This is a genomic window from Streptomyces sp. NPDC060031, from assembly GCF_042736805.1.
In the GTDB taxonomy this organism is placed as follows: Bacteria; Actinomycetota; Actinomycetes; order Streptomycetales; family Streptomycetaceae; genus Streptomyces.
The window spans coordinates 1-52,762 of sequence record NZ_JBHWVM010000053.1; the positions used below are offsets into that span (position 1 = coordinate 1).

50 protein-coding genes, 5 tRNA genes and 1 pseudogene are annotated in these 52,762 nt (G+C 71.1%); 39 read left to right on the forward strand and 17 right to left on the reverse strand.

Going from position 1 to position 52,762, the window contains the following annotated elements; translation table 11 throughout:
• Nucleotides 1-44: 44 nt before the first annotated feature.
• Nucleotides 45-1,472 (reverse strand): cytosine permease, encoded by a 1,428-nt coding sequence (locus tag ACFWB8_RS22725; protein ID WP_385229929.1) that lies wholly within the window; start codon nucleotides 1,470-1,472, stop codon nucleotides 45-47.
• A 155-nt stretch (nucleotides 1,473-1,627) separates the two neighbouring features.
• On the opposite strand from ACFWB8_RS22725, the gene ureA reads away from it, so the two are divergent.
• The 6 genes from ureA to ACFWB8_RS22755 all read left to right on the forward strand — a co-directional run bounded on the left by ureA (nucleotide 1,628) and on the right by ACFWB8_RS22755 (nucleotide 9,187).
• Entirely contained in the window at nucleotides 1,628-2,338 is a 711-nt protein-coding gene (ureA, locus tag ACFWB8_RS22730) for an urease subunit gamma (RefSeq protein ID WP_385229932.1), read from the forward strand.
• Nucleotides 2,339-2,385: 47 nt separating this feature from the next.
• Nucleotides 2,386-4,068 (forward strand): urease subunit alpha, encoded by a 1,683-nt coding sequence (locus ACFWB8_RS22735; RefSeq protein ID WP_385230040.1) that lies wholly within the window; start codon nucleotides 2,386-2,388, stop codon nucleotides 4,066-4,068.
• A 27-nt stretch (nucleotides 4,069-4,095) separates the two neighbouring features.
• Nucleotides 4,096-5,130, forward strand: coding sequence for an agmatine/peptidylarginine deiminase (locus tag ACFWB8_RS22740; RefSeq protein ID WP_385229935.1), 1,035 nt, complete (start codon nucleotides 4,096-4,098; stop codon nucleotides 5,128-5,130).
• Between the two features lie 35 nt (nucleotides 5,131-5,165).
• Nucleotides 5,166-5,780 carry a TetR/AcrR family transcriptional regulator gene (locus tag ACFWB8_RS22745; RefSeq protein ID WP_385229938.1) on the forward strand — a complete coding sequence of 205 codons (615 nt, stop codon included), beginning with the start codon at nucleotides 5,166-5,168 and terminating at the stop codon, nucleotides 5,778-5,780.
• 282 nt (nucleotides 5,781-6,062) lie between these two features.
• A complete protein-coding gene (gene cimA / locus ACFWB8_RS22750; RefSeq protein WP_385229941.1) occupies nucleotides 6,063-7,691 on the forward strand; it encodes a citramalate synthase in 1,629 nt (542 codons plus the stop codon).
• Between the two features lie 149 nt (nucleotides 7,692-7,840).
• A complete protein-coding gene (locus tag ACFWB8_RS22755; protein ID WP_385229943.1) occupies nucleotides 7,841-9,187 on the forward strand; it encodes a hypothetical protein in 1,347 nt (448 codons plus the stop codon).
• Nucleotides 9,188-9,216: 29 nt separating this feature from the next.
• Here ACFWB8_RS22755 and ACFWB8_RS22760 read toward each other — a convergent pair whose 3' ends face one another.
• Nucleotides 9,217-9,828 (reverse strand): YceI family protein, encoded by a 612-nt coding sequence (locus tag ACFWB8_RS22760; protein ID WP_385229946.1) that lies wholly within the window; start codon nucleotides 9,826-9,828, stop codon nucleotides 9,217-9,219.
• A gap of 256 nt (nucleotides 9,829-10,084) precedes the next feature.
• On the opposite strand from ACFWB8_RS22760, the gene ACFWB8_RS22765 reads away from it, so the two are divergent.
• On the forward strand, nucleotides 10,085-11,668 hold the full coding sequence (locus ACFWB8_RS22765) for an acyl-CoA carboxylase subunit beta (RefSeq protein WP_385229949.1): 1,584 nt from the start codon (nucleotides 10,085-10,087) through the stop codon (nucleotides 11,666-11,668).
• 23 nt (nucleotides 11,669-11,691) lie between these two features.
• Nucleotides 11,692-11,895: an acyl-CoA carboxylase subunit epsilon gene (locus ACFWB8_RS22770; RefSeq protein ID WP_385229952.1), complete on the forward strand. Its 204-nt coding sequence runs from the start codon at nucleotides 11,692-11,694 to the stop codon at nucleotides 11,893-11,895.
• Nucleotides 11,896-12,038: 143 nt separating this feature from the next.
• Here the strand turns inward: ACFWB8_RS22770 and ACFWB8_RS22775 are convergent, their stop codons facing one another.
• From ACFWB8_RS22775 to ACFWB8_RS22810, 8 genes are all read right to left on the reverse strand, one after another.
• Complete coding sequence (locus tag ACFWB8_RS22775; protein WP_007266770.1) at nucleotides 12,039-12,623, reverse strand: ATP/GTP-binding protein; 585 nt, start codon at nucleotides 12,621-12,623, stop codon at nucleotides 12,039-12,041.
• Nucleotides 12,604-13,161, reverse strand: a complete 558-nt coding sequence (locus tag ACFWB8_RS22780; protein ID WP_385229955.1) for a DUF742 domain-containing protein — start codon at nucleotides 13,159-13,161, stop codon at nucleotides 12,604-12,606. The genes ACFWB8_RS22775 and ACFWB8_RS22780 overlap by 20 nt, the downstream gene beginning before the upstream one ends.
• Nucleotides 13,162-13,254: 93 nt before the next feature.
• Nucleotides 13,255-13,668, reverse strand: a complete 414-nt coding sequence (locus ACFWB8_RS22785) for a roadblock/LC7 domain-containing protein (protein WP_007266772.1) — start codon at nucleotides 13,666-13,668, stop codon at nucleotides 13,255-13,257.
• Between the two features lie 10 nt (nucleotides 13,669-13,678).
• Nucleotides 13,679-16,891: a nitrate- and nitrite sensing domain-containing protein gene (locus ACFWB8_RS22790; protein ID WP_385229958.1), complete on the reverse strand. Its 3,213-nt coding sequence runs from the start codon at nucleotides 16,889-16,891 to the stop codon at nucleotides 13,679-13,681.
• Between the two features lie 330 nt (nucleotides 16,892-17,221).
• Nucleotides 17,222-17,806, reverse strand: a complete 585-nt coding sequence (locus ACFWB8_RS22795) for an ATP/GTP-binding protein (RefSeq protein ID WP_385229961.1) — start codon at nucleotides 17,804-17,806, stop codon at nucleotides 17,222-17,224.
• Nucleotides 17,787-18,179 (reverse strand): DUF742 domain-containing protein, encoded by a 393-nt coding sequence (locus ACFWB8_RS22800; protein ID WP_007266775.1) that lies wholly within the window; start codon nucleotides 18,177-18,179, stop codon nucleotides 17,787-17,789. The genes ACFWB8_RS22795 and ACFWB8_RS22800 overlap by 20 nt, the downstream gene beginning before the upstream one ends.
• A 151-nt stretch (nucleotides 18,180-18,330) precedes the next feature.
• A complete protein-coding gene (locus ACFWB8_RS22805) occupies nucleotides 18,331-18,744 on the reverse strand; it encodes a roadblock/LC7 domain-containing protein (protein WP_385230043.1) in 414 nt (137 codons plus the stop codon).
• A gap of 9 nt (nucleotides 18,745-18,753) precedes the next feature.
• Nucleotides 18,754-22,518 (reverse strand): nitrate- and nitrite sensing domain-containing protein, encoded by a 3,765-nt coding sequence (locus tag ACFWB8_RS22810; protein ID WP_385229964.1) that lies wholly within the window; start codon nucleotides 22,516-22,518, stop codon nucleotides 18,754-18,756.
• 589 nt (nucleotides 22,519-23,107) lie between these two features.
• Here ACFWB8_RS22810 and ACFWB8_RS22815 point away from each other — a divergent pair.
• The 9 genes from ACFWB8_RS22815 (at nucleotide 23,108) to ACFWB8_RS22855 (ending at nucleotide 27,104) form a co-directional block, all read left to right on the forward strand.
• A complete protein-coding gene (locus ACFWB8_RS22815) occupies nucleotides 23,108-23,290 on the forward strand; it encodes a hypothetical protein (protein WP_385229967.1) in 183 nt (60 codons plus the stop codon).
• A 98-nt stretch (nucleotides 23,291-23,388) separates the two neighbouring features.
• Nucleotides 23,389-24,177, forward strand: coding sequence for a fumarylacetoacetate hydrolase family protein (locus tag ACFWB8_RS22820; protein WP_385229970.1), 789 nt, complete (start codon nucleotides 23,389-23,391; stop codon nucleotides 24,175-24,177).
• Entirely contained in the window at nucleotides 24,170-25,684 is a 1,515-nt protein-coding gene (gltX, locus tag ACFWB8_RS22825) for a glutamate--tRNA ligase (RefSeq protein ID WP_385229973.1), read from the forward strand. The genes ACFWB8_RS22820 and gltX overlap by 8 nt, the downstream gene beginning before the upstream one ends.
• 110 nt (nucleotides 25,685-25,794) lie before the next feature.
• Entirely contained in the window at nucleotides 25,795-26,523 is a 729-nt protein-coding gene (locus ACFWB8_RS22830; RefSeq protein WP_385229976.1) for an HAD family hydrolase, read from the forward strand.
• Between the two features lie 85 nt (nucleotides 26,524-26,608).
• A tRNA-Gln gene (locus tag ACFWB8_RS22835) sits at nucleotides 26,609-26,680 on the forward strand.
• Between the two features lie 26 nt (nucleotides 26,681-26,706).
• Nucleotides 26,707-26,779, forward strand: a tRNA-Glu gene (locus ACFWB8_RS22840).
• 61 nt (nucleotides 26,780-26,840) lie between these two features.
• A tRNA-Glu gene (locus ACFWB8_RS22845) sits at nucleotides 26,841-26,913 on the forward strand.
• Between the two features lie 24 nt (nucleotides 26,914-26,937).
• Nucleotides 26,938-27,009 (forward strand) — tRNA-Gln (locus ACFWB8_RS22850).
• A 22-nt stretch (nucleotides 27,010-27,031) separates the two neighbouring features.
• A tRNA-Glu gene (locus tag ACFWB8_RS22855) sits at nucleotides 27,032-27,104 on the forward strand.
• A 175-nt stretch (nucleotides 27,105-27,279) separates the two neighbouring features.
• Here ACFWB8_RS22855 and ndgR read toward each other — a convergent pair.
• Nucleotides 27,280-27,996 (reverse strand): IclR family transcriptional regulator NdgR, encoded by a 717-nt coding sequence (gene ndgR, locus ACFWB8_RS22860; RefSeq protein WP_073911130.1) that lies wholly within the window; start codon nucleotides 27,994-27,996, stop codon nucleotides 27,280-27,282.
• A 119-nt stretch (nucleotides 27,997-28,115) separates the two neighbouring features.
• On the opposite strand from ndgR, the gene leuC reads away from it, so the two are divergent.
• From leuC to ACFWB8_RS22880, 4 genes are all read left to right on the forward strand, one after another.
• Complete coding sequence (gene leuC / locus ACFWB8_RS22865; protein WP_385229980.1) at nucleotides 28,116-29,540, forward strand: 3-isopropylmalate dehydratase large subunit; 1,425 nt, start codon at nucleotides 28,116-28,118, stop codon at nucleotides 29,538-29,540.
• 3 nt (nucleotides 29,541-29,543) lie between these two features.
• Nucleotides 29,544-30,137 carry a 3-isopropylmalate dehydratase small subunit gene (gene leuD, locus ACFWB8_RS22870; protein ID WP_385229983.1) on the forward strand — a complete coding sequence of 198 codons (594 nt, stop codon included), beginning with the start codon at nucleotides 29,544-29,546 and terminating at the stop codon, nucleotides 30,135-30,137.
• 137 nt (nucleotides 30,138-30,274) lie between these two features.
• Nucleotides 30,275-30,502, forward strand: coding sequence for a hypothetical protein (locus tag ACFWB8_RS22875; RefSeq protein WP_008739877.1), 228 nt, complete (start codon nucleotides 30,275-30,277; stop codon nucleotides 30,500-30,502).
• A 144-nt stretch (nucleotides 30,503-30,646) separates the two neighbouring features.
• A complete protein-coding gene (locus tag ACFWB8_RS22880) occupies nucleotides 30,647-31,321 on the forward strand; it encodes an HU family DNA-binding protein (protein ID WP_385229986.1) in 675 nt (224 codons plus the stop codon).
• A 279-nt stretch (nucleotides 31,322-31,600) separates the two neighbouring features.
• On the opposite strand, the pseudogene cofC reads toward ACFWB8_RS22880, so the two are convergent.
• A pseudogene (gene cofC / locus ACFWB8_RS22885) lies at nucleotides 31,601-32,221 on the reverse strand (2-phospho-L-lactate guanylyltransferase); the annotation flags it as partial.
• 217 nt (nucleotides 32,222-32,438) lie between these two features.
• On the opposite strand from cofC, the gene ACFWB8_RS22890 reads away from it, so the two are divergent.
• From ACFWB8_RS22890 to ACFWB8_RS22900, 3 genes are read left to right on the forward strand one after another with little or no spacing between them, the layout of a single operon-like run.
• Nucleotides 32,439-33,191 (forward strand): lysophospholipid acyltransferase family protein, encoded by a 753-nt coding sequence (locus tag ACFWB8_RS22890; RefSeq protein ID WP_385229989.1) that lies wholly within the window; start codon nucleotides 32,439-32,441, stop codon nucleotides 33,189-33,191.
• Nucleotides 33,188-34,198, forward strand: a complete 1,011-nt coding sequence (locus ACFWB8_RS22895; RefSeq protein WP_385229992.1) for an NAD(P)H-dependent glycerol-3-phosphate dehydrogenase — start codon at nucleotides 33,188-33,190, stop codon at nucleotides 34,196-34,198. The genes ACFWB8_RS22890 and ACFWB8_RS22895 overlap by 4 nt, the downstream gene beginning before the upstream one ends.
• A 39-nt stretch (nucleotides 34,199-34,237) precedes the next feature.
• Nucleotides 34,238-35,395: a D-alanine--D-alanine ligase family protein gene (locus ACFWB8_RS22900; protein WP_385229995.1), complete on the forward strand. Its 1,158-nt coding sequence runs from the start codon at nucleotides 34,238-34,240 to the stop codon at nucleotides 35,393-35,395.
• Nucleotides 35,396-35,483: 88 nt separating this feature from the next.
• On the opposite strand, the gene ACFWB8_RS22905 is transcribed toward ACFWB8_RS22900, so the two are convergent.
• Together ACFWB8_RS22905 and ACFWB8_RS22910 are read right to left on the reverse strand one after the other, a co-directional pair.
• The gene (locus tag ACFWB8_RS22905) at nucleotides 35,484-35,981 is read right to left on the reverse strand and encodes a DUF3515 domain-containing protein (protein ID WP_385230046.1); all 498 of its coding nucleotides are present in this window, start codon (nucleotides 35,979-35,981) and stop codon (nucleotides 35,484-35,486) included.
• Nucleotides 35,982-36,004: 23 nt separating this feature from the next.
• A complete protein-coding gene (locus tag ACFWB8_RS22910) occupies nucleotides 36,005-36,238 on the reverse strand; it encodes an Lrp/AsnC ligand binding domain-containing protein (protein WP_214947835.1) in 234 nt (77 codons plus the stop codon).
• Nucleotides 36,239-36,483: 245 nt separating this feature from the next.
• Here ACFWB8_RS22910 and ACFWB8_RS22915 point away from each other — a divergent pair, with 245 nt between their 5' ends.
• Both ACFWB8_RS22915 and thiD read left to right on the forward strand, forming a co-directional pair.
• Complete coding sequence (locus ACFWB8_RS22915) at nucleotides 36,484-37,467, forward strand: thiamine-phosphate kinase (RefSeq protein ID WP_385229998.1); 984 nt, start codon at nucleotides 36,484-36,486, stop codon at nucleotides 37,465-37,467.
• Nucleotides 37,464-38,264 carry a bifunctional hydroxymethylpyrimidine kinase/phosphomethylpyrimidine kinase gene (thiD, locus tag ACFWB8_RS22920; protein ID WP_385230001.1) on the forward strand — a complete coding sequence of 267 codons (801 nt, stop codon included), beginning with the start codon at nucleotides 37,464-37,466 and terminating at the stop codon, nucleotides 38,262-38,264. The genes ACFWB8_RS22915 and thiD overlap by 4 nt, the downstream gene beginning before the upstream one ends.
• A 112-nt stretch (nucleotides 38,265-38,376) precedes the next feature.
• Here thiD and rpmB read toward each other — a convergent pair whose 3' ends face one another.
• Complete coding sequence (rpmB, locus tag ACFWB8_RS22925; RefSeq protein ID WP_073911113.1) at nucleotides 38,377-38,562, reverse strand: 50S ribosomal protein L28; 186 nt, start codon at nucleotides 38,560-38,562, stop codon at nucleotides 38,377-38,379.
• 242 nt (nucleotides 38,563-38,804) lie between these two features.
• Here rpmB and ACFWB8_RS22930 point away from each other — a divergent pair, with 242 nt between their 5' ends.
• The 9 genes from ACFWB8_RS22930 to mutM all read left to right on the forward strand — a co-directional run bounded on the left by ACFWB8_RS22930 (nucleotide 38,805) and on the right by mutM (nucleotide 47,767).
• Complete coding sequence (locus ACFWB8_RS22930) at nucleotides 38,805-40,454, forward strand: DAK2 domain-containing protein (RefSeq protein ID WP_385230004.1); 1,650 nt, start codon at nucleotides 38,805-38,807, stop codon at nucleotides 40,452-40,454.
• Nucleotides 40,455-40,480: 26 nt separating this feature from the next.
• Nucleotides 40,481-42,682 carry an ATP-dependent DNA helicase RecG gene (gene recG, locus ACFWB8_RS22935; protein ID WP_385230007.1) on the forward strand — a complete coding sequence of 734 codons (2,202 nt, stop codon included), beginning with the start codon at nucleotides 40,481-40,483 and terminating at the stop codon, nucleotides 42,680-42,682.
• A 44-nt stretch (nucleotides 42,683-42,726) separates the two neighbouring features.
• A complete protein-coding gene (rsmD, locus tag ACFWB8_RS22940) occupies nucleotides 42,727-43,305 on the forward strand; it encodes a 16S rRNA (guanine(966)-N(2))-methyltransferase RsmD (protein WP_385230010.1) in 579 nt (192 codons plus the stop codon).
• 14 nt (nucleotides 43,306-43,319) lie between these two features.
• On the forward strand, nucleotides 43,320-43,799 hold the full coding sequence (gene coaD / locus ACFWB8_RS22945) for a pantetheine-phosphate adenylyltransferase (protein WP_385230049.1): 480 nt from the start codon (nucleotides 43,320-43,322) through the stop codon (nucleotides 43,797-43,799).
• 103 nt (nucleotides 43,800-43,902) lie between these two features.
• Nucleotides 43,903-44,958: a DivIVA domain-containing protein gene (locus tag ACFWB8_RS22950; RefSeq protein WP_385230013.1), complete on the forward strand. Its 1,056-nt coding sequence runs from the start codon at nucleotides 43,903-43,905 to the stop codon at nucleotides 44,956-44,958.
• Nucleotides 44,959-45,109: 151 nt separating this feature from the next.
• Nucleotides 45,110-45,760 (forward strand): YceD family protein, encoded by a 651-nt coding sequence (locus ACFWB8_RS22955; RefSeq protein ID WP_385230052.1) that lies wholly within the window; start codon nucleotides 45,110-45,112, stop codon nucleotides 45,758-45,760.
• 2 nt (nucleotides 45,761-45,762) lie between these two features.
• A complete protein-coding gene (rpmF, locus tag ACFWB8_RS22960) occupies nucleotides 45,763-45,936 on the forward strand; it encodes a 50S ribosomal protein L32 (protein WP_053675094.1) in 174 nt (57 codons plus the stop codon).
• A 19-nt stretch (nucleotides 45,937-45,955) separates the two neighbouring features.
• A complete protein-coding gene (gene rnc, locus ACFWB8_RS22965) occupies nucleotides 45,956-46,816 on the forward strand; it encodes a ribonuclease III (RefSeq protein ID WP_385230020.1) in 861 nt (286 codons plus the stop codon).
• A gap of 84 nt (nucleotides 46,817-46,900) precedes the next feature.
• A complete protein-coding gene (gene mutM / locus ACFWB8_RS22970; protein WP_385230023.1) occupies nucleotides 46,901-47,767 on the forward strand; it encodes a bifunctional DNA-formamidopyrimidine glycosylase/DNA-(apurinic or apyrimidinic site) lyase in 867 nt (288 codons plus the stop codon).
• On the opposite strand, the gene ACFWB8_RS22975 is transcribed toward mutM, so the two are convergent.
• Nucleotides 47,743-48,144 carry a winged helix-turn-helix transcriptional regulator gene (locus ACFWB8_RS22975; RefSeq protein WP_385230026.1) on the reverse strand — a complete coding sequence of 134 codons (402 nt, stop codon included), beginning with the start codon at nucleotides 48,142-48,144 and terminating at the stop codon, nucleotides 47,743-47,745. The genes mutM and ACFWB8_RS22975 overlap by 25 nt on opposite strands.
• Before the next feature lie 110 nt (nucleotides 48,145-48,254).
• On the opposite strand from ACFWB8_RS22975, the gene ACFWB8_RS22980 reads away from it, so the two are divergent.
• Nucleotides 48,255-48,857 (forward strand): flavodoxin family protein, encoded by a 603-nt coding sequence (locus ACFWB8_RS22980; protein ID WP_385230029.1) that lies wholly within the window; start codon nucleotides 48,255-48,257, stop codon nucleotides 48,855-48,857.
• Nucleotides 48,858-48,873: 16 nt separating this feature from the next.
• Here the strand turns inward: ACFWB8_RS22980 and ACFWB8_RS22985 are convergent, their stop codons facing one another.
• Nucleotides 48,874-49,746, reverse strand: a complete 873-nt coding sequence (locus ACFWB8_RS22985) for a CAP domain-containing protein (RefSeq protein WP_385230032.1) — start codon at nucleotides 49,744-49,746, stop codon at nucleotides 48,874-48,876.
• 142 nt (nucleotides 49,747-49,888) lie between these two features.
• On the opposite strand from ACFWB8_RS22985, the gene ACFWB8_RS22990 reads away from it, so the two are divergent.
• The 3 genes from ACFWB8_RS22990 to ACFWB8_RS23000 form a co-directional block, all read left to right on the forward strand.
• On the forward strand, nucleotides 49,889-50,170 hold the full coding sequence (locus ACFWB8_RS22990) for an acylphosphatase (RefSeq protein WP_385230034.1): 282 nt from the start codon (nucleotides 49,889-49,891) through the stop codon (nucleotides 50,168-50,170).
• Between the two features lie 349 nt (nucleotides 50,171-50,519).
• A complete protein-coding gene (locus tag ACFWB8_RS22995) occupies nucleotides 50,520-50,735 on the forward strand; it encodes a hypothetical protein (protein WP_031144198.1) in 216 nt (71 codons plus the stop codon).
• Between the two features lie 138 nt (nucleotides 50,736-50,873).
• A partial coding sequence (locus ACFWB8_RS23000) for an AAA family ATPase (RefSeq protein ID WP_385230037.1) occupies nucleotides 50,874-52,762 on the forward strand: 1,889 nt, incomplete at its 3' end.

Here is a 52,762-nt window from a genome sequence, read left to right on the forward strand (position 1 = left end):
CTGGACGTCCAGGGCGCGGGCCTTCGTACGTACGGGGGTAGGTCCTACGCGACCGCCGGCTCCTCGGCCGGCTCGGCCGCGGGGGTCGCGGCGGGGGTGCGGCGGGCGGTGAGGGCGGCGTACACGAGGCCGCCCGTCAGGCCGGAGAGGACGAAGGAGCAGTCCACGCCACCGGTCAGCGCGAGGAGCGGGCCCTCGTAGAAGGGGGTGGTCACCGCGAGGAGGCCGACCCCGGCGCCGATCGCCCAGGAAGCGGTGGCGGCCACGTTCCAGCCGGAGCGGTACCAGTAGATCCCGCCCACCGAGCGGCGGTTGAAGACCTGGAGCGCGTCGGCGTCGTACCGCCCGCGGCAGCGGACGTGGCCGATCAGGGTGATCACGGCCCACGGGGTGCCGATGGCGGTCAGCAGCAGGACGAACGAGGTCATCGCCGACTGCACGTCCCACTCGAAGGAGCCGAAGAACACGAAGGCGGTGGCGACGGCCGCGGCGATGATCGTGGCCGTGGTGCGCGTGGCCTTCGGGACGATGGCGTCGAGGTCGAGGCCCATCGAGTAGAGCATCAGCCCGGCGTTGCCCACCGAGCCGGCCGCGGCGGCCAGGAGCAGCGGGGCCAGGTACCAGAACGGCGCGGCGTCGACGAGCGGCCCGGCGTATTCGGCGCCGGCCTCGGCGGCGAGCGCGGTGTAGGTGCCGAACAGCTGCGGTATCAGCAGCCCGACCAGCAGGCCGAGGCCGGTGGCCCAGTACACCTTGCGGGAGCTGTGCTCGCGGGGGGAGATGTAACGGGTGTAGTCGCCGAGCAGGGTGATGAAGGCGACGGGCCCGCTGAGCCCGGCGGCCACGGCGGCGAGGATCCAGGTCGGCCAGAAGGAGCCGAGCAGGTACGAGGTGTCCGGCGGGGCGGCGGTGGTGAAGTCCGGGGCGTACGCGAAGACGCCGGCGGCCAGCAGGGCCACCATCCCGACGGACAGGATCTTGCTCATCCGCAGCAGCAGCCGGTACCCGAAGACGGCCGCCCCGGCGGTACACGCGGCCAGTACGCCGTACATCACGGCCCGCGACACGCCGGTGTCCGGCAGCCCGGTGAGGCGGGACAGCACGCCCACCATCACGTCGCCGCCGATCCACAGGGTCAGCGCGGTGTAGCCGAGGGAGAGCAGCAGCCCCACCACGGACCCGACGAGCCGGCCGCGGACCCCGAACTGGGCGCCGCTGGAGGTGGAGAGGTTGGTCGCGGTGCGCAGCGAGACCAGTGCCAGCGGCGCGGTGAAGGCGATGCCCACGAGGGTGCCGGTCACGATCGCGGTGACCGAGGGCCACAGGCCCAGCCCGAAGGACGGAGGCAGCCAGCCGAAGACGATCACACCGAGGCAGAGATTGGAGCCGAGGAGGATCGACATCAGGTCACGGGGACCGCTCGTGCGCTCCTCGTCGGGGATGGTGTCGACTCCGCGCTGTTCGATGGGCATGAGGGACTCCCTTGGCAGGGCGGGGGGTGGTTGCGCAATGTTTGAGCGACACTCAATGTGACCTAAGCCCAGGTCTTAGGTCAATGATTCCCTGCGAAGAAATGAAGAGTTAGAGTCATGCTCTAACCCATCGAGGCAAAAGGTGGTGGATCGCCGTGCGGCTGACCCCTACGGAGCGCGACCGGCTGCTGCTGCGCAGCGCAGCGGAACTGGCCAGAGCCCGGCGGGCCCGGGGCCTGAAGCTCAACGTCCCGGAGGCCACCGCGCTGATCGCGGACACGGTCTGCGAGGCCGCGCGCGACGGCAGGCGGCTGGCCGAGGCCATCGAGGAGGCCCGCAGCGTGCTGGGCCCCGACGACGTGCTGCCCGGGGTCGCGGACGTGGTCGCCGAGGTGCACGTGGAGGCCGTCTTCGACGACGGCTCCCGCCTCGCGGTGGTCTCCTCCCCGATCCGGGGCGCGGCGGGCCTGGGCGACGACGCCCCGGGCGCGGTCCTGCCCGGCCCCGGCACCCCGCAGCCGGAGCCGGTCCTCCACCTGCGCGTGCGCAACACGGCCCCCGTGCCGGTGAGCGTCACCTCCCACTTCCACTTCTTCGAGGCGAACCCCCGCCTCGACTTCGACCGCGCCGCGGCCTACGGCATGCGGCTGTGCGTACCGGCCGGCTCGTCCGTCCGGTTCGACCCCCACGGCGAGGGCGAGGTCGGCCTGGTCCCGATCGGCGGAGACCGCATCGCGGTCGGCTTCGCGGGCCTGGTCGACGGCCCCCTGGACGCCCCCGGGGCCAAGGCGGAAGCCCTGCGCCGCGCGGCGGCCTGCGGGTACCTCGGCGTGGGCGACACCGGCAGTGAAGGAGCACAGGCGTGAGCCGTCAGACCCCCCACAGCGACCACTGCGCGCCGGGCAGCCGGCACATCGACCCGCACGAGTACGCCTCCGTCTTCGGCCCCCGCGCCGGGGACCGGGTCCGCCTCGGCGACTCCGGGCTGACCGTCCGGGTCGAGTACGACGCCCAGAAGCCCGGCGACGAGTTCCTGGCCGGCTTCGGCAAGACGGCGCGCGACGGACTGCACCTGAAGGCCGCAGCCGTCCGCGAGACCTGCGACGTCGTGATCAGCAACGTCCTCGTCATCGACGCCGTCCTCGGCATCCGCAAGGTCTCCATCGGCATCCGCGAGGGCCGCATCCACGCGATCGGCCGGGCCGGCAACCCCGACACCCTCGACGGCGTGGACGTCGTGGTCGGCACGGGGACGAGCATCGTGTCGGGCGAGGGCCTGATCGCCACCGCCGGAGCCGTGGACACCCACGTCCACCTGCTCTCCCCGCGCATCATGGAGGCCTCGCTCGCCGCGGGCGTCACCACGGTCATCGGCCAGGAGTTCGGCCCCGTCTGGGGCGTCGGCGTCAACTCCCCGTGGGCGCTGAAGCACGCCTTCAACGCCTTCGACGCCTGGCCCGTCAACATCGGCTTCCTCGCCCGCGGCTCCTCCTCCGACGCGGCCCCGCTGGTCGAGGCCCTGGCCGAGGGCGGCGCGTCCGGCTTCAAGGTCCACGAGGACATGGGCGCGCACACCCGCGCCCTGGACACCGCCCTGCGGGTGGCCGAGGAGTACGACGTACAGGTCGCCCTGCACAGCGACGGCCTGAACGAGTGCCTCTCCGTCGAGGACACCCTGCGCGTCCTGGACGGCCGCACCATCCACGCCTTCCACATCGAGGGCTGCGGCGGCGGACACGTCCCCAACGTGCTCAAGATGGCGGGCGTGCCGAACGTCATCGGCTCGTCCACCAACCCGACCCTGCCCTTCGGCCGGGACGCGGTCGCCGAGCACTACGGCATGATCGTCTCCGTCCACGACCTCAAGCCCGACCTCCCCGGCGACGCCGCCATGGCCCGCGACCGGATCCGTGCCGGGACGATGGGCGCCGAGGACGTGCTGCACGACCTGGGCGCGATCGGCATCACCTCCTCCGACGCCCAGGGCATGGGCCGCGCGGGCGAGACCATCCGCCGCACCTTCGCCATGGCCGCCAAGATGAAGGGCGAGCTCGGCCCGCTGGCCGGCGACGGCGAGGGCGACGACAACGCCCGCGTCCTGCGCTACATGGCCAAGCTGACCATCAACCCCGCCATCGCCCACGGCCTGGCCCACGAGATCGGCTCCATCGAGGTCGGCAAGCTCGCCGACATCGTGCTGTGGCGCCCCCAGTTCTTCGGCGCCAAGCCGCAGCTGGTCCTCAAGTCCGGCTTCCCGGCGTACGGGGTCACCGGCGACCCCAACGCGGCCACCGACACCTGCGAGCCGCTGGTCCTCGGACCGCAGTTCGGCTCGTACGGCGCCACCGCCGCGGACATCTCCGTCGCCTTCGTCTCGGCCGCCGCGGCGGCGCTGGGCAGCGACGAGATGCCGACCCGCCGGCGCCGCGTCGCCGTCCGCGGCACCCGCGGCATCGGCCCCGCGGACCTGCTCCTCAACTCCCGGGTGGGCGCGGTCGATGTGGACGCGCGCAGCGGCCTCGTCTCCCTCGACGGGGAGCCGCTGCGCTCCGAAGCGGCCGATTCGGTCTCCCTCAACCGCCTGTACTTCTTGTAAGTCAGCAAAGCCCGTAAGGACCCTGCCATGACCAAGCCCGCAGACCACGGATTCCGGATGCCCGCCGAGTGGGCGCCCCACGAGCGCACCTGGATGGCCTGGCCCAGCCCCAACCCGACCTTCACCAACGACGCCGAGCTCGCCGAGGCCCGGGAAGCCTGGGGCGCCGTCGCCCGCGCGGTCCGCACGTACGAGCCCGTGACCCTCGTGGTGTCGCCCGGTGACGCCGACGGCGCCCGCGCGATCGTCGGCGACGACGTCCGGCTGGTCGAGCAGGAACTCGACGACGCCTGGATGCGCGACATCGGTCCGACCTTCGTCACCAACGACGCCGGCGAGCTGGCGGCCGTGGACTGGACCTTCAACGGCTGGGGCGCCCAGGAGTGGGCCCGCTGGGACCACGACTCGAAGATCGCCCGGCACGTCTCGGACCTGGCCGGCACCCGCACCTTCAGCACCCGCCTGGTCAACGAGGGCGGCGCCGTCCACGTCGACGGCGAGGGCACCGTGCTCCTCACCGACACCGTGCAGCTGGGCGAGGGCCGCAACCCCGGCTGGAGCCGCCAGGAGGTCGAAGCCGAGATCCACGCCCACCTGGGCACCACCAAGGCGATCTGGCTGCCCTACGGCCTGGCCGGCGACTACGGCACGTACGGCACCCAGGGCCACGTGGACATCGTCGCGGCCTTCGCCCGCCCCGGCGTGGTGCTGGTCCACACCCAGCCCGACCCGGCCCACCCGGACCACGAGCGCTGCAAGACCATCGCCGCCATCCTGCGCGCGTCCACCGACGCCCGCGGCCGGCAGCTGGAGGTCGTGGAGGTCCCCGCGCCGACGGTGCTCGAAGAGGACGGGGAGTGGGTGGACTACTCCTACATCAACCACTACCTGTGCAACGGCGGCGTGGTGCTGTGCTCCTTCGACGACCCGCGCGACGAGGAGGCGGCGGAGATCTTCCGCGGTCTGTTCCCCGAGCGGACCGTGACACTCGTTGACGCACGTACGATTTTCGCCGGGGGTGGCGGCATCCACTGCATCACCCAGCAGCAGCCGAAGGTCTGACCCAGGGGACCACGGCATACCGACAGGAGCGGCCCATGGTGGCGGGCGAGGTACCGGTGCGCGCGGCGCGGAAGAACGCGCCCCCGCGCGAGGACGTACTGGCCGCCGCCATGGCCACGATCGCCGAGCGCGGCCTGGACGGCCTCACCATGGCCGGCCTCGGCCGCCAGGTCGGCATGAGCAGCGGCCACCTCCTCTATTACTTCGGGAGCAAGGACGAGCTCCTGCTCCAGACCCTGGAGTGGAGCGAGGCGGCCCTGGGCGTCGAGCGGCGGGCCCTGCTGTCCCGGCGGGGCCCGGCCCGCGAGCGCCTGCAGGCGTACGTGGACCTGTACGTGCCCGAGGCCGCGCGCGATCCGCACTGGACGCTGTGGCTGGAGGTCTGGAACCGCTCCCAGAACGCCGGCCCGCAGGAGCGCGAGCGGCAGGAGGCCATCGAGGGCGCCTGGCACCGCGACCTGGTGGCCCTGCTCGCCGAGGGCATCTCGCGCGGGGAGTTCCGGCCGGTGGACCCCGACCGCTTCGGGGCCCGGCTGCGGGCCCTGCTCGACGGGTTCAGCATCCAGGTCGCCGTGGGACTGCCGGGGATGGGGCGGGGCGACATCCTGGACCACGTCTCGGAATTCCTCGACGAGGCGCTCGTATCGTGAGACATGTGTCCATGGGTGCGGGCCGCTGTGCCACACTTCGGGCGTGCCTGCTCAGCTCATGATTATGGACAGCAGCGCGCCGGTCCGCAGTGACCGCTGAACCGTGGAAGAACTTCGCGGAGGCGGCCATCGTGCCCCAGACCCGCGCGCAGACCTCTCGCACCCGCGAGAGGTCTTTTCGTTTTCCGGCGCACATCATGCCGGGGCCGGACAGCGCGCGATGATGGGGGCAGTGGATCCCGGGCATCCGGAAACCACTCACCCGACAGGAGTCAGATCAGCATGACGACGACACCAGAGGCGGCAACCGTGCCGTCTGGGGGCCTCGACGACAGCTTCCACGTCTTCGACACCACCCTGCGCGACGGCGCCCAGCGTGAGGGCATCAACCTCACGGTCGCGGACAAGCTGACCATCGCCCGGCACCTGGACGACTTCGGGGTGGGCTTCATCGAGGGCGGCTGGCCCGGCGCCAACCCCCGCGACACGGAGTTCTTCTCCCGCGCCCGCGCCGAGATCGACTTCAAGCACGCCAAGCTCGTCGCCTTCGGCGCGACCCGCCGGGCGGGCGGCTCGGCCGCCACCGACCCGCAGGTCCGTGCCCTGCTGCAGTCCGGCGCCCCGGTGATCACGCTGGTCGCCAAGTCCCACGACCGGCACGTCGAGCTCGCCCTGCGCACCACCCTCGAGGAGAACCTGGAGATGGTCCGCGACACCGTCTCCCACCTGGTCGGCCAGGGCCGCCGGGTCTTCGTCGACTGCGAGCACTTCTTCGACGGCTACCGCGCCAACGCCGAGTACGCGAAGGCCGTCGTACGCACCGCCCACGAGGCCGGTGCCGACGTGGTCATCCTCTGCGACACCAACGGCGGCATGCTGCCCGCGCAGGTGACCGCCACCGTCGCCACCGTCCTCGCCGACACCGGCGCGCGCCTGGGCATCCACGCCCAGGACGACACCGGCTGCGCGGTCGCCAACACCCTGGCCGCCGTCGATGCCGGCGCCACCCACGTCCAGTGCACGGCGAACGGCTACGGCGAGCGCGTCGGCAACGCCAACCTCTTCCCGGTCGTCGCCGCGCTGGAGATCAAGTACGGGCGCCAGGTGCTCCCCGAGGGCGCCCTCGCCGAGATGACCCGCATCTCGCACGCCATCGCCGAAGTCGTGAACCTGACCCCGTCCACGCACCAGCCGTACGTCGGCGTCTCCGCCTTCGCGCACAAGGCGGGCCTGCACGCCTCGGCCATCAAGGTCGACCCCGACCTCTACCAGCACATCGACCCCGAGCGGGTCGGCAACACCATGCGGATGCTGGTCTCCGACATGGCCGGCCGCGCCTCCATCGAGCTCAAGGGCAAGGAGCTCGGCGTCGACCTCGGCGGGGACCGCGCGCTGATCTCCCGGGTCGTCGAGCGGGTCAAGGAGCGGGAGCTCCAGGGCTACACCTACGAGGCCGCCGACGCCTCCTTCGAGCTGCTGCTGCGCGCCGAGGCCGAGGGGCGGGCGCGCAAGTACTTCCGCATCGAGTCCTGGCGGGCGATCGTCGAAGACCGCCCGGACGGCACCCACGCCAACGAGGCCACGGTGAAGCTGTGGGCCAAGGGTGAGCGGATCGTCGCGACGGCGGAGGGCAACGGCCCGGTCAACGCGCTGGACCGGGCACTGCGGGTGGCGCTGGAGCGGTTCTACCCGCAGCTGGCCAAGTTCGAGCTGGTGGACTACAAGGTCCGCATCCTGGAGGGCAAGCACGGCACGGAGTCCACGACCCGCGTGCTGATCGCCACGACGGACGGGGTCCGCGAGTGGAACACGGTGGGCGTGGCCCAGAACGTGATCGCCGCGTCCTGGCAGGCGCTGGAGGACGCCTTCACCTACGGCCTGCTGCACGCGGGCGTCGAACCGGCCGAGTAGCCAACAGGCCTCGCCGGGTTTCGCCCCCGGCGAGGTCCGCCGCGGTGGAGGCCGCCTCGCCCGGGTGGCTCTCGCCGTCCGCGGGCCAGGGGAGACGGTCTTATGTCCTGCTAACACAGGAAACATCCGGTTCGGGTAGCGTCATAACCATGAGGACCAGGCTTATATCCGTATTCTCCGGACTGCTGCTGGCCCTGTCGGCGACCGCCCTCGTGGCCGCCCCGCAGGCAGTGGCCGCCACCGGACCCGCCGCCGTGGGGGAGGCCCTCAAGGAGGGCCCGGTCTACGTCGACCCCCGCGCCGAGGCGCAGCTGCCGAAGGCGCAGGCCGACGCGCTCGCGAAGAAGATCAAGGACGCCGGGAAGCCGGTGTTCGTCGCCGTGCTGCCGGCCACCGCCGACTTCCCCGCCGCCAGCGTGCTCCGCACGATCCGCACCGAGACCGGCGTCACCGGGCTCTACGCGGTCCGGCTGGGCGACGGCTTCAATGCCGGCGCCGACAAGTCCGTCATGCCGGCCAACGCCGTACGCAACCTCACCGACGCGGTGAAGGCGGGCGGGGCCGTGGACGCGTCCACCGAACTCAACAACTTCGTGGACCAGGCCCTCTCCCAGGCCAAGGGCAAGGCCCCGGCCTCCTGGGGCTCCACGGGCAGCGACAGCGGCGCCCCGGTCGGCGGCCTGATCGCGCTCGGTGCGGTCGCGGCCGTCGGCGGTGGCGGCGCGTACGCCCTGGTCAAGCGCAACCGCAAGAAGAAGGAAGAGACGCGGCGCGAGGCCATCGAGCGCCTGAGCGTGGTCGTCGACGAGGACATCACGGCCTTCGGCGAGGAGCTGGACCGGCTGGACTTCCACCCCGGCGAGCCCGGTGCCGACGACGCCATGCGGCGGGACTACGAGCAGGGGCTGGACTCCTACGAGAGGGCCAAGCAGATCATGGCCTCGGTCCAGCACCCCGAGGAGGTCAAGGGGGTCACCCAGGCTCTGGAGGACGGCCGGTACGCCCTGGTGTGCCTGGACGCGCGCCGGCAGGGCCGGCCGCTGCCCGAGCGCCGTTCCCCGTGCTTCTTCGACCCGCGGCACGGGCCGAGCACCGAGGACGCGTCCTGGGCCCCGGCGGGCGGGGCCGCCCGTACCGTGCCGGTCTGCGCGGCGGACGCCGTGCGACTGCGCGACGGTCTGGACCCGGCGATCCGCACGGTCGACACCGAACACGGGCCGCGCCCCTACTACGACGCCGGCCCGGCGTACGGTCCCTGGGCCGGCGGCTACTTCGGCGGCGGCATGCTGCCCGGTCTGCTCATGGGCACGATGCTCGGCTCGATGATGTCGAGTCCCGCCTACGCCTCCGACTTCGGCGGCGGCATGGGCGGCGGTTTCGAGGGCGGAGAGGTCTCCGGAGCCGACTTCGACCCGTCCGCTTTCGGCGGCGGGGACTTCGGTGGCGGGGACTTCGGCGGCGGTGGCGGCTTCGACGGCGGGGGCGGCTTCGACTAGCCGCCCCCTGCGGGGCCGGTCGGCCGGGGTCAGGCCTGCTTGATGGCGGAGATGTCGAAGGTCAGCTTCACCTTGTCGCTGACCATCACACCGCCCGCCTCCAGCGCGGCGTTCCAGGTCAGGCCCCAGTCGGAGCGCAGGATCTCGGCGGAGCCCTCGAAGCCGACGCGCTCGTTGCCGTAGACGTCCGTGGCGGAGCCGGCGAACTCCAGGTCGATGGAGAGTGGGCGCGTGATGTCCTTGATGGTCAGCTCGCCGGTGATGCGGTACGCGTCGCCGCCGAGCTGGGCCGCCTCGGTGGAGCGGAAGCTCATCAGGGGGAAGGCCTCGGCGTCGAAGAAGTCCCCGCTGCGCAGGTGGGCGTCGCGGTCGGCGATGCCGGTGCCGACCGAGGCGATCTTGACGTCGATGGCGGCCGTGGACCGGGACGGGTCGCTGCCGTCGAGGTGCAGGGTGCCCTCGTGGTCGGTGAAGCTGCCGCGGACGTTGGTGACCATGGCGTGTCGGACGGTGAAGCCGATGCTGCTGTGGCCGGCGTCGATGACGTAGTCGCCCGTGAGCGCGGCGAGGGCCGGGTCCACGTCGAGCGTGGCGACGGCGGTGGTGTTCGTGTCCTGGCTGCGGCGGGTGAAGAGACCCATGGCTTCCTCCTCGGAAGAGTGCTGCTCGGTTCTGGTTGAACCTTCAACAACAACGACGCTAGACCCATTCCGTTCAAATTTCAACATCCTGGGCCCGTGTCGGGCAGTTTTGTTGAATGTCCACAAAGGACAGAGGTCCCCGCTGGTGGTGTCGGCGCCTCACGGGACACTTCTGTCCGGCCCGGACAGCGGAAGACACCCGAGACTGTGTGGATTCAACGGAGGATTTTCATGGTGCTCTTCGTAAGGTCGGTACATGACCGTTGTGGACCAGACTCCGAGCGAGCCGACGGACGCCCGCGGCCGCGTGGCCGAGCTGCACGACCTGCGTGAGCAGGCGCGGCGCGGCCCCAGCGACCGGGCGACCGAGACCCAGCACGCCAAGGGCAAGCTGACCGCCCGCGAACGCATTGCGCTGCTGCTCGACGAGGGTTCCTTCAAGGAGGTCGAACAGCTCCGCCGCCACCGCGCGACCGGCTTCGGCCTGGAGTCCAAGAAGCCCTACACGGACGGTGTCATCACCGGCTGGGGCACGGTCGAGGGCCGCACCGTCTTCGTCTACGCGCACGACTTCCGCATCTTCGGCGGCGCCCTGGGCGAGGCCCACGCCGCCAAGATCCACAAGATCATGGACATGGCCATCGCGGCCGGTGCCCCGCTGGTCTCCCTCAACGACGGCGCCGGCGCCCGCATCCAGGAGGGCGTCTCCGCCCTCGCGGGCTACGGCGGCATCTTCCAGCGCAACACCAGGGCCTCGGGAGTCATCCCGCAGATCTCGGTCATGCTGGGCCCGTGCGCGGGCGGCGCGGCCTACTCCCCGGCGCTCACGGACTTCGTCTTCATGGTCCGCGACACCTCGCAGATGTTCATCACCGGCCCGGACGTGGTCCGCGCGGTGACCGGCGAGGAGATCACCCAGAACGGCCTCGGCGGCGCCGACGTGCACGCCGAGACCTCGGGCGTCGCGCACTTCGCGTACGACGACGAGGAGACCTGCATCTCCGAGGTGCGCTACCTCATCTCGATGCTCCCCTCCAACAACCGCGAGAACCCCCCGGTCCACCAGACCGACGACCCCGCCGACCGGCGCTCGGACGTCCTCTTGGACCTGGTCCCCGCGGACGGCAACCGCCCGTACGACATGCTCAAGGTCATCGAGGAGCTCGTCGACGAAGGCGACGTCCTGGAGATCCACGAGCGCTGGGCCCGCAACATCATCTGCGCCCTGGCGCGGATGGACGGCCAGGTCGTCGGCATCGTCGCCAATCAGCCCGGCCACCTCGCCGGCGTCCTGGACATCCACGCGTCCGAGAAGGCCGCGCGCTTCGTCCAGCTCTGCGACGCCTTCAACATCCCGATCATCACGCTGCTGGACGTCCCCGGCTTCCTGCCGGGCGTCGACCAGGAGCACGGCGGCATCATCCGCCACGGCGCCAAGCTCCTGTACGCGTACTGCAACGCGACGGTGCCCCGTATCTCGCTGATCCTGCGCAAGGCGTACGGCGGTGCCTACATCGTCATGGACTCCCAGTCCATCGGTGCCGACCTCACCTACGCCTGGCCCACCAACGAGATCGCCGTGATGGGCGCCGAAGGCGCCGCCAACGTCATCTTCCGCAAGCAGATCGCGGACGCCGAGGACTCCGAGGCCATGCGCGCCCGCATGGTCAAGGAGTACAAGGCCGAGCTGATGCACCCGTACTACGCGGCCGAGCGCGGCCTCGTCGACGACGTCATCGACCCCGCCGAGACCCGTGAGGTGCTCGTCAGCGCCCTCGCGATGCTCCGCAACAAGCACGCCGATCTGCCGTCCCGCAAGCACGGCAACCCGCCGCAGTAACAAGCGAAGGAGACCTGCCACCCATGAGCGTCACCACCACCGACACCCTGCTGCGCGTCGAAAAGGGCAACGCCGCCCCCGAGGAGCTCGCCGCGATCACCGCGATCCTCCTCGCCCGCGCCGCGGCCGCCCCCGAGGACGCCGGCACCCACCCCCGCTCCCAGGCCGGCTGGCGCCGCCTGGAGCGCACCCCGGGCTTCCGCGCCCCGCACAGCTGGCAGGGCTGAGCCTCCGAGCGCGACGCAAGGGCCCCGCACCCCTCCCAGGGTGCGGGGCCCTTCGCGTACCCCGGCCCGGGCGTACGGGGCCCAAGGCGAAGGCCCCCCGCGCCGGACGGCACGGGGGGCCTTCGTGAGTGTGCGGGCGGACGCTACCGCAGGCGGGCCATGAGGGCGTGCTCGACCAGGGTGATGAGCGCGCTCTTGGCGTCCGCGCGGTGGCGGGCGTCGGTGGTGATGATGGGGGCGTCCGGGCCGATCTGCAGGGCCTCGCGGACTTCCTCCGGGGTGTACGGCTGGTGTCCGTCGAAGCCGTTCAGGGCGATGACGAAGGGCAGGCCGCTGTTCTCGAAGTAGTCGACGGCGGGGAAGCAGTCGGCGAGCCGGCGGGTGTCGACGAGCACGACGGCGCCGATGGCGCCGCGGACCAGGTCGTCCCACATGAACCAGAAGCGGTCCTGGCCCGGGGTGCCGAAGAGGTACAGGATCAGGTCCTGGTCCAGGGTGATGCGGCCGAAGTCCATCGCGACCGTGGTGGTCGTCTTGTCCCCGGTGTGGGTGAGGTCGTCGATGCCGGCGGAGGCGCTCGTCATGACGGCTTCGGTGCGCAGCGGGTTGATCTCGGAGACCGCGCCGACGAACGTGGTCTTGCCCACGCCGAAGCCGCCCGCCACCACGATCTTCGCGGAGGTGGTGGAGCGAGGAGCCGCTCCGCCGTTAGAGCTTGCGAAGTCCACTGAGCACCCTTTCGAGCAGTGTCACATCTGGTTGGCCGCCGGCAGACTCATCGCCGCCGGGCTGGTGAATGGCGACGAGGCCCGCCTCCGCCAAGTCGGCGACGAGGATCCGGGCGACACCAAGAGGAATGGAGAGAAGTGCCGAGATCTCCGCGACGGATTTGATCTCCTGGCACAGGCGGCAGATGCGCTGGTGCTCGGGCAACTGCCCTTGCAGCCGGGCGGGATCGGCCGTGGTACTGACCAGCGCCTCGATGGCGAGCTGGTAGCGCGGCCGGGTCCGGCCGCCGGTCATCGCGTACGGGCGCACCAGCGGGTTGTGAGCCTTCGGGGCCTGCGGCTGCGAGGTCCGGTGGGGCTGCTGCGACGGGCGCCCGGGCTGCTGGTGCTGCGGGGGCTGCCCGTACGGCTGCTGGTAGGGGTTGTGCTCCGGCGCGGGCCGGTTGCTGGGCGAGGAGGGGAAGTTGAAGCGGTTCTGGTCGTGCCCACCCTGCGGCTGCTGCGCGCCGCCATAAGGATGTCCTCCGGGTGTTGTCACGTTTCCTCCTCCGACTCCAAGAACGCAGTACTTCCTGTGGAACCGCGCCACCGCACCCTATGGTGCGATGGCGCGAAACGCACTGCCTGTCTGCTAGTTGAGAAGACTTCCCTGCAGCTCCGCACGCAGGTCCGGCGTCAGTACGGTGCCCGCACGATCCACCAGAAGAGCCATCTCGTAGCCCACGAGGCCGATGTCGCACTCGGGGTGCGCGAGCACCGCGAGGGACGATCCGTCGGAGACGGACATGAGGAAGAGGAACCCCCGGTCCATCTCGACCACCGTCTGGTTGACGGCGCCACCCTCGAAGATGCGGGAGGCTCCGGCGGTGAGCGACGTCAGCCCGGAGGCCACGGCCGCCAGCTGATCGGCGCGGTCGCGCGGGAATCCGTCGGACATCGCCAGAAGAAGGCCGTCGGCGGAGACCACCACCGTGTGGGACACCCCTGGGGTGTTGTCCACGAAATTGGTGATCAACCAGTTCAGGTTCTGTGCCGCCTGGCTCATCGGGCTCACACTAACGCTCCTGGTCATAGCTGTTACTTGACTGCTCGGAACCCGCGCTGCGTCCCTGCTGGACACCGCGCCGCAGGTTGCTCAACCTGCCGCGGACGTCCTCCGGAGCGCGGGAGACCTGGGGGCCGCCCTGCGGGGTCGTCTCCGCAGCACCCTCGACCAGGTTGGCCTTGGGTACCCGCCGAGGGAGACCGGACGGGGTGATCCCGCCCGCCTTCGGCTCGCGGAGCTTGCCAGCCTGCTGCCAGCGCTCGTCGTTGCGTGAGCGCCAGGCCTCAGTGCCTTCAGTTTCCTCCGGGGCCCGCTCCGGTTCAGCGGGCTGCTGCTGACGCTGCGGCCGCTGCTCGAAGAGGGATCCGGTGGACTCCGCTTCCTGCTGTGCCGACCGCCCCTGCTGCTGGCTGCCGCGGCGCGGCAGGCCCGCTCCGGTCATCTGGTGACCGGTGTCGGCAGCGGCACCCGGACGGTCGAAGCCTACGCGTTCCGGGGCCGGTTCGGGAGCGGCCGGGGATTCCGATTCGGTCCCGTAATCCTGCTGGTAGGCCCCGGAGTAGGTGTTCTGCTCGGGCCACTCCGCCTGCTGCGACTGGGCTTCGTACCCGTTGCCGTAGGCCGGACCGTCCTGCTGCTGATCCGCGTACTCGGCTTCCGGATACGCGTACCCCTGCTGCGGGTAGGCCTGGTATCCCTGGGGCGCTTCCTGGGGCTGCTGAGCGCGCTGGGAGGCGTACGAGTCCTCGTACCCCTGCTCGGGCTGCTGCTCGTAGCCCTGGTACGGCTGGTAGCCGTGCTCGGGCTGGGGTTCCGGATACTCCTGGCCGGGGTACTCGGGCTGCGCCTGCGGATAGCCCACCTGGGCCTCCAGCGCGGCCCGGCGCTCCTCGCGGCCGAGGGACCGCCCGACGGGGTCGAGTTCGCGGCCGTCGGCGCCCGGCTGGTCGGCCCGGTGGACATCGTAGCGGGAGTCGTCGAAGCCGAGCTCGGCCGCCGTGCGCAGCGGCGCGGGCTGCTGCGCCTGCTGCTGCGGGATCATCGAGGAGACCGTGAAGTCGTCCTCCGGTATCCCCTCGCCACCACCACCGTGGGTGATGGCGTCCGGGAGCATGACCAGCGACGTGGTGCCGGCCGCCTCGCCCGAGGGGCGCAGCTGGACGCGGATGCCGTGGCGGTCCGCAAGCCGGCCGACCACGAACAGACCCATGCGCTGCGAGATCGCGGCGTCCACGGTCGGCGGGTTGGCCAGCTTGTGGTTGATGTCCGCGAAGTCCTCGGCGGTCAGGCCGATGCCCTTGTCGTGGATCTCGACCATGACGCGGCCGTCGGGCAGACGCGTGGCGTTGACCCGGACCTTGGTCTGGGGGGAGGAGAACGTGGTGGCGTTCTCCAGCAGCTCGGCGAGCAGGTGCACGAGGTCGGTCACGGCCTGGCCGTGGATCTCGGCCTCGGAGACGCCCGAGAGCTCGACGCGCTCGTACTGCTCCACCTCGGAGGAGGCGGCGCGCAGGACGTCGACGAGGGGGACCGGCTGGTCCCAGCGGCGGCCCGGTTCCTCACCCGCGAGGATGAGGAGGTTCTCGCCGTTGCGGCGCATACGGGTGGCCAGGTGGTCCAGGCGGAAGAGGTTCTCCAGCTGGTCCGGGTCCGCCTCGTTGTTCTCCAGGTCGGTGATGAGGGTCAGCTGGCCCTCGATCAGCGACTGGTTGCGCATGGAGAGGTTCGTGAAGATCGCGTTGACGTTCCCTCGCAGGAGCGCCTGCTCGGCGGCGAGCCGGACCGCTTCCCGGTGGACCTGGTCGAAGGCGCGGGCGACCTCGCCGATCTCGTCCTGGGAGTCGATCGGGATCGGGGTGACGCGGGTGTCGACCTTGCCCGGGTCGGTGCGCGAGAGCTGGTCGACGAGCATCGGCAGGCGCTGCTCGGCGACCTCGAAGGCGGCGGTGCGCAGGCGGCTCATCGCGCGGCTCATCTGGCGGGCCATCATGCCGGCCAGGATGAAGGCGGCGAGGAGGGCCACGACCACGATGGCGCCGTTGATGATGGCGTCGTTGCGGGCGCTGTCGGAGATCGCGATGCTCTCCGCGAGGGCCTTGTCGAGGAATTCCTTCTCGATCTCGGCGTACCCGTCGAACTTCGCGGTGGCGGCGGCCTGCCAGGCCGGCGGGGTGGTGCCCGCCTGGGCCAGCTTGGTGTTCTTCTCGCCGCTGGCTATCGCCTCGGTCATGCCGGTGAGCGCGGAGCCGTTGACCAGGGGGGGCGCCTTGAAGACCGTGCCGGCCTGTTCCGCGGCCGTCTTGGCCTCGGCGAGCTTGGCGGCGCCGTCCTGGGACTTCTTGGCCATGATCTCGCGGAGGCGGTTGGTGTCCTCCTCCGTGCCCGCGGCGACGAACTCGCCGATGGCGATCTCTTCGAGGTAGGCGTAGGAGGAGAAGGCGACCAGCTGTGCCTTGCGGACTTCCTCGTTGTCGCTCGGGCGGACCAGCAGGTGGGTACCCACGGAACGCTGGAGCGAGTTCGCGGCCTTGGCCAGCTCCACCGCGTAGACCATGCGGCCGTACGAGGTCACGTTGCCGGTGCCGAGGCCCAGTTCGTTGGAGAACTGCATGAGGTAGTGCTGGACCAGCAGGTAGCCCTCTTCGGTCGGGATGGGGCCCGCCGTCGTGGGGAGGTTCTTCTTCGCGGTCTCCGGCGCCACGTAGGCCGACTTGCGGACCAGCTCCAGCTTCGGCTCTTCCTGCTGGAAGAGCTGGAGGCGGCGCTCCAGGCCCTGCTTCTGCGGCAGGTCCTTCGCGGCCTCGGCGAACCTGGCCTTGGCGGAGTCGGTGGCCGCGTAGGCCTTGGCGACGGCCTCGTTGTTCTTGTCGCCCTTGAGGAGCGGCTCGGCCGTGACGTCGCGCTCGTTGAGGAGGGCCTGGCCGTATTCGGCCGCCGCCTGGACGATGCGGGCCGTCTTCTCGGCGTCCTTGGCCTCGTTCCAGGTGTCGATGGAGCCCTTCACCTGGAAGCCGCCCATGACCAGTCCGACGAGGACGGGTACGAGCAGGATGGCGTTCAGACGCGTCGGCACACGCCAGTTGCGGGGCGAGAACCTGCTGGTGCTGCCACCGCTCGCCGGGGGGTCCACGGGTACGTCGATGGGTGACGCGGCCGCGCGCGGCGGCGGGGTGAAGTTGCCGCGCGCGGGTTCATCCGCGGGGCTCGAGTTGCTTCGCCTCACTCGACCAACAACCTCTCGGCGGTGCTACTAGCTAGTTCGTTGAATTCCAGCACGGTTAACGGCCGTGTTCCAAACAGTTGAAACCGGCCATTCCCAGAGCCTTATGCCCCACATAAACCGGACATAAAGAGCGTCCTGCGGCAAAAACCGGGCCAGTTGTGAGCGCAGTGGAACCGGACGAACGCACCGAGTGTCCAACTACGGGCAATTCTCTGTCGAAACGTTATGAACCAGGAGGGCGGGCCGTGTCGTACGACACAACCCGCCCTCCAAAACTCGACATCGGAACAGCCGTTGCGTCGGCCCTTCCTTGATCCGCTTCGCGACCGCTTACTTGAGCCGCGCCATGAGGGCGTGCTCGACGAGCGTGATGAGCGCGCTCTTGGCGTCCGCGCGGTGGCGGGCGTCGGTGGTGATGATGGGGGCGTCCGGGCCGATCTGCAGGGCCTCGCGGACTTCCTCCGGGGTGTACGGCTGGTGCCCCTCGAAGCCGTTGAGCGCCACCACGAAGGGCAGGCCGCTGTTCTCGAAGTAGTCGACGGCCGGGAAGCAGTCGGCGAGCCGGCGGGTGTCGACGAGCACGATCGCCCCGATGGCGCCGCGGACCAGGTCGTCCCACATGAACCAGAAGCGGTCCTGGCCCGGGGTACCGAAGAGGTACAGGATCAGGTCCTGGTCCAGGGTGATGCGGCCGAAGTCCATCGCGACCGTGGTGGTCGTCTTGTCCCCGGTGTGCGTCAGATCGTCGATGCCCGCACTCGCGGAGGTCATGACGGCCTCGGTGCGCAGCGGGTTGATCTCGGAGACCGCGCCGACGAACGTGGTCTTGCCCACGCCGAAGCCGCCCGCCACCACGATCTTCGCGGAGGTGGTGGAGCGAGGAGCCGCTCCGCCGCTAGAGCTTGCGAAGTCCACTGAGCACCCTCTCGAGCAGCGTTACGTCCGGCGTGCCGCCGGCCTCTCCATTGCCCGGCTGGTGGATGGCCACCATTCCGGCCTCGGCCAGGTCGGCGACGAGGATCCGGGCGACACCGAGCGGCATCGACAGCAGTGCGGAGACCTCGGCGACCGACTTGACCTCGCGGCAGAGGGTGCAGATCCGCTGGTGCTCCGGCAGCAGGCCGGACAGGTGCATCGGATCGGCCGTGGTGCTGACCAGCGCCTCGATGGCGAGCTGGTAGCGGGGCCGGGTCCGGCCGCCGGTCATCGCATAGGGACGCACCAGCGGCTGGTCGCCTTCCGAGTACGAATCTCCGTACGCATCGGGGTAGGCGGGGGGCGGGGTCATTGATCCTCCGGGCTGGACAGCAGTGGTCAGCGTGCCGTCTGACGGGGCGGCCGGTGGGGGGACGGTATGACGGCCTGGCGGCGGTACTGGGTTCCGGGGCGTGAGCCCCGGTCTCCCGGCCGGAAGTACCGTCCGGCCGGGAGGGTGGCAGTCAGGTGAGCAGGCTTCCCTGCAGCTCCGCGCGCAGGTCCGGGGTGAGGACGCTGCCCGCGCGGTCCACGAGGAGGGCCATCTCGTAGCCCACGAGGCCGATGTCGCAATCGGGGTGCGCGAGCACGGCCAGCGAGGAACCGTCGGAGACGGACATGAGGAAGAGGAACCCCCGGTCCATCTCCACCACGGTCTGGTTGACGGCGCCGCCCTCGAAGATGCGGGAGGCTCCGGCGGTGAGCGACGTCAGTCCGGAGGCCACGGCCGCCAGCTGGTCGGCGCGGTCGCGCGGGAACCCTTCGGACATGGCCAGAAGGAGTCCGTCGGCGGAGACCACCACCGTGTGGGACACCCCAGGGGTGTTGTCCACGAAGTTGGTGATCAACCAGTTCAGGTTCTGTGCCGCCTGGCTCATCGAACTCAACTATCGCTCCTGCTGGTAAGTGGGGTCGATCTGGTAACTGCCGGTGGCCGGGCCGCTGTTGCCGGCCTGACGTCCCTGCTGGATACCGCGTCGGAGGTTGGTCAGACGGCCGCGGACGTCGTCCGGGGAACGCGAGACCTGCGGACCGGGCTGTGCGTCGGCCTGCTGCTGCGCCGTGCCGGCCACGAGGTTCGCCCGTGGTACGCGGCGGGGCAGCCCCGAGGTGGTGATGCCGCCGGCGGCGGGCTGGCGCACGCGCTCGGCCTGCCGCATCAGCTCGTCGTTGGGAGAGGAGCGCCAGCTGACGGTCGGCGTGGCACCGGTCGCCGTCTGGGGGGACTCGGCCGCCTGCTCCTGGCCGCGCTGCGGCAGCTGGGGCTGCGCGCGCTGCTGGGGAGCCGGCGCCGGGGCCGCCGGAGCGGACTGCTGGTGCTGCTGCGGGGGCTGGGGTACGGCCGGTCCCTGCGCGGGGGGCTGCTCGCCCTCCTGGCGGAACCAGTTCGACTCCAGCGTGTCGAAGATCGGGCTGCGGCCGGGGTCCGTGCTCGGGGCGGCCGGGGGCAGCGCCTCCGGCTGGTGCGCCTGAGGCAGCCGCGGGGCTTCCGCACGCACCGGGGGCACGGGCACGTAGCCACCGACACCGGGGCCGCCGGGCCGCTGGGGCTGGACGTCCGGGCGGGCGAACTGGCCCGTGGAGGAGGGGTCCGCGTAGGCGGCGGGGCCGCGCAGCTCCGGGCGCTCGAACTGGCCCGTGGTGCTGTTGCCCGGGTTGCCGTTGCCGCCTGCCTGCTGCGGGTACGGGGCGCTGAAGTCCGGGCGGGCGAACTCCGAGGTCGAGCCGGGGCCCGACAGCTCGTCGTGCCCGCGCGGGACGTCGTGGCCGCGCTGGCCCGCACCCCAGCTGGTGGTCTGCGGGGCCTGCGGTATCCCGGCGGGGGAGTTGTTGCCCGCGCCCGGGAGCTCCGGGCGGGGAGCGCCACCGCGCGGCGGCAGCTGCGGCCGGGGGCCGCGGACCGCCGGGGCGGCCGGAGCCTGGCCGGGGTAGGCCGCGGGGCCGGCGGGACCCGAGGGGCCGCCGGGCTGCGGGGCCTGCGGCGGCTGCGGGGCCTGCGGACGCTCGAAGCCGTTGCCCTGGGCGAAGCCGGTCGGACCGGCCGCCGAGGGAGCGGGCACCGGACGCGCCTGCGGGCCGCCGGGAGCGCCGGCCGGGCCGCGGCCCGGCAGCGGTGCGCCCGCGCCGAAGGAGTTCTGGCCCTGCCCGGCGGGAGCACCCTGCTGCGGGCGCTGGCCGGGAGCACCGTTGCCGCCCTGCTGCGGGGACCGGCCGCCCTGCGGACCCTGCTGGCCCTGCGGGCCGGCGGGACGCTGCGGACCGGGAGCGCCGTCGCGCCCGGGGAGGGCGGCGCGCTGGCCGCCCGCGGAGACCTGGCCGCGCTGCGGCGCCGCGCCCACGGGGGGACGTGCGCCGCCGCCGGGCACGGAAGCCTGAGCGGGGCCGCCCTGGGCGCCGGCCGGGCCACCCGGGACACCGCCGGGGGCACCCGGCATCGGGCCCGGCTTCTTGCCGCCCTGGGCGACGTCGACCGGCAGCATGACGAGCGCGGTCGTACCGCCCGAGTCGGAGGGGCGCAGCTGGATGCGGATGCCGTGTCGCAGGGACAGGCGGCCGACCACGAACAGGCCCATGCGGCGGGAGACGGAGACGTCCACGGTGGGCGGCGAGGCGAGCCGCTCGTTGATCGCGGCGAGGTCCTCGGGGGAGAGGCCGATGCCGGTGTCGTGGATCTCGACGAGCACGCGGCCGTCGGGCAGCGCGTGACCGGTGACCTTGACCTTGGTCTGCGGGGAGGAGAACGAGGTGGCGTTCTCCAGCAGCTCGGCGAGCAGGTGCACGAGGTCGTTGACGACGCGGCCGGCGACGTCGGTGCCGGGCACCGACGAGAGTTCGATGCGCTCGTACTGCTCCACCTCGGACGCGGCGGCACGGAGCACGTCGACGAGCGGGACGGGGCGGGTCCACCGGCGGCCCGGCTCCTCGCCCGCGAGGACGAGGAGGTTTTCGCCGTTACGGCGCATGCGGGTCGCGAGGTGGTCGAGCTTGAAGAGCGAGGACAGCTGGTCCGGGTCGGCCTCGCGCGACTCCAGCTCGGAGATGAGCGAGAGCTGACGCTGGATGAGGCCCTGCGAGCGGCGCGAGAGGTTGGTGAACATCGCGTTGACGTTGCCTCGCAGGAGGGCCTGCTCGGCGGCGAGGCGGACGGCCTCGCGGTGCACGTCGTCGAAGGCCGCGGCCACCTGGCCGATCTCGTCGCGGGTGTGCAGACCGACCGACTCCACGGACGTGTCCACGTCCTGCGGGTCGGACTCGGAGAGCTGCTTGACGAGCTCCGGCAGACGGTCCTGGGCGACGCGGGTCGCGGTGTCCTGCAGGCGGCGCAGCGAGCGGATCATGGACCGGGCCATGATGAAGGCGCCGACGAGGGAGACACCGAGGACGAGGAGGATCAGGGCACCGTTGATGATGGCGTCCTGCTGCGACTCGTTCTTGAGCTCGCGGGCCTTCTGCTCCATGTCCTCGAGCAGGGTGAGCTCGATGACCTTCATCGCCTGGAGCTTGGTGTCGTCGGCGTCGTACCAGTCCATCCAGGACCGGTTCTTCTCCTTGCCGAACTGCCCCTGGGTGCTCAGGACGCGACGGGCGTAGTGGTCGGCGCTGCCGATCTCCGTGTTGCCGTCGCCGAGCGCCGCGAGGAGCTCCTCGGGCTTGCCCTGGTAGACGAGTTCGAAGGTCTTCTTCGACTGGCTCTCGCCGCGGAGCGCGGAGAGCGCGTACAGGCGGTCGTTCTCCTTCAGGTCGCCGGGCTTGTCGCCGCTCTCGGGGAGCGAGGCGGCGATGACGGCGCGCTGGATGGAGGCGTACTCCTTGGCGGACGAGAAGGCCGCCAGGGCGCGCGTGCGCTTGATCATCTCGGGGCTGGAGGTGGCCTGGGCCATGTCCTGGGAGAGCGAGAGCAGCGAGACGATCAGCGCGTTGTACTCGGTGACGGTCTGCTGGGCGCCGTTGACGTACGCCTTCTTGCGGATGTCCTCGATGCCGGTGAGCTGGCGGCCGATCTGCAGGATGTTGTTGCGGATCGACTTGAGGGTCTCGTCCTTGTCCTCCGCGTTGTCGACCTTCTCGGTCGCGGCCTCGAAGGCGTCGGCGGCGGCGTCGGTCTGGTCGCGGACACCCTGGACGAGGCTGTTGCTCTTGCCGTCCCTGGTGAGCGACATCGGACCGGCCGACTTGTCCCGCTCCTCCTGGAGCATGGCGGCCAGGTTGGTGGCCTGCCGGGTCATCGTCGTCAGCAGCTGCATGTGCTCCAGCTGCGCGATGTCGTTGAGCGAGTCGTTGATGCGGAAGCCACCGAGCGTGGTCGCGGCGACGACGGGCAGGGTCAGCAGCGACACCAGTCGCGTGCTGATGCGCCAGTTCTGCATGGCGAGACGGGAACCGGGCCCGCTGGGGGCCTTGGGTATCGACGTGTCCCGCTCGGCGAGCTCGTCCTTGGGCTGGGCGGCCCTGACGGACTTGCCGCGGCCCTTGGCCCTCACCGTGGCGGAAGAATCGGCGCTCGCGCCCTCGACAGCCGGCCCGCGGTTCTGGGCGTGCTGGGGCGAAGAGCCACGGTCGGTCCCGCCGCGGGGCTCCTGCTCCGCCGCGGCTTCCCCTCGGCCCTGGGCCTGGGGAGACCCCTTGCCATCCCTCTTGAATCGTCCCTGCACTAGCGTCGCAACCTCTGGACCAGGCGTCCCGCCGGGCGACCGGTGGGACGGTGTCGAGTCTTGGGGCGGTGCGCCCCATGGTGGTCGTCGGTGACCGGCGCGTCTCCCTCTCCTTGCCACCGCGCTCGGCGCTGAGTCGCGCCACCTGCGCGCCGGCTGATTCCCGCGGCGGTCCCGCGAATTCCAGCACAGAGGCGGATCTCCAACAAGGTGCGAGTGTCACCCCGGAGAGTCGGTCACGGCTTGTGACCCATGCACTACGCGACGTGGAAGCCATTTAGTGAAGAATCGGACTTACACCGCCCAAACCCTGCGCCTGTCAAGGTGTCCCAGTCGCGATGATCGGGAGCGGAATGGCGCATTCAGTGGCGCAATGTCCGTTTCTCCGGACGGAATTGACTGCCCGTAATGCCCGTAATGAGTGGTCCCTGGTGAGCAAACTCACACAGCTGTGGCCATTACTTCCCGACTTGGCCGACGATTCAGATGTTTAGCCTTGCCCTTTACAGGGTTGATGCATCCGACAAGCATCCACCATTCAAGATCCAAATCCAAGATCCGACGAGCGAGCCGAGGGCCCCAGACTCCGATGAAGACGACGATGATGTTCCGCAACATAGCCAACCCGCGCCGCACCACCCTCGCCCACCTCAAGGACGCCGAGGAGCTGCAGGCCGTGGCGACCCCGGAGCACACCGCCGAGCTGCCGGCCCAGACCGCGAACCCGCGCCGCACGATCCTGATGGACGCCCCGGTCGCCGCCGCGCAGTAGATCTCGCGCAAAACGCGCGCGGAGCGACGGCGCCCACCGCGTTAGCCTGGGGACCGCAGACTCCAGCCAGCGGAAATACAGAGGGGCAGACGCAACACGTGCGCATCGCCAGGTTCTCGATCGACGGCAATGTCGCCTTCGGCGCGGTCGAGGGCGACGCCGCCCCCGGCGCCGAGGGGGAGCTCGTCCTCGACATCATCAAGGGCATCCCGTTCGCGGACTTCGAGCTCTCCGGTACGAAGGTCCCGCTCAGCAAGGTCCGGCTGCTGCCGCCCGTGCTCCCGAACAAGGTCGTGGCCATCGGCCGCAACTACGCGGAGCACGCGGCGGAGCTCGGCAACGAGGTCCCCGACGCGCCCATCACCTTCTTCAAGCCCTCCACCTCGGTGGTCGGCCCGGGCGACCCGATCACGTACCCCTCCTTCTCCCAGGACCTCCACCACGAGGCGGAACTCGCCGTGGTCATCGGCCGCATGTGCCGCGAGGTCCCGCGCGAGCGCGTCAAGGAAGTGATCCTCGGCTACACCTGCGCCAACGACGTCACCGCGCGCGACGTCCAGCAGCGTGAGAAGCAGTGGGCCCGCGCCAAGGGCTTCGACAGCGCCTGCCCGCTCGGCCCCTGGATCGAGACCGATCTGGACCCGAGCGACCTGACCATCCAGTGCACCGTCAACGGCGAACAGCGCCAGCTCGGCCGCACCAGCGAGATGGTCCGCTCCATCGAGGACCTGATCGTCCACATCACCGAGGCCATGACGCTGCTCCCCGGCGACGTCATCCTCACGGGGACCCCGGCCGGAGTCGGCCCCCTCAACGTCGGCGACGAGGTCGCCGTCACCATCGAAGGCATCGGCACTCTCACCAACAAGGTGATCAAGCGTGGCTAACGCGAACTCCCCCAAGCTCTCGACTCCGCTCGAGCAGGGGGTACCCCCCCGCGTACGTTTCTGTCCCTCCCCGACCGGCAACCCCCACGTGGGCCTGGTCCGCACGGCCCTCTTCAACTGGGCGTTCGCCCGCCACCACGGCGGCACGTTCGTCTTCCGCATCGAGGACACCGACGCGGCACGCGACTCCGAGGAGTCGTACGTCCAGCTGCTCGACTCGCTGCGCTGGCTCGGCTTCACCTGGGACGAGGGTCCCGAGGTGGGCGGTCCGCACGCCCCGTACCGCCAGTCCGAGCGGATGGACATCTACAAGGATGTCGCGCAGAAGCTGCTCGACGGCGGCTACGCCTACCACTGCTACTGCACCACCGAGGAGCTCGACGCGCGTCGCGCCGCCGCCCGCGCGGCCGGCAAGCCCTCCGGCTACGACGGCCACTGCCGCCAGCTGACCACCGTGCAGCTGGAGGCGTTCCAGGGCGAGCACCGCTCCTCGATCGTCCGCTTCCGGATGCCCGACGAGACCATCACCTTCACGGACCTGGTCCGCGGCGAGCTGTCCTTCACCCCCGACAACGTGCCGGACTTCGGCATCGTCCGGGCCAACGGCGCCCCGCTGTACACCCTGGTCAACCCGGTCGACGACGCGCTGATGGAGATCACCCACGTCCTGCGCGGCGAGGACCTCCTCTCGTCGACCCCGCGCCAGATCGCGCTGTACAAGGCGCTGACCGAGCTGGGCGTCGCCAAGGCGACCCCCGCCTTCGGCCACCTGCCGTACGTGATGGGCGAGGGCAACAAGAAGCTCTCCAAGCGCGACCCCGAGGCCTCGCTCAACCTGTACCGCGAGCGCGGCTTCCTCCCCGAGGGCCTGCTGAACTACCTCTCGCTCCTCGGCTGGTCCTTCTCCAAGGACCAGGACATCTTCTCGATCGAGGAGATGGTGGCGAAGTTCGACATCCCGGACGTGAACGCCAACCCGGCACGCTTCGACCTCAAGAAGGCCGAGGCGATCAACGCCGACCACATCCGCCTGCTGGACCCGAAGGCCTTCGCGGACGCCTGCGCCCCGTGGCTGCGGGCCCCGCACGCCAACTGGGCGCCCGAGGACTTCGACGCCGCGGCCTGGGAGCGCATCGCGCCGTACGCCCAGACCCGCGTCACGGTCCTCTCGGACATCACCGCGAACGTCGACTTCCTCTTCCTGAAGGAGCCGGTCGAGGACCAGGCGTCCTGGGACAAGGCGATGAAGGGCGAGCCGGCGGCCCTGCTGACGACGGCGCGCGAGAACCTCGCCGCCGCCGACTGGAGCGACCCCGAGTCCCTCAAGCAGGCTGTCCTGACCGCCGGCGAGGCCCACGGCCTCAAGCTCGGCAAGGCCCAGGCCCCGGTCCGTGTCGCCGTCACCGGCCGCACGGTCGGCCTGCCGCTGTTCGAGTCCCTGGAGATCCTGGGCAAGGACCGCTCCCTGTCCCGCATCGACGCGACCCTGGCGAAGCTCGCCGCGTAGCCTTCCGCGCTCCTCCCGTACGTCCCGCAGGGGGCGGCCGCCGAACCCGGCGACCGCCCCCTGCGGCATTCGCGAGGTGCGGGCGCGGCCTCGGGCGTAGGCTCGGGGCCATGCCGATCCGTGCCGTGCTGTGGGACATCGACGACACCCTGTTCGACTACACCGGGGCCGACACCGCCGGGCTCGCGCGGCAGCTCGCAGAGGAGGGGCTGGGGGAGCGTTACGGGACCGCCGCGGAGGCGCTCGCGCTGTGGCGCCGGCTCACCGAACGGCACTGGGCGCGCTTCGGCGCCGGGGAGGTCACCTTCCCCGGGCAGCGCCGGGACCGGGTGCGGGAGTTCCTCGGGGCGCCCGGCATGATCGACGACGAGGCCGACGCCTGGTTCGGCCGCTACGTCGAGCACTACAAGGCCGCCTGGGCGCTGTTCCCCGACGTCGTGCCCGTACTGGACGCCCTCGCAGGGGTCTACCGGCACGGGGTGCTCTCCAACTCCTCCACCGCCGCCCAGGACCCCAAGTTGCGCCACCTCGGCCTGCGCGACCGCTTCGAGGTGCTGGTGTGCGCCGCCGAACTGGGTGTGAGCAAGCCCGACGCGGCCGCCTTCCTCGGCGCCTGCGCCGAGATGGGGCTCCCGCCGCACGAGGTGGCGTACGTCGGGGACCAGCCGGAGATCGACGCGCGCGGCGCCCGTGACGCCGGGCTGACGGCGGTCTGGCTCGACCGCGACGGCGGCCGGGGACCGGGCCCTGCCGGTGTGCACCGGATCGCCGGACTCGACCGGCTGCCGGAGCTGCTGGCTGCAGATACCCGTTTTGGAGCACGGTCAGGCATCCGGTAATGTTCTTTCTGCGCCGCCGGAGCGGGCCGAAAGGCCGGACGGAGGCGCTAACCAAACGAAAGTACCTCAGGGGCTTGAGTTTTGGTGGGCTATAGTGTAATTGGCAACACGAGGGTTTCTGGTTCCCTTATTCTAGGTTCGAGTCCTGGTAGCCCAGCGCAGTGCAGAAGTAACGCAGTGCTTGCCCCCGTTGTGTAGCGGCCTAGCACGCCGCCCTCTCAAGGCGGTAGCGCCGGTTCGAATCCGGTCGGGGGTACAGATCCTTCCCGCGAGATCTCCAGGGTCGCACCCGGATGTTTTGATGCAGGATCGCTAGGGCCCCCGTTGTGTAGCGGCCTAGCACGCCGCCCTCTCAAGGCGGTAGCGCCGGTTCGAATCCGGTCGGGGGTACGGTGTCTAGCTGGTCTAGACCTTTGGGCTATAGTGTAATTGGCAACACGAGAGTTTCTGGTTCTCTTATTCTAGGTTCGAGTCCTGGTAGCCCAGCGCAGTACCGCAGTAGCAGCTAGCCCCCGTTGTGTAGCGGCCTAGCACGCCGCCCTCTCAAGGCGGTAGCGCCGGTTCGAATCCGGTCGGGGGTACGCACGGAGGAGGCCCTTCGCGATCATCGCGGAGGGCCTCTTCGCCGTGTACCGGCCCGGGCGGTCGGCGCGGACAAGTACGGACCCGGAGGCGCGTGTTCGGACGTGTGCGGCGTCGTACGCGCCCCCGGGCCCGGGGGAGTGGTGGGAAGGTCGGTCAGGCCGGCGGAAGGGCTCAGCCGGAGCGGCGCAGGGCCTCCGAGAGCCGGGCGGCCGCGTCGATGACGGCCTGGGCGTGCATCCGGCCCGGGTGCCGGGTCAGGCGCTCGATCGGCCCGGAGACCGACACGGAGGCCACCACACGGTTCGAGGGCCCGCGCACCGGCGCCGAGACAGAGGCCACGCCGGGCTCCCGCTCACCGATCGACTGCGCCCAGCCGCGGCGGCGTACGCCCGACAGGGCCGTCGCCGTGAAGCGCGCGCCCTGCAGCCCGCGGTGGAGCCGCTCGGGCTCCTCCCAGGCCATCAGGATCTGCGCCGCCGAGCCGGCCTTCATCGGGAGCGTGGAGCCCACCGGGACGGTGTCCCGCAGGCCCGACAGCCGCTCGGCGGCCGCCACGCAGATGCGCATGTCGCCCTGACGCCGGTAGAGCTGCGCGCTCTCGCCCGTCACGTCCCGGAGGTGGGTGAGCACCGGTCCGGCCGTGGCCAGCAGGCGGTCCTCGCCGGCCGCGGCGGCGAGCTCCGCCAGCCGCGGTCCGAGGATGAACCGGCCCTGCATGTCCCTCGCCACCATCCGGTGGTGTTCCAGTGCCACGGCAAGGCGATGTGCCGTGGGTCGTGCGAGCCCTGTCGCCGCGACCAGCCCGGCGAGGGTGGCCGGACCGGACTCCAGTGCGCTCAGTACCAGAGCTGCCTTGTCGAGAACGCCGACGCCGCTAGAGTTGTCCATGAAACGATATTCACGTCTCACACTGTGAAACGCAAGTTCAATTTTTCCAAGAAACAGCGAGTCTGTATGTACGGGTCCACGAACCACTGGGTCCGGGACGGTGAGCTGGAGGGAAAGCGATGGGTAGGACACTCGCGGAGAAGGTCTGGGACGACCATGTCGTCCGGCGCGCCGAGGGCGAGCCCGACCTTCTCTTCATCGATCTGCACCTGCTGCACGAGGTGACCAGCCCGCAGGCCTTCGAGGGCCTGCGCCAGGCCGGCCGCAAGGTCCGACGCCTCGACCTCACCATCGCGACAGAAGACCACAACACCCCCACCATCGACATCGACAAGCCGATCGCGGACCCGGTCTCCCGGGCGCAGCTGGAGACGCTGCGCGCGAACTGCGCGGAGTTCGGTGTCCGCCTCCACTCGCTGGGCGACGTCGAGCAGGGCGTCGTCCACGTCGTGGGACCGCAGCTGGGTCTGACGCAGCCGGGCACCACGGTGGTCTGCGGCGACTCCCACACCTCCACGCACGGCGCGTTCGGCGCGCTGGCCTTCGGCATCGGCACCAGCCAGGTCGAGCACGTCCTGGCCACCCAGACGCTGCCGCTGGCCCGGCCGAAGACGATGGCGATCACCGTCACCGGAGCGCTGGCCGAGGGCGTCACCGCCAAAGACCTGATCCTGGCGATCATCGCCAAGATCGGCACCGGCGGCGGCCAGGGCTACATCCTGGAATACCGCGGCGAGGCCGTCGAGAAGCTCTCGATGGAAGCCCGCATGACCATCTGCAACATGTCGATCGAGGCCGGCGCCCGCGCGGGCATGATCGCCCCCGACCAGACCACCTTCGACTACCTGGAGGGCCGCGACCACGCCCCGACGGGCGAGGAGTGGGACGCGGCGGTCGCGTACTGGAAGACCCTGCGCACCGACGACGACGCGGTCTTCGACGCCGAGGTCGTCATCGACGGTGCCGCGCTGGCGCCGTTCGTCACCTGGGGCACCAACCCGGGCCAGGGCGCGCCCCTGTCCGCCAACGTCCCCGACCCGGCTTCGTACGAGGACGCATCGGAGCGGCACGCCGCCGAAAAGGCCCTGGAATACATGGGGTTGACGGCCGGACAGCCGCTGCGTGACATCAAGGTCGACACCGTCTTCGTAGGTTCCTGCACCAACGGCCGCATCGAGGACCTGCGGGCCGTGGCCGGGGTCATCGGCGGCCGCAAAGTCGCCGACGGCGTACGGATGCTGGTCGTCCCGGGCTCCGTCCGCGTGGCCCTCCAGGCCGTCGAAGAGGGTCTGGACAAGGTCTTCAAGGAGGCCGGCGCCGAATGGCGGCACGCGGGCTGCTCGATGTGTCTGGGCATGAACCCCGACCAACTGGCGCCCGGTGAGCGCTCCGCGTCCACCTCCAACCGCAACTTCGAGGGCCGCCAGGGCAAGGGCGGACGCACCCACCTGGTCTCCCCGCAGGTCGCGGCCGCCACCGCGGTACTGGGCCACTTGGCCTCTCCCGCCGACCTGACCGAAGCCACCGCGACCGCCGGAGTCTGAACCATGGAAGCCTTCACCACCCACACCGGCCGAGCCGTCCCGCTACGCCGCTCCAACGTCGACACCGACCAGATCATCCCCGCCCACTGGCTGAAGAAGATCACACGCGACGGTTTCGAGGACGGTCTCTTCGAGGCCTGGCGCAAGGACCCGCAGTTCATCACCAACCAGCCGGAGCGCGCGGGGGCGACCGTCCTGGTCGCCGGCCCCGACTTCGGCACCGGCTCCTCCCGTGAACACGCCGTCTGGGCGCTGCAGAACTTCGGGTTCAAGACGGTCATCTCCTCGCGGTTCGCCGACATCTTCCGCGGCAACTCGCTGAAGAACGGGCTGCTGACCGTCGTCCTGCCCCAGGAGACCGTCGAGCAGCTGTTGAAGCTGACCGAGGCCGACCCCACCGCCGAGATCACGGTCGACCTCGTCGCCCGCCAGGTCCGAGCCGAAGGCATCACCGCCGAGTTCGAACTCGACGACAACGCGCGGTGGAGGCTGCTGGAGGGTCTGGACGACATCTCCCTCACCCTTCAGAACGAAGCGGACATCGCCACCTACGAAAGCGCCCGACCGGCCTTCAAGCCGCGCACGATTCAGGCTTGATTCCTGCCTGATCAGCGCTTATTCGCCCTTGGGTGATCACATCGGCAACACTGTGCCCCCTGCCTTCCGGCAGGGGGCACAGCCGTTTGTTGAGGCCCCGTGAGGCGACAACTCGCCCCAGATGGCACAATCTGTGCATGGAACGCGACAGTCAACTCGAGCTCTACGAACTCGTCGCGGACCGGTTGAAAGAAGCACACACAAGGGTGCGCACGCTGCAAGTCCCGGAGGGCGTAAGGATGGCGCTCTCCCGGAAGCTGTTGGTCGTCACGGCCGCGGCGAAGCACGATCTCGCCGATGCGGCAAGGCGCCTGGACAGGTTGATGAAGGACCTCGACGAGGGTCGATTCCCTGAAGGCGACTGATGCGAAGGAACTCCGTAACGGTCTAAAGCGTTGCGGCACTAGGGTGATTAGCCCGTTTCGTGTTTGATTTGCGGTATATATCCGCCTAACGTGCGAAATAAGCTTGAACACATTCGTTCTGGCGAAGTCTCCGAAGGGGAAGACGTGAACAAGGCGCAGCTCGTAGAAGCGATTGCCGACAAGGTGGGCGGCCGCCAGCAGGCCGCGGACGCCGTCGACGCGGTACTGGACGCCATCGTCCGCGCGACCGTCGCCGGCGACCGGGTCTCGGTCACGGGCTTCGGCTCGTTCGAGAAGGTCGACCGCCCGGCCCGTTACGCCCGCAACCCCCAGACGGGAGAGCGCGTCCGGGTCAAGAAGACCTCGGTTCCCCGCTTCCGTGCGGGCCAGGGCTTCAAGGACCTGGTCGCCGGCACCAAGAAGCTCCCCAAGGGCGGCGAGGTCTCGGTGAAGAAGGCGCCCAAGGGCAGCCTCACCGGTGGCGCTTCCGCGACGGTCAAGAAGGCCGCGGCCAAGAAGGCCACCACCGCCAAGAAGACGGCGGCGAAGACCGCGGTCGCCAAGAAGGTCACAGCCAAGAAGACCACCACCGCGACCGCGAAGAAGGCCGTCGCCAAGACCACCGTGGCGAAGAAGGCCACCCCGGCGGCGAAGAAGGCCACGGTCAAGAAGGCCGCCGCGACGGCGAAGAAGACCACCGCGACCGCCAAGAAGACGGCCCCGGCCGCCAAGAAGGCCACCGCGAAGACCACGGCGCCCGCCAAGAAGACGGCGACGCGCAAGGCCACCGCGAAGAAGACCACCGCCCGCAAGAAGTAAGGGCGCGGGTCACACGCGCCGGGCCGGCTTCCCCTGGAGGGGGAAGCCGGCCCCCCGTGCGTTGCTCCAGGCTCAGAAGGTCTGCAGCGTGATCAGGCTGATCCGCAGGCCCGCGCCCTCGCCGTCCGTCTCGATCCGGACCCGCTGGCCCGGCCGCAGCAGCCGCAGGCCGCCCGCGTCGAAGGCAGGGGCCTCGAAGGGCACCGGGGTGCCGTCGTCCAGCAGCACACTGCCGCTGCGGGTCTGGGAGTCGTACGTGTACGCGGTCGCCTGCATACGGGAACTGTATCGGGCCGTGTGACGCCCCACACCAAGGGCGAGGGCGGTCCGCAGGTCCGCACCCGTGTCCACGTCGCGGCGCACGCTGTCGACGCCCGCCAGGGCCATTTCCACCGCCCCCGAGGCCGAATGCCGAGCCCGGGACGGTCCGCCGAACGAGGGGGCCAATTCCACGTCCGGAGCGGCGGAAAGCAGAGTCGTCCCGATTCCCGCCGCATCCGCCAGAAATGCCCGGGGAAATACAGCCGCGGCATCGAGCACGCGGAGTAGTTCGGGCGGCCGCAGCGCCGGCAGGTCCGCGTTCATCGCGGCCACCGCCGCCCGCGGCCGGGCCGCGCGTATCGCCCGCGCCCCGTGGACCAGCGCCGCGTTGAGCCCGCCGCCCGGCGCGTCCGGCACGATCCGCGCTCCCAGCCGGGCCAGTTCCGCACCGGCCGCCGCGTCGTCCGTGACGACCACCACATCCGCGACCGCCGCGCAGGCCAGCGCCCCCGCCACGGTGTCCTGCGCGAACGCCAGCGCGAGTCCCGGACGCCAGGCGCCGACGGCCTCCGCGAGCCGGCTCTTGGCCAACGCCAAGGGCTTCAGCGGGACCACCAGACTCCAGGCGGCGTTCGTCACGGACCCCTACCCTCCGGTCGCTCTCGCACATGCCCGGGCCGTGGTCGGGTCATGGCCGGGTCATGCGTCGGGCCATTGTCGCTCCCGCCGGGCGACCCGGGGGCCCGGTGCCCTGAGCGGGGCGTACGGTGTTCTCGACAGAGACCGGACCCGGGGCGACACTTGTCCGGCCCCGAGGTGCCCCAGGCGCGCACCGGTCATAGAGGAAGGTGTCCGAGTGTCCCGCCGCAGAATCGGCTTCTGGTACCGCCTGGCGGCGGCCATCGCGAAACCGCCGCTGGTAGTGCTCTTCAAGCGGGACTGGCGGGGAATGGATCACATTCCTGCCGAGGGCGGATTTATCACCGCCGTCAATCACAACTCGTATCTGGACCCGCTCTCCTACGCGCACTTCCAGTACAACAGCGGCCGGGTGCCCCGATTGCTCGCCAAGGCGGGGCTCTTCAAGGTGCCCATTGTCGGTGCCATCCTGCGCGGATCCGGGCAGATCCCCGTCTACCGGGAGTCCACCAACGCCCTGGACGCATTCCGGGCCGCCGTGGACGCCATCGAGCGCGGCGAATGCGTGGCCTTTTACCCGGAAGGCACCCTCACCCGCGACCCGGACCTGTGGCCGATGGCCGGCAAGACCGGCGCCGCCCGCGTCGCGCTGATGACCAAGGCCCCCGTCATTCCGGTGGCCCAGTGGGGCGCCCATCTCGCGATGCCGCCGTACGCCAAGGAGAACAAGGTCAGCCTGTTCCCGCGCAAGACCCTCCGGGTCCTCGCCGGACCACCCGTGGACCTCTCCGAGTTCTACGACCGGGAACCCACCCCGGAGGTCCTCAAGGAGGTCACCGAGGTCATCATGGCGGCCATCACCGGGCTGCTGGAGGTACTGCGGGGCGAAACCGCGCCCGCGCAGCCGTACGACCACCGCAAGGCCAGGGCCGAACAGCGGCGCAAGGCCGCGGGGGAGGGCAAGAAGTGACACGTCCCGTGAAGGCGACCGTCTTCGGAACCGGCTCCTGGGGCACGGCCTTCGCCATCGTGCTCGCCGACGCCGGCTGCGAGGTGACCCTCTGGGGCCGCCGCCAGGAGCTGGTCGACGCCATCAACACCGGCAGGACCAACCCGGACTACTTCCCGGACGTCCAACTCCCGGCGAACATCCGCGCCACCACCGATCCCGCCGAGGCCGCGGCCGGCGCCGACTTCACCGTCCTCGCCATCCCTTCCCAGACCCTGCGCGAGAACCTCGCGGCCTGGGCGCCCCTGCTGGCCCCCGACACGGTCCTCGTCTCCCTCATGAAGGGCATCGAACTCGGCACCGCCAAGCGGATGAGCGAGGTCATCGAGGAGGTCGGAAAGGTCCCCGCCGAGCGGATCGCGGTCGTCACCGGCCCCAACCTGGCCGGCGAGATCGCCGCCCGGCAGCCCGCGGCCTCCGTGGTCGCCTGCGTGGACGAGGCCGTGGCCCGGCGCCTCCAGGCCGCCTGCCACACCCCGTACTTCCGCCCGTACACGAGCACCGACGTCATCGGCTGCGAACTCGGCGGCGCCGTCAAGAACGTCATCGGCCTCGCCGTGGGCATCGCGGACGGCATGGGCCTGGGCGACAACACCAAGGGCTCCCTCATCACCCGCGGTCTCGCCGAAGCGACCCGCCTGGGCCTGGCGATGGGCGCCGACCCGCTCACCTTCTCCGGCCTCGCGGGCCTCGGCGACCTGGTCGCCACCTGCTCCTCGCCGCTCTCCCGGAACCACACCTTCGGCACCAACCTCGGCCGCGGGATGACCCTGGAGGAGACCATCGCGGTCACCAAGCAGACCGCGGAGGGCGTCAAGTCCTGCCAGTCGGTGGCCGATCTCGCCCGCCGCCACGGGGTCGACATGCCGATCACCGACACCGTCGTCGACATCGTCCACCACGGCAAGCCGACGCTGGTCGCGCTCAAGGAACTGATGGGACGCAGCGCCAAACCGGAACGGCACTGAGTCCTTTCCGGACGCCTGAGCGGGTACTCTCGTGGCGATATGAGCAGCGAGAACCTCCCCCAGACCCCTGAGCAGCAGGGCCGCAAGCCCCGCGTGGCCGTCGTGTTCGGCGGCCGCAGCTCGGAACACGCCATCTCGGTCGTCACGGCGGGCGCCGTGCTGCGCTCCATCGACCGCTCCAAGTACGAGGTGCTGCCCATCGGCATCACCACGGACGGCCGGTGGGCACTGACCGCCGACGAGCCCGCGCGGATGGCCATCGCCGACCGCAAGCTCCCCAGTGTCGAGGAGCTCGCCGACTCCGACGAGGGCGCCGTCGTGCTCTCGGTCGACCCCGCCAGCCGCGAGGTCGTCTACACCGAGCCGGGGGCCGTCCCCAAGGCCCTGGGCGAGGTCGACGTCGTCTTCCCGATGCTGCACGGCCCCTACGGCGAGGACGGCACCCTCCAGGGCCTCCTGGAGCTCTCCGGGATCCCGTACGTCGGCTCGGGCGTCCTCGCCTCGGCCGTCGGCCAGGACAAGGACTACATGAAGCGGGTGTTCACGTCCTTCGGGCTGCGCGTCGGCCCGTACGTGACCATCCGCCCCCGCGAGTGGGAAGCCGACCAGGACGCCGTCAAGGCGAAGATCCTCGACTTCGCCGGGGAGCACGGCTGGCCGCTCTTCATCAAGCCCGCCCGCGCTGGCTCCTCCATCGGCATCACCAAGGTCGACGACGTCACCGGCCTGGACGCGGCGATCCGCGAAGCCCGCCACCACGACCCGAAGATCATCGTGGAGGCGCTGCTGCGCGGCCGCGAGATCGAGTGCGGCGTCCTGGAGTTCGAGGACGGCCCGCGCGCGAGCGTGCCCGCCGAGATCCCGCCGGTCTCCAGCCACGACTTCTACGACTTCGAGGCGAAGTACATCGACTCCGCCTCCGGGATCGTGCCGGCGCCGCTCACCCCCGAGCAGACCGCGGAGGTGCAGCGGCTCGCGGTCGAGGCCTTCGAGGCCGCGTCCTGCGAGGGCCTGGTGCGCGCCGACTTCTTCCTCACGGAGGACGGCACCTTCGTCATCAACGAGATCAACACCATGCCGGGCTTCACCCCCATCTCCATGTACCCGCGGATGTGGCAGGAGTCGGGCATCGAGTACCAGGAGCTGGTGGACCGCCTGATCCAGGCCGCCCTGCGCCGCTCCACCGGGCTGCGCTAGCAGTTCCCCCGGGAACAACGCCGACCGCCCGCCGGGGACATCCCGGCGGGCGGCGGTGTGCGCGGTGCGAGCGGGTCCGGGCGGGACCTCAGTACGAGGAGATCCCCACCGGTACGGTCTTGGCGATGGCGGCGGACAGCCCGACGAGCATCCCGGCATCCGTGGCATGCTCCTTGTCGACCCGGACCTCCGTGTACGCCAGCCGCGCCCCGGTGGTGAACCGGAACCCCCCGCCGTCGCCCAGCTTCTCCAGCAGCCAGCCGACACCGTTGACCTCGACACCGTCCTGCTTCGGATCCCGCATCTTCTCGGGCTTGGGGATACCGCACCGCAGTACGATCGCCGAGCCGCCCCAAGCGGCGGTCAAGTCGGACTCCGGTTCCACCGGGGTCCGCGCCAGACCGGCCACCGTCTCCGGGAGCTCCTTGTGCAGCGCCGCGCAGAGTCCCGCGACGTCGGCGGGCGGCGCGGGCGGCGGAGTCACCCGGGCCTCGGAACCGCCCGAGGTACAGCCCGCGACGGACAGAACGGCAGCCAGTGCGGGCAGTGCGGCGAGCAGACCAAGGGGCCGGTGGTGGAGGGACATCACCGGCCTAGAGTAGACGGGGGCTACAGATGGACCACGGGGCAGGTCAAGGTGCGGGTGATCCCCTCCACCTGCTGGACCTTGGCCACGACCATGCGACCGAGTTCGTCCACGGTGTCGGCCTGGGCGCGCACGATCACGTCGTACGGGCCCGTCACGTCCTCGGCCTGGATCACCCCCGCGATCTGGGCGATGGACTCGGCGACGAACGACGCCTTGCCCACCTCGGTCTGGATAAGGATGTACGCCTGTACCACGGAACCTCCAGGGCGGCCACGAGGATCATTTCCCCTAACCTTCGGGTGGGCCCCACACGATCGCAAGGGCCGGGGGAAGAAGGGACGCCACGGTACCGCGTCGCCGAGCGCCGCGGGGAGACCTGCGAGCCCGGCACCACGCACGGCGGGGCGTACGGAGAGCAGAAGTTGACGTATCTGTTGACGGTACCCAGAGCTGTGACGGCTCGCGACCGCAAGCGGACTGGGCAAGAAGGGGCACAGCGATGAAGGGCACTGTGGGCGAGCTGGGGGAGTTCGGGCTCATTCGGGAGCTCACCTCACGGCTCACCACCACCCCGGCGGTCCGGCTCGGGCCGGGCGACGACGCCGCGGTGGTGTCGGCCCCCGACCGGCGGGTCGTGGCGAGCACCGACATCCTGCTGGAAGGCAGGCACTTCCGGCGCGACTGGTCCACGGCCTACGACGTCGGCCGCAAGGCCGCCGCGCAGAACCTGGCCGACATCGCCGCCATGGGCGCGGTGCCGACCGCGCTCCTGCTCGGCCTCGTCGTCCCGGCCGAGCTGCCGGTCACCTGGCCCACCGAGCTGATGGACGGCATCCGCGACGAATGCCAGGTCGCCGGCGCCGCCGTGGTCGGCGGGGACGTCGTCCGCGGCGACACCATCACCGTCGCCATCACCGCGCTGGGCGACCTGCGCAACCACGAGCCCGTGCTGCGCTCCGGAGCCCAGCCCGGCGACGTCGTGGCCGTCACCGGCTGGCTGGGCTGGTCGGCGGCCGGCTTCGCCGTCCTCTCGCGCGGCTTCCGCTCCCCGCGGGCCTTCGTGGAGGCCCACCGGCGGCCCGAGCCCCCGTACCACGCGGGCCCCGCGGCCGCCGGACTCGGCGCCACCGCCATGACCGACGTCAGCGACGGCCTGATCGCCGACCTCGGGCACATCGCCGAGGCCAGCAAGGTACGGATCGACCTGCGCTCGGCGGCCGTCGACATCCCGACGCAGATGCACGACATCGGGCAGGCCGTCGGCGTGGACCCGCTCCAGTGGGTGCTCACCGGGGGAGAGGACCACGCGATCGTGGCCACCTTCCCGCCCGACGTGAAACTGCCGGCCCGCTGGAAGGTCATCGGAGAGGTGCAGAACCGCTCCGCGCTGCCCCAGGTGACCGTGGACGGCGCCCCCTGGACCAGCAGCGGGGGCTGGGACCACTTCGGCGGCGAGCCGGCCGCCGAGGAGCCGCCACGATGACCGGCGCCCCGCCGCTCTGCCTGACCGTCGCCGGATCCGACTCCGGCGGCGGCGCGGGCATCCAGGCCGACCTCAAGACCATGCTGGCCCTCGGCGTGCACGGGATGAGCGTGCTCACCGCCGTGACCGCCCAGAACTCCCTGGGGGTCACCGGGGTATGGGAGCTGCCCGCCGACGCCGTGCGGGGCCAGTACAGGGCCGTGGTGGACGACATCGGCGTCCGGGCCGTGAAGACCGGGATGCTGTCCAGCGCCGTGCTCGTGGAGACCGTGGCCGACCTGCTGGCCACCACGGGCGCCCCGGCCGTCGTGGACCCCGTGGGCGTCTCCAAGCACGGGGACGCACTGCTCGCCGCCTCGGCGCTGGAAGCCGTACGGAGGCAACTGCTGCCGCGGGCCACCGTGGCCACCCCGAACCTCGACGAGGTCGCGCAGCTCACCGGGGTGGTGGTGGAGAGCGAGGACGACATGCGGCGGGCCGCCGACGCGGTCCTCGGCTTCGGGCCGCGGTGGGCACTGATCAAGGGCGGCCACCTCGCGGCGCACGGGGACGAGGCCGTGGACCTGCTGAGCGACGGCGCCGAAGAGCTGTGGCTGCGCGCCCCCCGGCACGACAACCGGCACACGCACGGCACCGGCTGCACCCTGGCCAGCGCGGTCGCCGCGGGCCTGGCGAAGGGCCTCGCGGTCCCGGAGGCCGTCACGGCGGCCAAGGCCTACGTCACGGGCGCCATCGCCGCGGGCTTCGCGCTGGGCGGCGGCATCGGCCCGGTGGATCACGCCTGGCAGTGGCGCTGAGGGCGGATCGCGGTTGCGCAAGAGGTCCCGGGAAAGGCAAAAGGCCGGTTCACCAGAGGTGAACCGGCCTTCTTGGCAACCGGAAAGGGCTGCGCTACGACGACGGGAGGCGTCAGCGCGAGACCTTGCCGGCCTTGATGCACGAGGTGCAGGCGTTGAGGCGCTTCGGCGTCCCATTGACCACGGCACGGACGCGCTGGATGTTCGGGTTCCAGCGACGCGAGGTGCGGCGGTGCGAGTGGGAGATGCTGTTGCCGAAGCTCGGCCCCTTGGCGCAAACGTCGCAGTTGGCAGCCACAGGTCACTCCAAAGACTTCAGATGCACTTACAGTGAAATCCGGCGCACCGGAATCAGAGATCTGAAGTGGCTTGCCGGACGGATGACCCGACTCTCGCCGGGCAACCTGAGCAGCATACAACGACTGCTTCGGTCCAAGAAAACTACCATGTCCGCCGCCCGTCCCGCCCCGGGCCCAGGACCCCGCGGCCGTCCTTCGTTACCCTGCGGTGAACCCTGGCCCGCACAAGGAGGAACGCCCGGTGGCGCACGAGCCTGGCCCGCACACCCTCGACGCCGAAGCGGTGCGCACCTGGAGCTCGCTGGCCCTGGCCGCACTGGGCCGGGCCCGCGAGGACATCGACGCGATCAACGTCTATCCCGTCGCGGACGCCGACACCGGCACCAACCTCTACCTCACCGCCGAGTCCGCCGACCGCGAGCTGCGGGCCGCCGTCGGGAGCGTGACCGAGACCACGGGCACCGCCGCCGCCTCCCTGTCCCGGGCCGTACGGGCCTACGCGCACGGCGCGCTCATAGGCGCCCGGGGGAACTCCGGGACGATCCTGGCGCAGCTGCTGCGCGGCGTGGCCGACGTACTGGGCGACGAGCCCGCCGGGCGCGGGCCGGGCCGGCTGCTCGCCCAGGCGCTGACCCGGGCCGCGCAGGAGGCGTACGAGGCCGTCGCGCACCCGGTGGAGGGCACCATGCTCACCGTCGCCGCCGCGGCCGCGCGCGCGGGGGAGGCGGCCGAAGCCGCCGCCGGGACCGCTGCGGACGTGGCCCGGGCCGCCTACGACGGGGCCCGCGCGGCCCTGGCGGAAACCCCGGGGCAGCTCGCCGAGCTCGGGCGGGCCGGGGTGGTCGACGCGGGGGGCTGCGGGCTGGTCGCCGTACTCGGGGCCCTGTGGCAGGCGCTCTCCGGGCAGGAGGCGGCCCCCGACCCGGTGCGCGGGCGGGCGGTGCCCGTGCCGCAGCCGCCGCAGCCGTGCGCGCGGGAGCAGGAGGGGCCGGCGTACGAGGTGGTCTACCTGCTGGAGGCCGGCGAAGCCGCGGTCGGGGAACTGCGGACACGGCTCGACGGACTCGGCGACTCCCTGGTGGTCGTCGGCGGGGACGACCTGTGGAACGTCCACGTCCACGTCGACGACCCCGGCGCCGCCGTCGAGGCCGGGGTGGTCGCCGGCCGGCCGTACCGGATCCGCATCACCCACTTCGGCGACGAGCGGCGCCGGGCCAGGGGCGAGCGCGCCCAGCGGGCCGTGGTCGCCGTGCTCCCGGGCGAGGGACTGGCCGGGCTGTGCGGGGAGGCGGGCGCGACCACCGTGCTCGCACGCCCCGGGGAGCCGCCCACCGTCGCCGAACTGCTCGACGCCATCCGGCGGGCCCACGCCCGCGAGGTGGTGCTGCTCCCGGGCGGGGCCGAGCAGCGCGCGGCCGCGGGCGCCGCCGCCGAGCAGGCCCGCGCCGACGGCGTCCGGGTCGCGGTGATCCCCACCCGGTCCGCGGTCCAGGGCCTGGCCGCCCTCGCCGTGCACGACCCGGACGGCAGCTTCGACGAGGACGTGGTCGCCATGACCGCGGCGGCCGGCGCCACCCGGTACGCGGAACTGGCCGTCGCGGAACGGCAGTCCTTCACCTCGGCCGGCATCTGCCAGGCCGGCGACGTGCTCGGGCTCATCGACGGCGACGTCGCCGTCATCGGCTCGGGCCTGCCGGAGACGGCGGAGGCCGTCCTGCAGCGGATGCTCGGCTCCGGCGGCGAGCTCGTCACCCTGGTGCTGGGCCCCGAGGTGCCGGACGCGCTCGCCGAGCGCCTGGAGGCGTACGTCCAGCACGGGCACCTGGCCGTGGACACCGTGACCTACCACGGCGGGCGTTACTCGGCGCCGCTCCTCATCGGGGTGGAATAGCGGGCTTGTCAGCGCCATGGTGTGCAATGGAACACGTGCCCGCGCTCGACGAAGACCTCAAGAAGACGCTCGGCCCCGCCACCGCGAAGGTGCTGGCCGAACAGCTCGGCCTGCACACGGCCCTGGACCTGCTGCACCACTACCCCCGGCGGTACGCGGAGCGCGGTGAGCTCACCTCGCTGGCCGAGCTCGCCGACCAGATCGACGAGCACGTGACCGTCGTCGCGCAGGTCGCCGACGCCCGGCTGCTGACCTACCAGGGCAGCCGCGGCGGCGGCAAGCGGCTGGAGGTGACCATCACCGACGGAAGCGGCCGGCTCCAGCTGGTCTTCTTCGGGGCGGGCGTCCACAAGCCTCACAAGGAACTGCTGCCCGGCAGCCGCGCGATGTTCGCGGGCAAGGTCTCGATGTTCAACCGCAAGCTCCAACTCGCCCACCCCGCGTACGAGCCCCTCGGCAAGGAGGCCGGCGAAACCGACGCGGCGGCCGCCTTCGCGAGCCAGCTCATCCCGATCTACCCGGCCTGCGCGAAACTGGAGTCCTGGAAGGTCACCAAGTGCGTGGACGCGGTGCTGCCCAGTGCGCAGGAGGTCCTGGACCCGCTCCCGGACACCCTGCGCGAGGGCCGCGGGCTGGTCCCGCTCACCGAGGCCCTGCTGAAGATCCACCGGCCGGCCACCAAGGCCGACATCGAGGATGCCCGACGTCGCCTGAAGTGGGACGAGGCCTTCGTCCTCCAGGTCGCCCTGGCCCGCCGCCGGCACGCCGACTCCCAACTCCCGGCGGTCCCCCGCCGCCCCGCCCCGGGCGGCCTCCTCCACTCCTTCGACGCCAAACTCCCCTTCACCCTCACCGAGGGCCAGCAGACCGTCTCGAAGGAGATCTTCGACGACCTCGCCACCAGCCACCCCATGCACCGCCTCCTCCAGGGCGAGGTCGGCTCGGGCAAGACGCTGGTCGCGCTGCGGGCCATGCTCGCCGTCGTGGACAGCGGGGGGCAGGCCGCGATGCTCGCGCCCACCGAGGTGCTCGCGCAGCAGCACCACCGGTCCGTCACCGAGATGATGGGCGAGCTCGCCGAGGGAGGCATGCTCGGCGGCTCCGACCGGGGCACCAAGGTCGTGCTGCTCACCGGGTCGATGGGGATGCCCGCGCGGCGCCGGGCGCTGCTCGACCTGGTCACCGGCGAGGCCGGGATCGTGATCGGCACCCACGCGCTGATCGAGGACAAGGTCCAGTTCCACGACCTCGGGCTGGTCGTCGTGGACGAACAGCACCGCTTCGGCGTGGAGCAGCGCGACGCGCTCAGGTCCAAGGGCAAGCAGCCCCCGCACCTGCTGGTCATGACCGCGACCCCGATCCCGCGCACGGTCGCCATGACCGTCTTCGGCGACCTGGAGACCTCGGTCCTCGACCAGCTGCCGGCCGGGCGCTCCCCGATCGCCACCCACGTGGTGCCCGCCAAGGACAAGCCGCACTTCCTGGCCCGGGCCTGGGAGCGGGTCCGGGAGGAAGTGGAGAACGGCCACCAGGCCTACGTGGTGTGCCCGCGCATCGGTGACGGGGAGGACGAGCCCAAGAAGAAGGCCGCCGCCGAGGCGGACGGGGACAAGCGGCCGCCGCTGGCCGTGCTGGACATCGCCGAACAGCTCAGGCGCGGGCCGCTGGCCGGACTGGGCGTCGAGGTGCTCCACGGGCGGATGGACCCCGCCGACAAGGACGACGTCATGCGCCGCTTCGCCGCCGGCGAGGTCAAGGTGCTGGTCGCCACCACCGTCATCGAGGTCGGGGTGAACGTCCCGAACTCCACGGTGATGGTGATCATGGACGCGGACCGGTTCGGCGTCTCCCAGCTGCACCAGCTGCGCGGCCGCGTCGGCCGCGGCTCCGCGCCCGGCCTGTGCCTGCTGGTCAGCGAGATGCACGAGGCCAGCCCCGCCCGGGCCCGGCTCGGCGCCGTGGCCGCCACCCTCGACGGCTTCGAGCTCTCGCGCATCGACCTGGAGCAGCGCCGCGAGGGAGACGTCCTCGGCCAGGCCCAGTCCGGCGTCCGCTCCTCCCTGCGCATGCTCGCCGTCATCGAGGACGAGGAGGTCATCGCCGAGGCCCGCGAGGAGGCCACCCGCGTGGTCGCCGCCGATCCCGAGCTGGCGGGCCTGCCGGGCCTGAGGACCGCACTGGACGCCCTGCTCGACACCGAACGGGAGCAGTACCTGGAGAAGGGCTGACAATGGGGGTGCCCGTTGTCCCCGAGGATTGAAGGACCCCCCAGATGACCCGCGTGATCGCCGGCAGCGCCGGCGGGCGTCGGCTGGCCGTGCCCCCGGGCACCGGCACCCGGCCGACCTCGGACCGGATGCGCGAAGGCCTCTTCTCCACCTGGGAGTCGCTGCACGGCGTCGAGGGGGCCCGCGTGCTCGACCTGTACGGCGGCTCCGGCGCCGTCGGCCTGGAGGCCCTCTCCCGCGGCGCCGCCCACACCCTGCTGGTGGAGGCCGACGCCAAGGCCGCCAAGGCGATCCGCGACAACATCAGGACGCTGGGCCTGCCCGGAGCCGAGTTCCGGGCGGGCAAGGCCGAGCACATCGTCTCCGCCGCGGCGGGCGGGGACCCGTACGACATCGTCTTCCTGGACCCGCCGTACGCCGTGGAGCACGCGGACCTCCGCGAGATCCTCCTCACACTCCGGTCCAATGGCTGGCTCACCGACGATGCGCTCGTCACCGTGGAGCGCAGCACCAGGAGCGGCGCCTTCCCGTGGCCCGAGGGCTTCGAGCCGCTCCGGTCGCGGAAGTACGGCGAGGGCACCCTTTGGTACGGTCGCGCCGCCTTCACCAGCGAAAACTCATGAACGAGGGAGTTCAGTTGCGCCGCGCCGTCTGTCCGGGATCCTTCGATCCCATCACCAACGGACACCTCGACATCATCGGACGCGCCTCCAGGCTCTACGACGTCGTGCACGTCGCGGTGATGATCAACCAGTCGAAGCAGGGGCTGTTCACGGTGGAGGAGCGGATCGAGCTGATCCGCGAGGCGACCGCCGACTACGGGAACATCGAGGTCGAGTCCTTCCACGGGCTCCTCGTCGACTTCTGCAAGCAGCGGGACATCCCGGCCATCGTCAAGGGCCTGCGCGCCGTCAGCGACTTCGACTACGAGCTCCAGATGGCCCAGATGAACATGGGTCTCTCGGGCGTCGAGACGCTGTTCGTGCCGACCAACCCGACCTACAGCTTCCTGTCCTCCTCCCTGGTCAAGGAGGTCGCGGCCTGGGGCGGCGATGTCGCCCACCTGCTGCCCGCGCACGTGCACGCGGCGCTGATCGAGCGCCTGGCGAACCGCTGACGCGCTGACGGCGCCTCAGGCGGTGTCGGGCGCCCGCCCTGTGGCCTTAAAGTCGTCCCGTCCGTCTCAGGAACCGCCCGAGGCCGAGAGAGTGCGAGCCCCCATGGACGTGCAGAAGAAGCTCGACGAGATCGTCGCGGCCGTCGGCGGCGCCCGCTCCATGCCCATGTCGGCCTCCTGCGTGATCAACCGCGCGGAGCTGCTCGCGCAGCTCGAAGAGGTACGCCAGGCCCTGCCCGGCTCGCTCGCGCAGGCGCAGGAGCTCATCGGCGGCCGGGAGCAGATGGTCGAGGAGGCCCGCCGGGAGGCGGAGCGGATCATCGAGTCCGCGCACGCCCACCGCGGTTCGCTGATCTCCGACACCGAGGTGGCCCGGCGCTCCCAGGACGAGGCGGACCGGATCCTGGCGGAGGCCCGCCGGGAGGCCGAGGAGATCCGCGCCGAGGCCGACGACTACGTGGACAGCAAGCTCGCGAACTTCGAGGTCGTGCTCACCAAGACCATCGGCTCGGTGGACCGGGGCCGCGAGAAGCTGCTGGGCCGCGGCCCGGGCCTGGACGACCAGGGTTTCCCCGACGAGGAGGCGCCCGAGCGCAGCCACGACCCGCAGACGCAGCGCGAGCAGGCGGACGCGTACGTGGACGGCAAGCTGGCGACCTTCGAGGCGGTGCTCGCCAAGACCCTGGAGGCCGTCGGCCGGGGCCGCCAGAAGCTCCTCGGCCGGGTGCCCACGGACGACCTGGGTGCGCACATCGCCGCCCAGGACGCGGCAGGGGTGCAGCAGTCCCGCTCCGGGAGCGACGCGGACTTCCTGGCGGGCCTGGCCGAGCCGGAGGCCCCGGTGGCTCCCGTGATCCCGGCGCAGGCGCAGCCGGAGCCCGCGTACGACGCGTACGCCTACCAGCAGCCGGTGCAGCACCAGCAGCAGGACTCGTACGGCTACCAGGACCCCTACGGCTACCAGCAGCAGGTCCAGCAGCCCGACCCGTACGCCGCCTCCTACGACCAGCAGTCCGACCCGTACGCGGCCTACCAGCAGCCGCAGCAGCACGGGCAGCAGGCCCAGCAGGAGCAGCAGCCGGCGCTCGACGAGACCAGCTTCTTCGACACGGGCATGATCAACCTGGACCAGCTGCGCCAGTACGAGCAGGGCCGCTGACGTCCCCTCCGCACCTGGATTGGGCTCAGGGCGAAGCGGCGGGTATCCTGGCTCTTCGGTCGCGCGTATGCACCGCGATCCATGCTGCCCTTGAGCGGCGGAAATTTTGATCTTCAGCAGTCCTTGACACACCGCGAAAGCAGGAACGGCCCTGAATACCCGCCTCGACCACCACGACCCCCTCGTGTTCGACACGCACGAGCTGGGTCGGCGTCCTGGTGCCATGCAGCGGCTGTCCCGTGAGATCGCGGCACCGGCGGACCTCGGTCTCGCCGGCGTCATCGGGGTACCGGAAGGCGCCCCGCTGAAGCTCAAACTCCGCCTGGAGTCGGTCATGGAAGGGGTGCTTGTCACAGGCACCGCCCGTGCATCGGCCGCAGGGGAGTGCGTAAGGTGTCTGGAGGCCGTAGAGCGAGAGCTCAAGGCGGACTTCCAGGAGATGTTCTCGTACCCTGACGCCGACGACCGGATCCGCTCCAAGGCGGAGCCGGCCGACGACGCCGAGGACGACGAGAACACGCTCTTCCTCGAGGACGGCTTGTTCGACCTCGAACCCGTGCTGCGTGACGTGGTAGTGCTCGCACTGCCCATGCAGCCGGTGTGCCGGGAGGACTGTCTCGGACTGTGCCCCGATTGCGGGCTCAGCCTGAACGACGACCCGGACCACCACCACGACGCCGTCGACATCCGTTGGGCGGCACTGCAGGGACTCGTCGTGACCGATCAGGACGACGAGAAGGACAACATGAGCGGCACTGCCTCTGACGGAGTTCAGGGCGCCGCCGAGAAGCAGGAGAAGTAGCCGTGGCTGTTCCGAAGCGGAAGATGTCGCGCAGCAACACGCGCCACCGCCGGTCGCAGTGGAAGGCTGCGGTCCCCAACCTGGTTTCGTGCGAGCGTTGCCAGGAGCCGAAGCTCCAGCACATTGCGTGCCCGAGCTGCGGCACCTACAACAAGCGCCAGGTCCTCGAGGTCTGAGCGGCTGGTGAGAGGCGCAATGTCTGAGCTGTCCAACGCTGAGAAGCAGGCAGACAGAAACAACGCGGCCTCGTCCCACACGCTTCTGGAAGGGCGGCTCGGGTACCAACTCGAGTCCGCCCTTCTGGTGCGTGCGCTGACCCACCGTTCGTACGCGTACGAGAACGGCGGTCTGCCCACCAACGAACGGCTGGAGTTCCTTGGGGACTCCGTGCTGGGCCTGGTGGTCACGGACACGCTGTACACGACCCACCCCGACCTGCCGGAAGGCCAGCTGGCCAAACTGCGGGCCGCGGTGGTCAACTCACGCGCATTGGCGGAGGTCGGGCGTGGCCTCGAACTCGGTCTCTTCATCCGGCTCGGCCGGGGCGAAGAGGGCACGGGTGGCCGGGACAAGGCATCCATCCTCGCCGACACCCTTGAAGCGGTGATCGGCGCGGTCTACCTCGACCAGGGCCTCGACGCGGCCTCGGAGCTGGTTCACCGGCTCTTCGATCCGCTCATCGAGAAGTCCTCGAACCTCGGTGCCGGCCTGGACTGGAAGACCAGTCTCCAGGAGCTCACGGCGGCCGAAGGTCTCGGCGTTCCGGAATACCTGGTCACCGAGACAGGCCCGGACCACGAGAAGACGTTCACCGCTGCCGCCCGCGTCGGTGGTGTCTCGTACGGCACCGGCACCGGCCGCAGCAAGAAGGAAGCCGAGCAGCAGGCGGCGGAGTCCGCATGGCGCGGTATCCGCGCCGCCGCGGACGAGCGGATCGCGGCACCCGCCGCGGCTTCCGCGGCCGCCGCGGTGGAGGCCCCGGCTCCGGCCGGGACCGAAGCCACGGTCGAGGACGACGGGGCGCCGACGCCCGCCGATCCGACGCCGAGTGCCTGACGTTCCTTCGCAGTGACCCCGCCGCACATCTGTGCGGCGGGGTTTCTCGTTCCCGTTCCGCGTCCATCCCCGGAGGAGACCGCCGTGCCCGAGCTGCCCGAAGTCGAAGTGGTGCGGCGGGGACTCGAGCGCTGGGTGGCCGGGCGGACCGTCGAGTCCGTCGAGGTGCTGCACCCCCGGGCCGTACGGCGCCACCTCGGGGGCGGCGCGGACTTCGCGGCGCGCCTCGGCGGGGAGACCATCGGGATGCCGCAGCGGCGCGGCAAGTACCTGTGGCTGCCCCTGCGGGGACGGGACCTGTCCGTGCTCGGGCACCTCGGGATGAGCGGGCAGCTGCTCGTGCAACCGCAGGGCGCGCCGGACGAGAAGCACCTGCGGATCCGGGTGCGGTTCGACGACGACGCCGGGACCGAGCTGCGCTTCGTGGACCAGCGGACCTTCGGCGGGCTGTCGCTGCACGAGGTTGCCTCCGGCAGCACGGACGGGCTGCCCGACGTCATCGCCCACATCGCACGGGACCCGCTGGACCCGCTGTTCGACGAGGTCGCCTACCACCTGGCGCTGCGGGCCAAGCGGAGCACCGTGAAGCGGGCGCTGCTGGACCAGTCGCTGATCAGCGGGGTCGGCAACATCTACGCCGATGAGGCGCTGTGGCGTGCCAGGCTGCACTACGAGCGCCCCACCGACACGCTGACGCGCCCCCGGAGCGCGGAACTCCTCGGGCATGTCCGGGACGTCATGAACGCCGCCCTGGCGGTCGGCGGTACGAGTTTCGACAGCCTCTACGTGAACGTGAACGGGGAGTCCGGCTACTTCGACCGCTCGCTCGACGCCTACGGGCGCGAGGACGAGCCGTGCCGGCGCTGCGGTACCCCGATGCGGCGCCGGCCGTGGATGAACCGGTCCAGCTACTTCTGCCCGCGCTGTCAGCGGCCGCCGCGGGCGTCGTAGGACTCCCGCGCGCCCAGCACCAGCGGCATGCTGCCCTCCAGAAAGTGGATCAGCGCGAGCAGCCGGTCGGCGACCTCGACGCCGAGCGGGGTCAGTTCGTAGTCGACGCGCGGCGGGTTGGTCGGCTGCGCCTCGCGGTTGACGATGCCGTCGCGCTCCAGCGCGTGCAGGGTCTGGGAAAGCATCTTCTCGCTCACGCCCTCGACCCGGCGGCGCAGTTCGTTGAACCTGCACGGTCCGTCGCGCAGGGCGCCGACCGTGAGGCTGCCCCAGCGGCCCGTGACGTGCTCCAGGGTCTCGCGGGACGGGCAGGCGCGCCCGAAGACGTCGAACGGCAGTTCGGCGTTGGCGGCTTCGCTGCAAACGGGGGTCTCCATGCCTACAGCGTACCTCCGGGATGCGCTAACCCATGGGTTGCGCTTTCCAAAAGTTAGTGGTTCTCTTTCCCTCGTCACACCGCAGTGTTCCTTTGAGGGAGAGATCAGCCTTGTCCGGTACCACGCACACCCCCGTCGTCTCCATCGCCTACCACTCCGGCTACGGCCACACCGCCGTCGTCGCCGAGGCCGTCCGGGCCGGTGCCGCCGAGGCCGGGGCGACGGTCCACCTGATCAAGGTCGACGAGATCGACGACGCGCAGTGGGAGCTCCTCGACGCGTCCGACGCCATCGTCTTCGGCTCCCCGACCTACATGGGCACCGCCTCGGGCGCCTTCCACGTCTTCGCCGAGGCCACCTCGAAGCGCTGGTTCGGCGACGTGTGGCAGGACAAGGTCGCCGCGGGCTTCACGAACTCCGCGTCCAAGAGCGGCGACAAGGGCCACACGCTGAACTACTTCCAGACGCTGGCCGCGCAGCACGGCATGAACTGGGTCAACCTGGGCCTGAAGCCGGGCTGGAACTCCACCACCGCGTCCGAGAACGACCTCAACCGCCTCGGCTTCTTCGGTGGCGCCGCGGCCCAGACCAACGCCGACGAGGGTGCGGAAGCGGTCCACAAGGCCGACGTCGCGACCGCCGAGCACCTCGGCCGGCGCGTCGCCGAGCACACCCGTGTCGTGCTCGCCGGCCGCGCGGCCCTGACGGTCTGACCGAGGCGGTCCGGCGTCAGAAGCCGAAGTCCTGGGTCCACCAGGGGCCGCCGGCGGCGAAGTGGGCGCCGACGCCCAGGGTGCGGAACTCGCAGTTGAGGATGTTCGCCTTGTGGCCCGGGCTGTTCATCCAGGCCTTCATCACGGCATCGGCGTCGCCCTGCCCGCGGGCTATGTTCTCGCCGCCGAGGCCCGAGATCCCGGCCTTGGTGGCCCGGTCCCACGGGGTGTTGCCGCCGGGGTCCGTGTGGTCGAAGAAGCCCCGGGTGGCCATGTCCTTGCTGAAGGCCCCGGCCAGCGCCGCGAGCGGCGGGTTCGCGCGTACCGGACCGCATCCCGCCTGGGCGCGGGCCTGGTTGACCAGGGTCACCACGGCGGCCTCCTCCGCGGAGTGGCCGTCGGTGACCGGCGGGTCCGCGGGCTCGGACGTCTTCGGGGCCGCAGGCTTCGACGGGGCCGCAGGCTTCGGGGCCGGTGCGGCGCTCTTCTCGGGCGTCTTCTCCGGCTCCGGCTCCGGCGCCTTCGTGGAGGGCGAGGGGCTCGGAGTGGCCGAGGGGGAGGGGGAGGCCGACGGGGACGGGGAGCCCGTGGCCGCGTCCGGGGCGCCCGACGCGCGGCCGGAGAGGTTGGCGAGCCCGCCCTGCTGCTCCACCGAGCTGTCGGGGCTCGGCGAAGCCTGGTCGCCGGCCTTGGCCTTGGCCTCCGTCTTCGTGTCGGAGCCCGCGCCCGAGACACCCACGTACGGGAAGGCGGCGCCGACCGGCACGATGCCGGTGGTGACGGCAGCGGTGCCGAGGACCACGGCCACGGAGACACCGAGCAGACCGGTGCGCACGGCGGTACGGCGCTTGCCGCGGCCGGGCGCGGCGTGGAGTCGGTGGCGTCCCATCGCGGCTTGCCTTCCTTGCAGGAGCTAAGATCAAGATCAGTCTTACTCACCCGAACGGGTGAGCTCATTGCTGCGCGACTGTACGCCATGGGGCAAGGGGGGCGGCGTGCCCCGGAAGTGTCTGCCCGGTTAGCGTTCACGCATGAACGAAGATGTCCGGCTGACCGCCTGGGTGCGCGGTCGCGTACAGGGAGTGGGCTTCCGCTGGTTCACCAGGGCCAATGCCCTGGAGATCGGCGGCCTCGCCGGCTTCGCGCTCAACCTCGACGACGGTCGAGTGCAGGTCGTGGCCGAGGGTCAACGTGAGAATTGCCACCGGCTCCTGGAATGGCTCCGCTCCGCCGACACGCCCGGGCGGGTGGACGGAGTGACAGAGATCTGGGGCACACCGCGCGGTGGCTACGACGGCTTCGCGATCCGATGACCGATCGACTGATCATGTACTGAACACATCGCCCGATGGTCCGCACATGGTCGGATCTGCGCATTCACCGCCGACGCGTTGCCGACCCGGCCGAACCGTGGAAGGCTCGGAGACGAGGATGATCTCCACGCCCCTTGCGAGGGCCGGGCTGCCCGCCGATACGGGGCGTGATCGTGTTGACCGTCAAACTTTTTGGTGAGACGCTGGAAGCCCCGCGCACCTGAGCTGTTTGGCAGTGTTGGCAGTATTAAGCGCAGTGACTGACAGTCGCTGCCGGACATCCGCGGGTGCGATTCCCTCACGACCCACACCGCTTCGGTCGGTCACTCAGTGTGGAGGACCATCCATCATGGCAAAGGCGCTTCTCGGTTACGTCGGCGGTTCCGACCCGCGACTCCTCGCCGAGATGCGACGGCTTCAGCAGCGCGTCCAGGACCTTGAGTCCGAGCTCGTACGGATTCAGTCTGAAAACGACGCGCTGAACGCGGCCGCCGCTCAGCACGGAGACTCGCTGCTGGACAGCATCGACATCGACGTACCCCAGGCGGAGCCTGCGCTCACCTGATCCGCGCTCATCGTCGCTAGAATCCAGCCCAGCATGATCTGCAAGGGACGCTTCGGCGTCCCTTCTTTCTTTCCCGCGGGCGCGCGTCCCCCGTACCTTCATGGGTGAAACCGGACGCGGAAGGTAGAGTCCGGCGGCGTGCACCTCAAGTCCCTGACCCTGCGCGGCTTCAAGTCCTTTGCTTCTGCGACCACCCTGCGCTTCGAGCCCGGCATCACCTGCGTGGTGGGCCCGAACGGCTCGGGCAAGTCCAATGTGGTGGACGCGCTGTCCTGGGTCATGGGGGAGCAGGGAGCGAAGTCCCTGCGCGGCGGGAAGATGGAAGATGTCATCTTCGCGGGCACCACGGGGCGCCCGCCGCTGGGGCGGGCCGAGGTCTCCCTCACGATCGACAACTCCGACGGCGCGCTGCCCATCGACTACGCCGAAGTCACCCTTACCCGGATCATGTTCCGCGGCGGCAGCAGCGAGTACCAGATCAACGGTGACACCTGCCGGCTGCTGGACATCCAGGAGCTGCTCTCCGACTCCGGCATCGGCCGCGAGATGCACGTCATCGTCGGCCAGGGCCAGCTGGACTCCGTCCTGCACGCCGACCCGATGGGCCGCCGGGCCTTCATCGAGGAGGCCGCCGGCGTACTGAAGCACCGCAAGCGGAAAGAGAAGGCGCTGCGGAAGCTGGACGCGATGCGGGCCAACCTCGCACGCGTCCAGGACCTCAACGACGAACTGAGGCGGCAGCTCAAGCCCCTGGGCCGGCAGGCGGCGGTCGCCCGCCGGGCCGCCGTGATCCAGGCCGACCTGCGCGACGCCCGGCTGCGGCTGCTCGCCGACGACCTCGTGACGCTGAAGCGCGCGCTCGACGCGGAGATCGCGGACGAGACCGCGCTCAAGGAGCGCAAGGAGCTGGCCGAGGCGCAGCTCGCGGGCGCGGTGCGGCGGGAGTCCGAACTGGAGGAGGCCGTACGGGAACTCGCGCCGCGGCTCCAGCGCGCCCAGCAGACCTGGTACGAGCTGTCGCAGCTGGCCGAGCGGGTACGGGGGACCGCGTCCCTGGCCGCCGCGCGCGTCAAGAGCGCGACGGCTCCGGTGGAGGAGGAGCGGCGCGGCGCGGATTCGAGGGACCCCGACAGCATGGAGCAGGAGGCCGAGCGGATCCGCGAGCAGGAGGCGGAACTGAAGGCCGCGTTGGAGGCGGCCTCGCGGGCGCTGGAGGACACCGTCGAGCACCGGGCCGAGCTGGAGCGGTCGCTGGCCGAGGAGGAACGACGGCTGCGGGACGCGGCGCGGGCCGTCGCCGACCGGCGCGAGGGCTTGGCCCGGCTGACGGGGCGCCTGGGCGCGGCCCGCTCCCGGGCCGGGGCCGCGCAGGCGGAGATCGACCGGCTGGTGGCGGCGCGGGACGAGGCGCAGTCGCGCGCCGCTGCCGCGCAGGCGGAGTACGAGGCGCTGGCGGAGGAGGTCGGCGGACTCGAAGACCCGTCGGCGGACACGGAGCACGAGGCCGCGCGGGCGGAGCTGGCGGCGGCCGAAGCCGGGCTGTCCGCCGCGCGGGACGCCCTGGCCGCGGCCGAGCGGTCGCGGGCGGCGGTGTCGGCGCGGCGTGACGCGCTGGCGCTGGGGCTGCGCCGCAAGGACGGTACGGGCGCGCTGCTGGCCGCGCGGGAACGGCTGGCCGGGCTGCTGGGTCCGGCGGCGGAACGTCTCTGCGTCACCCCGGGGTACGAGGTCCCCGTCGCGGCGGCCCTGGGCGCCGCGGCGGACGCGCTGGCCGTGGCCTCGCCGCAGGCCGCGGCCGCCGCCATCCGGCACCTGCGCGTGGCCGACGCCGGGCGGGCCACGTTCCTGATCACCCCGCCGGGCGCCCTCCCGGGCCGGGGTGCGGATCCGGCCGGGACGGCCGTCCTCCCCGGGCAGCCCCCGACCCGGGCCGGGGGAGTCTTCCCCCACCCCGCCCCTTCCCCGGACCGGGCGCTGCCCGGACCCGCGCCTCACACGCCCGCGGAGGCCGGCGTGCCACGCAGCGG

Excerpts from the sequence above, each read along its gene's own strand:
- ACFWB8_RS22915 (WP_385229998.1), top strand. The coding sequence starts at position 36,484 with ATGAAGGGCACTGTGGGCGAGCTGGGGGAGTTCGGGCTCATTCGGGAG.
- ACFWB8_RS22905 (WP_385230046.1), bottom strand. The coding sequence starts at position 35,981 with ATGTCCCTCCACCACCGGCCCCTTGGTCTGCTCGCCGCACTGCCCGCA.
- ACFWB8_RS22740 (WP_385229935.1), top strand. The coding sequence starts at position 4,096 with ATGACCAAGCCCGCAGACCACGGATTCCGGATGCCCGCCGAGTGGGCG.
- ACFWB8_RS22975 (WP_385230026.1), bottom strand. The coding sequence starts at position 48,144 with ATGGAGACCCCCGTTTGCAGCGAAGCCGCCAACGCCGAACTGCCGTTC.
- ACFWB8_RS22900 (WP_385229995.1), top strand. The coding sequence starts at position 34,238 with ATGAGCAGCGAGAACCTCCCCCAGACCCCTGAGCAGCAGGGCCGCAAG.
- ACFWB8_RS22725 (WP_385229929.1), bottom strand. The coding sequence starts at position 1,472 with ATGCCCATCGAACAGCGCGGAGTCGACACCATCCCCGACGAGGAGCGC.
- ndgR (WP_073911130.1), bottom strand. The coding sequence starts at position 27,996 with ATGGACAACTCTAGCGGCGTCGGCGTTCTCGACAAGGCAGCTCTGGTA.
- leuD (WP_385229983.1), top strand. The coding sequence starts at position 29,544 with ATGGAAGCCTTCACCACCCACACCGGCCGAGCCGTCCCGCTACGCCGC.
- ACFWB8_RS22755 (WP_385229943.1), top strand. The coding sequence starts at position 7,841 with ATGAGGACCAGGCTTATATCCGTATTCTCCGGACTGCTGCTGGCCCTG.
- ACFWB8_RS22805 (WP_385230043.1), bottom strand. The coding sequence starts at position 18,744 with ATGAGCCAGGCGGCACAGAACCTGAACTGGTTGATCACCAACTTCGTG.
- ACFWB8_RS22815 (WP_385229967.1), top strand. The coding sequence starts at position 23,108 with ATGAAGACGACGATGATGTTCCGCAACATAGCCAACCCGCGCCGCACC.
- thiD (WP_385230001.1), top strand. The coding sequence starts at position 37,464 with ATGACCGGCGCCCCGCCGCTCTGCCTGACCGTCGCCGGATCCGACTCC.
- ACFWB8_RS22765 (WP_385229949.1), top strand. The coding sequence starts at position 10,085 with ATGACCGTTGTGGACCAGACTCCGAGCGAGCCGACGGACGCCCGCGGC.
- ACFWB8_RS22990 (WP_385230034.1), top strand. The coding sequence starts at position 49,889 with ATGAACGAAGATGTCCGGCTGACCGCCTGGGTGCGCGGTCGCGTACAG.
- ACFWB8_RS22770 (WP_385229952.1), top strand. The coding sequence starts at position 11,692 with ATGAGCGTCACCACCACCGACACCCTGCTGCGCGTCGAAAAGGGCAAC.
- cimA (WP_385229941.1), top strand. The coding sequence starts at position 6,063 with ATGACGACGACACCAGAGGCGGCAACCGTGCCGTCTGGGGGCCTCGAC.
- rsmD (WP_385230010.1), top strand. The coding sequence starts at position 42,727 with ATGACCCGCGTGATCGCCGGCAGCGCCGGCGGGCGTCGGCTGGCCGTG.
- recG (WP_385230007.1), top strand. The coding sequence starts at position 40,481 with ATGGAACACGTGCCCGCGCTCGACGAAGACCTCAAGAAGACGCTCGGC.
- ACFWB8_RS22830 (WP_385229976.1), top strand. The coding sequence starts at position 25,795 with ATGCCGATCCGTGCCGTGCTGTGGGACATCGACGACACCCTGTTCGAC.
- ACFWB8_RS22875 (WP_008739877.1), top strand. The coding sequence starts at position 30,275 with ATGGAACGCGACAGTCAACTCGAGCTCTACGAACTCGTCGCGGACCGG.
- ACFWB8_RS22760 (WP_385229946.1), bottom strand. The coding sequence starts at position 9,828 with ATGGGTCTCTTCACCCGCCGCAGCCAGGACACGAACACCACCGCCGTC.
- ACFWB8_RS22800 (WP_007266775.1), bottom strand. The coding sequence starts at position 18,179 with ATGACCCCGCCCCCCGCCTACCCCGATGCGTACGGAGATTCGTACTCG.
- ACFWB8_RS22985 (WP_385230032.1), bottom strand. The coding sequence starts at position 49,746 with ATGGGACGCCACCGACTCCACGCCGCGCCCGGCCGCGGCAAGCGCCGT.
- ACFWB8_RS22995 (WP_031144198.1), top strand. The coding sequence starts at position 50,520 with ATGGCAAAGGCGCTTCTCGGTTACGTCGGCGGTTCCGACCCGCGACTC.
- ACFWB8_RS22745 (WP_385229938.1), top strand. The coding sequence starts at position 5,166 with ATGGTGGCGGGCGAGGTACCGGTGCGCGCGGCGCGGAAGAACGCGCCC.
- ACFWB8_RS22950 (WP_385230013.1), top strand. The coding sequence starts at position 43,903 with ATGGACGTGCAGAAGAAGCTCGACGAGATCGTCGCGGCCGTCGGCGGC.
- rnc (WP_385230020.1), top strand. The coding sequence starts at position 45,956 with ATGTCTGAGCTGTCCAACGCTGAGAAGCAGGCAGACAGAAACAACGCG.
- leuC (WP_385229980.1), top strand. The coding sequence starts at position 28,116 with ATGGGTAGGACACTCGCGGAGAAGGTCTGGGACGACCATGTCGTCCGG.
- ACFWB8_RS22785 (WP_007266772.1), bottom strand. The coding sequence starts at position 13,668 with ATGAGCCAGGCGGCACAGAACCTGAACTGGTTGATCACCAATTTCGTG.